Consider the following 43,528-nt stretch of genomic DNA (forward strand, 5'->3'; position numbering starts at 1 on the left):
GGTAAAATAAAAATGATCTTTCACAGTTTTATCTTTCAACAATGAGTCCATGGCAAGCATCCCCGCTTTTTCATAGGCATTTTCACCTGAGGCAAATGAACTGTCCCTTTCCAAGATTTCACCAGCAAGATTTGAAACTCGTATATCGATGAGCGTGGTGTAGCTCCATACATTGAGCAGGTGATTTTGGTCTAGGGGAATGGCATTCAATTTAGCGTTTACTTGGTCCATAGGAAAATCTATGGAATCCTGTGGCTTTTTGGTAATGGATGCTTGATACATGGGATACTGATAATCATAAACGAGGGGTGCATAGGTGAAATAAGCTTCTTCTTTGGCGACAAAATCAGGATCAAGATTTTCCTGCTTGCTGTATTCCACAAATTTGACTCTTGATCGTGTAAATAGGCTGTCCTTAATTTGGAGGTACTCCTCTTTTGGTTTTTCCATCAACTCCATCGGATAGGTCAATCCGATTTCAGTCTCGGTTTTGGCCTTTTCAAATAGGTACCTGATTTCTTTCTCATGATCTCCATTGACCTCAAAAGTGCCCGATAGATCTTTGGCATCTGCGGAAACATAAATACTGTCTCCTGGGCTTAAGTAGAGGTTCAAGTAGGTTCGCCCTGAATATAAAGAGTAGCTAGAAGGTTCATCCCCTTCAAATACCAGTTTAAAATTACCATCCTCATCCACTTTACTATTTGCAATATCTCCTTCCTGAAATAATGTGATTTCCTGTTCATCAAGATTGGTTATTTTCCCTGATATGATGATAGTTGGATCCTGAGGTTCTGATTTTTGGGCACAGCTGTACGACAAAATCAAAATTATCAAAGAGAAATTGAGGAGCTTTTTCAAAATAGGTTGGATTTAAGCATTTTATGGATTAATTCAGGACAGATGGTCTATTACCCGTTAGACTTTGTCAATTCTAAATTTATTACTAACCTTTTAAAATTAAAAGTTAAAAAACAATAAAAATCTTTTTTAGAACAATCCACTTTATATCAATCAACATTATGGATTTCAGGTGCATTCATACCGATTGGGTACTCACTGCGTACCGAATCTCCTAAGGTAAAAGCATACGCTGTGCGTATACAATGTGAAAGTTTGCGGTCACTCCAACCTTTTCCGTAGCGGTCGGCTAGTTTGACTGATAATTTTTTGACTACCTCTTTACCATATTCTGCCCTTTTGTTATACAACACTTCTTCTTTGATTCGCTTGCCGATATTCCAATGCATAAGACAAACCTCAGCATGGGCTGTTGTTGACAAAAGGCTGCGTTTACCCTCTATAATTTGGCAAACATCACAGAATAATTTGGGGGCATTTTTTTCTACATCTTCCATCGCTAACTATTTAATTTCCTGGAACTTGCTTCTTATGGTAGTTGACATATTTTGAAACAAAATTAAGCCATACGAAATCTTCCTTTCTACCGAAGAATAGACCTTCCTTTTAGTTTAGCTGTTTCAATCCACTCTTCAGTTAGCTCTTCAAGTATTTCCTCAATATCCAACTAATCCCATAAAATGTCAATCCTTCTAAATACCCATTAGAGACAAAAAACGCACTGACCACCAATTAACTTCCCCCTCCACCTTGCCTTCCTCCCCATTTTTTCCCATTTTAAGCAAAACAAAAAAAACACCAACCCATGACCTTCAAAAAACACCTCTCACTTTTCACCATCCTCTTACTCTTTTTATCCCAAACCACCTTTTCCCAATCCCTAGACAAACCCAATATCCTTTGGATTTCCGTGGAAGATATCAGCCCTATGTTGGAAGTTTACGGGGATCAAAGCATCAAAACACCTAACATAGACCGTTTGGCCAATGAGGGGATTACTTATACCCATGCCTACTCCACGGTTGGGGTTTGTGCCCCAAGCCGTAGCAGCATCATTACTGGGATGTATCCCGTAAGTATCGGTTCACACAACATGCGGACAGGGCCCCACTACGCCTTCCGGGAACCTGAAAACGAAACCTACAAAGATTACTATGCCCAAAAGGACATCAAAGGAAGAAATGTGCCTGAATATGCTACGGTTCCTCCGCCCTTTGTCAAATGCTTTACCGAATACCTGAGGGCAGTAGGCTATTACACTTCCAACAATGCCAAAACAGATTATCAGTTCAATTCCCCCATCACTGCCTGGGATGAAATCGGAAGGGAAGCCACCTATAAAAATCGGGCAGCAGGACAACCTTTCTTTGCCGTGTTCAACCACGAAATCACCCATGAGTCCAGGATTTTTATGAAAAAGGAGGATCCCATGTTGGCAGACAAAAGCAAGGTCATAATTCCCAAATACTTCCCCGAACTGCCCGTGGTCAGACAGGATGTGGGCAGGGCTTATTCCAATATCATGGAATTGGACAAACAGGTAGGTGATATGTTAAGGTCTTTGGAAGAGGAGGGGTTGTTGGACAAGACCATCATTTTCTTTTGGTCAGACCATGGAGGGCCACTGCTGAGACAAAAAAGGGCAGTGGGCAATTCCGGTCTGCATGTCCCTCTGATAGTGAGAATGCCCAATGGTGAGATGGGTGGCAGTAAAATCGATGACCTAGTTTCTTTGATGGACCTTGGGCCAACGGTGATGTCCTTAGCAGGAGTAGAACCACCGGATTATATGCATGGCAGGGCTTTTTTGGGACCTCACAAAACCAAAACCCCGAATCAATATGCCTTTGGCTCGGCAGATAGGTTTGATGAAGCCGTGGATATGAGCAGATCGGTGATCGATGGGCGGTATGTGTATATTAGGAATTTCAGGCCAGAACTACCTTTGATTTACAGGAACGCCTACAGAGAACAGATTGACATGACCAGAGCCATGATAGAAATGGATCAAAAAGGAGAACTGACAGGGGGTGCGGCTTATATATTCATGAAAACCAAACCTGTGGAGGAATTGTATGACCTCCAAGATGATCCAGATGAAATAAATAACCTAGCGGATTCCCCTGAGCACCAAGCCAAATTGAAGGAACTCAGAAATGCCCTGTCTGCCTGGCAACTGGAAATCGGTGATTTGGGTTTTGTTCCCGAGTATGACCTGGTCAATATGATGTGGCCTGGAATGGTGCAGCCCGAAACTGCCCCGGTCAAGTTTGAAACTTCCGGTAATCAGCTTAAGCTGAGCTCAGAAACTGAGGGTGCCAGCATTGCCTATCAGATAGGAGAGGAGATTGGGGGGAAACATTGGCACCTATACCATCAACCCATTCCTACAGGAAAAAAAGTGGCTGCAAGGGCAGTGAGAATCGGTTACAAGACATCTTCCATCAGCCAATTTGAAAACTAGTGGTTAACTATTCTTTCATAAATGGTATCGTTCCGAGACTATAGGCCGGTGTACTTGTATTGACCTTAACTTCCAAGTAATGCCGACCAGACGCTAAGTCACCAACATCTACAAAAGTAATCAGGCCTTTTCTGTTTTCGGTTTGATGGAAATAAAAAAGCCAATCTGGGTTTACCAATTCCTCACCATCCAGAAATATGGCATACACTTTATTCATGCAGTTGAGCTTATTTTGATCCGCTTGATCATTGGAGTCCTTGAGTTCATCGGGTTTCAATCCACACACCTCCATCATTTTCTTTTCGAAGACCAGTTGGTGTTTCAATCGCAGCTCTAAAAAACGTCCTGAAACAATCGGTGAAGGGGTTTCCAATATATAAGAAGACCAAATTTGATTCCTGTCTTCAAAATGGCCACTGAATAGTGTCATGCCAGCCGACCGGGAATAAAACTTAATAAAACTGAATGCGCTTTCGTCTTGAGCTTGTTGCAGCCTATGTTGCCCCAAGAATGAAAAGGCAATAAAAAGAACAAAAAAGCCAATGAGGTATCCTTTCCTCAAATTGCTGGCAAAAACATAATAAATGGATCGGTAGAATCTGGAAAAGGTGACCCAGCCCAGAAAGCGGTGAATGGGATAGTAGATTTTCGCTATCCACTTGTTTTTGCGGTAAATCCCCAAGCCTATAAAATCAACGACCAATACCATAAATATTGAAATCAGAAACAAATCTATGTTAAGGTTCATCCATTGAGCCATGGAAAACCCGAAGCTTTGCAACAGGCAGGCCACTACAAACAAAAAAGCGACAAAAAGGGTGACACTAGCCATCACCCCAAGGATCAGCATGATTAGGAAAAAACAAGTGGCAAAAATCGAACTGCATATTTTTTCCAGATTTATGATCTGGTTTTCCAAACTGGGAAGGGACTTTATTTTATTTTCAAATTGGGGTTGGTATCCCAGTTTTTCGGTCTGAATGCCTTTTGGAAAAGTGTAGGTCAGCCCGATAAGCCCCACCCATACACTGCGCAAAAAAAGGTGAACCAACAAGCCGAGAATCAAGACATACACCACTTGTTCCAGCCCGGTGAATACCCCAAACAAATTACCTGAAAGTGCCTCAGCACGCATAAAATTAGAGAGGGATCTGATTTTTTCAGGCAATTGGAGCAACCCAATCAATACCAAACCTGAAAGCAATATTTCGGGCTCCCAAGAATTCTGTTGAACTCTTTTCAGCCATTTGGGTATCGTTTTTTTGGTAGGGATAGGTTCCATATGCGATAAGTACCAATGCTATTTATCGAACAATTTAATTATTCCAAACAAATTCCAAGAATTTATAGAGAATCAATTTTTCGGTCTTTTGCTAAAAATGGAAGCATTAAACTATTCTGGCTATAAATACTGTTATTATGGTAGCATTAGATACTTAAAGTCCAAATCAAAACCCATGAAACCCAAAAATTTCTCATACTTATTCTTTTTGTTAGCCAGCTTGATATTATCAGCCTGGATTTTGGCTCCTGACCCATTGACAGAAAAGGTAGAAACCTATCTGAAGACTTACAGGGCCAATTATGCTACCGAAAAAGTGTACATCCATCATGACAAACCCTATTACATGGCTGGAGAAATTCTTTGGTTAAAGGCCTATGTAGTAAATGCTGCTTCAAACAAATCAACCGAAAAAAGCGGCGTACTCTATGTCGACTTGATGGATGAGGAGGAGGCTTTGGTCTATAGCCTCACATTGCCGATTTCAGATGGTGGGGCTTTTGGGGACATTCTACTACCTGAAAACTTGCCAGAAGGAGTATATAGACTTTCTGCTTTTACCCAATGGATGCGGAATTTTGGAGAAAGTGGTTTTTTTCAAAAAGAAATCTATGTGTTTAATGGTACTGAAGGACAGGTTACATCAACCCAAAAACTCGAGGAAAGAGCTCCTTCCGTAGATTTGCAGTTCTTCCCCGAAGGAGGGGATTTGGTGGCGGGATTGTCTAATACTGTCGCTTTTAAAGCCTTGGCCTCAAATGGTTTTGGATTACCTGTTTCCGGAGCCCTCTTTGATGAAGCGGGTAAGAAGCTGTTGGAATTTGAAGACCATCATGACGGCATGGGTGCTTTTTCTTTTACACCTGACTCGGGGAAAAGATATTTTGCCAAACTCAACTTTTCCGATGGAAGGACGGTTGATTATGCACTTCCTGAGGTTTTGTCCGAAGGTTTTGTGATGCAATTGGACGAAGTGTCTGATCCGGAGGCCGTAAAGGTAAGTATAGCCTCGAATAGAGAAATTCCTGGTCAGTTGATGTTAATGGGGATTGCAAAAGATTCTTTGGCCTACAAGGAACCGGTTGCCTTTGCCAACGGTCAAAGCGCTGAATTTGAAATTCCCAAGGATAGGTTTCCGACCGGTATTGTCCGGTTTACCTTGACTGATACTCAAGGAGAGCCATATGCTGAGCGGTTGGTGTTTGTAAGGCATCCTCAGAAAACCAAGGTGAACATAAAAACAGATAAATCCTCCTACTCCCCGAGGGAGCAAGTAGATTTGGAAATTTCTATGGAGGAAGGCGGTTTCGGACCTGAATTGAGTCAATTTTCTTTATCAGTTACCACTGACAAATGGGTTAAACCCAGTCAAAGTCAGGAAAACATCGCGACTTATTTATTGCTCAGTGCGGATCTCAAGGGCCATATTGCAACACCCGGCTATTATTTCGAAAAAGATGATGCAGAGAGACAATTGGCACTAAAACACCTGATGCTGACCCAAGGCTGGAGGAGGTTTGGTTGGGAACCCATAGTGGCACAAGAATTTCCAAAAATCCAATATGGAAATGAAATGGATTTACATCTTAAAGGAAGGTTGGTCAATAGTAAGGGGGAAGGAATAAACAAAGGGGAAGCGCTTTTGTATCTTAAAGACCGGTATCAGACTTTTATAACCACACCGACCAATAAGGAAGGTTATTTTGGGTTCACGGGATTTTATTTTAAAGACACCATACAGGTCATGATTCAGGGAACTGATAGCAGAGGCAGAAGGGATGACGTGGAGGTTCAAATGCTTGAAAGGACTTTTAAACCACTTTTTTTGGCCAGTTGGATTCGATTGCCTGAGGCATATGTCAGTCAAATGCCTGATGGCTATGTGCTCTCCACGCAGCAGCAACTTTCTGCAGTGGAAAAGGAAGTAGGCGCCATGGATTTGGGAGAATTGCTCTTGCAAGAGGTCGTCATAGAAGGTAGAGCGGAAATTTATGAGCCCTTTACTTTACATACAAAAGCAGACGTGGTGCTTCACCGCAATCAACTGCCCATAGCCCCTTCGGGAAATATTCTTGAAAGTTTACAGGGTAGGGTAGCCGGTTTGCAGGTAACCAAAACGGGAATGAATGAGTTTAGGTCAGTAATTCGAGGTCAAGGTACCCCTCTTTATCTTTTGGATGGGATGCCCATCAGTGAGAGCACCATGCAGAGTCTCAACCAATTTGACATCGGCCGGATTGAAATCCTAAAAAGCCCAGGCGCAACCGGCATTTATGGTGGCCGTGGGGGTGGAGGCGTCATTGCTTTTTTTACGGATATGGGATATGAAGAATTGGAAGAGGCGGAAGAAGATGCCAAATACATCATCACTCATCAGGCTGCGGGATTTAACAAAACAAGAACTTTCTATTCACCAGTTTATCAAGAGACAGATTATTATGACCTACCTGATTTGAGGAGTACAGTTTATTGGAATCCTATGGTATTTCTCAGCCCTAATTCAAAAAGAGAAATGAGTTTCTATACAGGGGATGTCACAGGGCGTCATCGTGTTCAGGTCGAAGGCATCACCAAAGATGGCCATCCTATCAGTGAGGCAATTTATTTTGAGGTTGAGGGGGATTGATCAACATGTTTTGCCACCGATGCCTATTTTTAGTTTGTAGATAAGTGCCTGAGACAGGCGTGCGGAATATCTATTGACACTTGTATTCCATGGAAGTCTGGCTAAAAAGATTTTAGAGCCCGATTCAGTTTGTGGCCTTAATCATCCCCATTGCTTTCCTACCTCCAAGTATCAAATAGTAATTAAGCTTTATTTGACCTGTCAGGGTATGTATAGGATACCTCATTTTTTTGAAAATTAGGCGTAAATCCCTAAATTCCACAAATACCATCAACATGCGAAACCAATATAAACCGGAATATCTTCTGATCTTTTTGATTGGACTATTTACTTCAAACCTTATGGCCCAGGAACAATTCAACTATGATGAATCCAAAGTCCCTGATTTGGTTTTGCCTGATCCTTATGTTAGCTCCAAAGGGGAAATCATCGAATCGATGGCTGATTGGGAAAACATCAGGAGGCCGGAATTGATGCGGTTTTTCTCTGAAAATGTCTATGGGTCTATCCCAATGGATTTTGATGAGATTCATTTTGATGTGTCGACAGATTCCGACCATCTCTACAAAGAAGTTGCATTGAAAAAAAATGTGCGCATCAAGGTTTCCAGAAAGGGAAAAGCTCAGACAATAAAGTTGTTTGTCTTTCAACCTCTTAAAGGAAAAGGACCTTATCCTGTATTTCTATTGATAAGCCATAGAAATGCACAAGACCTACTTGAAGATAAAGAAGATCAGTTTTTCCCTCTAGAGCAAATTGTCAGTAGGGGATATGCAGCTGCTATATTTGATGTGGAGGATGTTTCACCCGATGATAAGGTGAGATTTTCACACGGTATATTGGATACACTTTATCCCGAACAACTGGAAATGCCTGAGGGAATGCGAGGTTTGGCAGCGTGGGCATGGGGTGCTATGAGGGCAATGGATTATTTCGAAAATGATATTTCACTAGATCAAAATAGGTCAGCTGTAGTCGGGCATTCCCGAGGAGGAAAAGCTGCATTATGGTGCGGAGCAAATGATGAACGCTGGTCAGTGGTCATCTCCAATGAATCCGGTTGTGGAGGTGCGGCTTTGTCACGAAGGAGATTCGGCGAAACTGTAAAACGCATCAATACCAATTTCCCCTATTGGTTTAATGATAATTTCAAGGCTTTCAATGACAATGAAGATGCTTTGCCAATTGACCAGCATCTTTTGGCAGCATGTATTGCCCCAAGGTCTATCTACTTTGCATCCGCCATAGAAGACCAATGGGCAGATCCAAAAGGAGAGTTTTTGTCACTTAAATTAGGTTCAAGGGTCTATTCAGATATTTATGGAATCAAAGTTGACCTGCCGGAAAGTTTTGAAAACCACCAAAGGACTATCCATACAAATTCAGTAGGTTACCATATCCGTGAAGGAGAACACAACCTGACGCTTTATGATTGGGAGCGGTTTATGGATTTTGTGGATAAGGAGTTTTTAGTGGCACGCTGATAACACTGATAACACTGATTTTCACTGATTTTTTATCTTCCCGAATCAGTTCAATCAGCTTCATCAGCGTTCAATCAAGATGCTAATATCCTAATATCTTTATATCCCAATATCCGTTCCCCATTCATCCATAAATTCAATCCACCCTCTTCATCGTCTTCAAATACCCCATCAAATCCACAATTTCTTTCTCCGTAAGGTTTTCGAACAAGCCGGGGGGCATCATGGAAACCTCTGTCACATCCTTGGACTGTATACTGGATTTGTTGATGATCACTGGTTCTTGACCTACTACCCGCAGTGTAATCTGCCTTTGGTTTTCTCCGATAATATTCCCGGAATAGGTCCTACCATCCCTGGTATTGATCACCACCATCTTATAGTCATCCTGGATTTCAGCACTGGGTTCTATGACATTGAGTAAGATATACTCCACATCCGACCGGTTGGAACCTGTCAGGTCGGGACCCATTTCTCCACCCTCTCCAAACATTTTGTGACAACTGCCGCAGACTTGGGTGAAAACCGTTTTTCCGGATTCAATATTTGCAGATGCGATTGCTGACGGTTGGAGTATGGTCCTGTATTTATCATAGGCAGCTTGGTCACTAGGCACCTGTTCTATTGGTCCCCAAACTTCTATAAACCCACTGCCGACTACCCGGAGCAATTGTCTGGCAACACTGACAGGAACTTCAGCTTTGGCTATCTTTTCATCCTTGATTTCACGGGTCAGCATATTGCCATATCTGGATCGGGAAGAAAGGGTCTGCATGGCAATCTGTTTTTCATCTGCATCAAATGTTGGATACTTCTCTATCAGCATCCTGCCCAAACTCTCGTTGTCAAAAGCTGCAATGGAACGAATAGCATCCTTCCTCATCGCAAGCTCCCCGATTAGTCCGGGCAATTCGGAAATCAGCCCGGTTCTTTGCTGTGCTGTGAGCGTTTGAAGTGCTTTTTGTCTTTGGTCCAGAGGTTGCTTTTTGTCTTTCAGGATAGCAAATGCCCGTTGGGTAGCCTCCGTATCTCCAAAGAGGCTTGAAATCTCCAAAGCAAGTTCTTTCTTTTTCCCACCAGATTTGTCCATTTTATCGGCCACAGCCTTCCAATTAGACGGGATATTCAGGTCAGTTCTACCTTCCATACCGCTCAACATTCCCGACAACAGCAGTTCTGTGTTCGGACCACCTTTACCGATAAAAGCAACCAATTTCTCCATTTCATCTGCATCCACAGCCCTTCTGGCAATATTTTGGGTAACAAAGGGGATTTTGGATTGGGCAGAAAGTTCAAGGAAATTGTCCGTATTTTCAGCGATCAATGATTCGACTCCATACCAGATGATTTTGGGTAGGTTATGGTCGTTGGCATCTTCCTCATGTTTCATCAGATTGGCAGCGAGAAGAAATTTTTCTTTGGGTGGGATTCTTTGCATGGCTGCTGCGAGATAAAGTCTGACGACGGGAGACGTGTCGTCTTCTGCCATTTTCCTGAATTTGGCCAAAGCAGTTGCAGATGGATCATGGTCTTCACAAAGCAACTGAATGGCCCAGGCCCTGATGTGCGGGTCTTTATCAGATAGTGCACTGATCAAATCATTTTCATTAAATCCTCCAACCTGATGCAATGCCCATAGTGCCCTTAATCTCCAATCTGGATTTTTGTCCTTTTGGTAAATGGACTTTAAACCTTTAATGGTATTTGCTTCCAACTCTCCTTTAACAGCCCTTTTATGTAAAATTCCCCTCGCTCTTCTGGAATGCCAATCACTCTTATTGGTCTGAAGTGAGATCAATTCTTTGTCCGACATTTTATTCAGATCTGAATATCTTCCTTCAAAATCCTCGGCAAGTGATTTTTCCGGCATTATCCTGAATATCCTTCCTGTTTCTTCATTCAGGACTTCCTGTCCGCAGATATCCGCATCATGCCAATCGAGTACATACAAACCGCCATCAGGTCCTATTTCCATGCTAAAGCCTACCCATTGGGCATTGTTGGCCAACATAAAATCATCTCCGTGTTTTCCCTCATACCCCGAACCTTTTGGAACAAGTCTGTCCGAAAGTACGGCATGTTCATGGATATTGGCCATGAAAATCCTACCCTGTTCTTCCTCAGGAAATGCATCTGATTGGTAAACCCTGGCACCGCCATGGGCCGAGCGGTGACTGTGGTCTGCGATGGTTTTGATGTCCTCATACACATAAGGATTGAAATGCTGCCCACCCTGACGGTGGTAAATGCCACCCGGAATCACATGCCAAAGATGGGGGATGACACAGGCAGTCATCAATAGTTGGCCTTTGGCATCATAGTCTATCCCCCAAGGATTACTGAAACCATGGGCCACCACTTCAAACCTGTCTTTGACGGGATGGTAGCGCCAAACCCCACCATTGATATCCACCCCGTCTTTTTCCAATAAATCTTCCGGAAAAGGATCCTTATGGTAATAGAGTTTGGCATCACCGTTTGGTTTTCTGATTTTGGAAGGAGTGGCAAAGCCCTGTAGTCCATAGAGCCAGCCATCAGGACCCCAATGCATGCTGTTGAGGGTTTCGTGTCTGTCCCGAATTCCCCAACCTGTGAGTAAAATTTCAATATCTTCCAGATCCGCTTTGTCATCTTGGTCTATATCAGGGACAAAAAGTAGGTTGGGAGGTGCACCGACATAAAGTCCATCAAATCCAACAGCAATCGCCGCAGGGAAAGCCAGGCCTTCCATAAATACTTTCTTGCTGTCTGCGACCCCATCTCCATTGGTGTCCTCCAATATCAGAATCCGGCTGTCGCCTGAATTTGAAAATCCATGGCCTCTTGATTCGTAATCCTTGTTTTCGGCAATCCAAAGCCTACCTCTGTCGTCCCAGCAAAAAGCCATCGGTTGGGTCATCATGGGTTCTGACGCCCATACATTGACCTGATATCCAGGCTTGATGGTCATGGCTTCCACAGCTTCCTGTGGGCTCAGAAATTTGGCATCTCGACCCTCTCTCTGGGCAAGACCCCAAAGTTCGGTCGTGTTATACATTCCCTGCCTACCGGAAAATTCTCCCCAGGCTTCTGTCAATTTGATGTCATTGACCTCTCCGGTGTAGACCATAAGTTGTAGCTTGATGGTTTCTGCGTTCCCTTTTTCTATCAACCAATCTCCGTCTTTGGTAAAGGCAGGTCCCAAACCCAATTGTCCATCCACGCGCCATTTATTGGGATATCCCCTGTTTTCGGGATGGTCAAAAACTGCAATATTGGCAAAGTCGTCCCAGCCATCTACCTGCATGCCGACATTTACCCACATGGAAGGTTGTCCTTCTGCAAACTCGTTTTTCTGCCTTGCAGCATTGATGATTTCCCCTTTGATTCCCTCTCTCCAGGGCATTCTGACGAATAAGCTTCCATAGTCATATTGCCCGATAGTGATCGATTCAATAGCTTCCCCTTTCCATTCCAAATCCAAAAAATATTTTCCCTTCTCTTCTCGTAAAGACCAATTTTGGGTTTCAAGCATGATTGGTTCGCCCTTCTCGTCCAATAATTGATAAACTGTCTGCCATTTCACTTCATCACCTTCTGTTTCTATCACATTCAGGGCAACCTTTTTCCAATAACCTTCTTGAGGGTTATGAAAATAATCCCGGTCATTGACCCTAGTCAATCCCCAATACAGACCCGTCTGATGTTTGTGGTGTCCCGGGCTATATTCAGTCAAAACACCTTTGCCATCAGGTGCCGAGATTGGGTGAATGTAAGGGCGGAAACCTTCTTTGGCATTCTGAACCAAAATGGGTTCATTTTCTCCTTTTCTGTGAATGGAAATGGTACCTTCTTTTTCCTGATGTATTAAGGTCAAAAGGGTAGGGCCATCTTTTTCACTTTCTGAAACCTCTGATTGATTGCCTGAACAGGATAAAAGAAAAATGAGGATACATGAAAGGAAAAACAGGGAAAGCGGAATTGACTGATTCATTTTGGGATTGTTTCTTGGGTGGAGCGGTTTAATTCGGTTTTACATAATACAATCTTTAGGATACTTAATATAATCATTGGAATCTGAATATGTTAATGTTTCCTTTGAATGGTTCAATATTTATTCTGAGTATCCTCCATTCTACCCTTAGAAGATTTTAATTTGGTATAAAATCCCCTCGATAGGCCTGCCGAGGCCAAATAATCTATGCCTGTAACATACCGAATAGTTAGAATATTTAATTCTGATGATTGATATGAATATAGTATTTTGCATTTTTTTCATCCGGTCTCAATCATTCGGGCCATCTCAATCTTCACGAAGCTCCTTGGATTTAGAATGCAGAGAATTGGGAAAAGTTGGGGTGAGGAGCGGAAGTAGGGATTTACGAATAACGAATTTTAGATTTCAGACCTAAGAAGGGATTGACCCAGGGTTGGGACTGTGGACACGCAAAGTAGGAGGAAAATGTTTACTCAGGGAGGTGTTGTTTCATGGAGGATTTTAATGTAGAAATCAATTCTGGTATTTAAATATCAGTTTATATTGATTACCTTAACTTATATTAACACTAAACCTACTTTAAGCACATGAAAACAGTTGGAATTATATTATTGGTATTAGGAATCATCGGAACCATCATGTTTGGCTTACAAGCTATTCAGGATTCTGAAAGTTTTAGCATCCTTGGAATGGACATTGCCGTCAGTACAGCCAATTGGACACCTGTCATCATCAGTGTAGCTTTGTTGGTTATTGGGTTGGTGATGTCAGCAAAAGGAAAGAAATAGGCCATTTCTGTCCGAGGAAAATAAACGCTGTCAACAAACAATCTTTATGTTTTCATTTCCAAAGAATGGAAATCCAGTTAAAGGATATCCATTCTTTGTTTTTTTTATTTTGTCTATCATGAAAGTGGAAGCGACAAAATAAATTAGTTTGTAACATCTCAAATAAGGATGTCTTAGATTACCTACCCGCCCAGCGGGGCTTTTGGAATGTACTACTGGTAGAGGACTTGGATGAGGATGGGAGGCCTGAATTATTGGCAGGTAACCTTGGATTCAATAGCCAAATAAAGGCCAATGAAGACCAACCTGCCACATTGGTTTACAAAGATTTTGATGGGAATGGAACGGTAGACCCAATCCTGAATTTTTATATTCAGGATGAAATCCATCCTTTTATCACACGTGATGAATTGGCTAACCAAGTGTATGGAAAAAAAACACGTTTCCACACCTGTGAGCAGTATGCGTCCGCTGGTTTAGGGGACATGTTTACCAAAAAGGAGCTTAAGGATGCTGCTACGCTGCTGGCTGATAACCTAGCCACTTGTCTATTTACTTTGGATGAAAACAATCGATTTCAGCCTATGGCCTTACCAATAGTGGTTCAATTTGCACCTGTTTTTGCCCTCCAGACGCTATCGAGTGAATCTGGAGGAAGAGATTTTTCCTAGCTGGAAACATCAATTATGCCCGATTGACCTATGGTGTGGTTTTTTCTAATTTTCTTACCCTGTATTTTTCACCTATATTGTGAAGGGGGTGATGGTTTTGCAATGAAAATTTCTCAAGCTTCTCCTTCTCAAATATGGCGAAAAAGAATCCTAATTGATGTTTCTGTTTTTTATGTAGCGGGAACTAATCAAGATTTTCCCTGATTGATTGATTCGGAATGGAGCCAAATTTTGCGGTAAAGATTCATGATTGATTCCCATAAATAGGTAAAGTTCAGCAACCCTATGAAAAAAAGCTTTCAAAGAACATTTAATCAAACTTAGTTATATCCTACTAATGATACAACAACACACCATCTGCCAGTTACTGATTGGTTTAGTCTTTTTAGGCTTGATTTCCTTTCAATCTGCGGCCCAAAAATCCACTTTGCCTATTTTGGAGTCCATTCGGCTGAATCAACTGGGGTTCTATCCGGAACAGTCTAAAATCGCTGTTGTCCTTTCCGCGGAAAGTAGGCCTTTTTTTATCAGAGACACCAAAGCGAATCGGGTTGTCTTCGAAGGGGAGCTTTCTGAGACCAGGTCAGTCTCTTTTTCTCCAAAAACCACGCGATGGGCCAATTTTTCCGATTTGAAAGAATCAGGGACATTTGTTCTTGAGTTACCAGGAATTGGAGAGTCATATACTTTTGAGATAAAATCTCAGGTGCATCGTGCTTTGGGCCAAGCCGCAATCAAAGCTTTTTATTACCAAAGGGTATCAACTGATCTTCCAGAGGAGTACGCCGGTTTATGGGCAAGGGCAGCAGGTCATCCTGATAATCAGGTATTGGTACATGCCTCAGCCGCATCTCCAGAAAGACCGGAGGGCACTATCATTTCTGCTCCATTAGGTTGGTATGATGCGGGGGACTATAACAAATATATCGTCAACAGTGGGATCACTATGGGAACTTTGATGGGACTCTACGAGGACTTCCCAGGCTATGTCAAAAACTTAAACCTAGATATTCCTGAATCTCAAAATCAAGTTCCTGATTTACTGGATGAAATTCGCTGGAATCTCCTTTGGATGATGGACATGCAGGATCCTCATGACGGTGGGGTTTACCATAAGTTGACTACTGCTAATTTTGAAGGCATGGTCATGCCACATGAAGCTACCAGTCAGCGCTACGTGGTAGCCAAAAGTACTGCTGCCACTTTGGATTTTGCAGCGGTAATGGCCCAGGCCTCAAGGGTGTTCAAGGATTATTACCCTGACATGGCCATATCTTGTCTGAAAGCTGCCGAGATGGCTTGGCAATGGGCAGTCAAGCATCCTAATGTTTTGTACAATCAAAATGAAATGAACAAAATGTATTTTCCTGCAATACAGACAGGTGCTTATGGAGACCGAAATCTGGAGGACGAATGGCTATGGGCTGCCTCTGAACTTTATGTCAGTACACACAACCTGAAATACCTTCAAAATTTTCCAGGGGATATTGGAGAATTTTCTTTGCCCAGCTGGGGAAATGTTAAATGGTTGGGTTATTATTCCTTGATAAGGCACCGTGATCATTTGAATAGTCTTCCGGAGGGTCTCATCGCAAAACTCACAAGCAGTTTATTGGAGACAACAGAGACTTACATTAAAAGTGCTTCACAACATTCCTACCATACTGTTATGGGACAAAGTGCCCGCGATTTTGTGTGGGGATCCAATTCGGTGGCTGCCAATCAGGGAATTGCTCTCATCCAAAGTTATTTGTTGACTGAGGAGGATAAGTTTCTGAAACATGCCATTGGAAATCTGGATTACATTTTGGGCAGGAATGCCACTGGTTTTAGTTATGTAACTGGTTTTGGACACAAATCCCCTAAAAACCCACATCATAGGCCATCTGAAGCCGAACCTGAGAAATTACCAGTACATGGTTTTCTGGTAGGGGGGCCAAATCCAGGTCAACAAGACAAATGTGACTACCCCAGTGATGTACCGGATGAATCCTATGTCGATCTAACTTGTTCTTACGCTTCCAATGAAATCGCCATCAACTGGAATGCACCTTTTGCTTACCTGGTAAATGCTATTGAAGCATTAGAAGGTGTTAAATGATGTAGTTTTGTTAGCCTACTGATAAAATCCAGATCCACCAACAAAAACCAGAACCCATTCCGAGTTCTGGTTTTTAGTGTTAGAAATTACATCGGGCTAGTATTTCAGGGAATTATTCAAATGGTTTTGCCTTATGAATATTACCTGTCTAGGTCAAAAAACCGGTAAATTTTTTACATTCTTCTCAGTTTTCTGTGAACCCTTCCCAACCTTCTCTTTACTGCCTTTTCCCTGATGATGGGTGGCTTTTCTTTCTGTTTCAAATAGTGCAGTTTGGTTTCCAATCTATACCGTTTGGATTCCAACCTTTCCATTTTTTTGTAGCTCCTTGCCTGTACCATTATACAGGTACCAAGAAGCAGAACGAGTAGCAAAGCTAACTTTTTCATGATATATGGTTTAAGTTAAAAATAATACAAAAATAAATTCAAATAATCTCAAAGGAAAAAACGAAAGCAAACCATACTTCCATAAAGTTTTAAGTCTTCATTTGGGTAACTAAGCATGATAAACTTAAAAATATTCCTTTCTAATCCTTCATGGGTGATGTGCTGGGTTTTTGACCGTTGCAGCTGAATGATTAGACCCTTAATTTCATAAATATTTGAATCAAATCCAAACAATGCTTATTCAATTTAACTATAGAATCCATTAATAGTCAATGTTTTAACGAATGGGTCCGGCTGAATTTTACCGGATAAAAACAGATTTTTCCTGATGGTATATATTAAAATGTAGTCCGTCTAAGAAATCCACTTCCAATATTTTTTTACAATTATTTAAAAAAAATCTCAAAAATTTATGAGATTTAGGCCAGGTAATGCCTTAAAATTTGCCCTTGTATTTTTGTGATACCAGCTGCTTAATTTTTCTTTAATTTTTTAACGATTTTTGCACTTGACCGAAAAACAAAAATGCTTAGAAGCTTTGATAAAATGAGGAATTTGTAGATTTTAGTGGATTATTCCAACGATAAACTTGAACGACCATGGAGCATAACCCTGTTGGCTGGTTTGAAATCCCTGTAACCGATATGGATAGGGCGAAGAAATTTTACGAAACTGTATTTGAAATTGAAATCCAGCTTCAGGACTTCAATGGTTTCTTAATGGGTTGGTTCCCTTTTAATGAGTCTGGAATAGGTACCTCAGGGGCTTTGGTCAAGCATGAAATGTATCAACCCAGTGATAGCAAAGGGGTATTGATCTATTTTTCGTCTGAAGATGTGACCACGCAGCTGATCAAGGCGGAACAAGCAGGAGGTAAGTCCTTACAGCCCAAAACCCTTATCTCTGAAGACATAGGGTACATGGGCTTGTTTTTGGATTCCGAAGGCAATAGGATGGCCTTACATTCAAGGGGATAAACCTTTCAATCACGCAAAATCCTCAGGCATAACAAACCAAAGGATCAGGTAAATCAAGATGCCGGGAAACCCAGCACTGATGACCGATAAAATTACATAGCCAATTCGTATTTTGTCCGATTCCCAACCCAGGTAATTGGCCAATCCCCCACAAACTCCTGCGATGACTTTGTCCGAACTGGATCTCATTAATTTTTTTTCCATAAGGCCTGAGGTTCTTATAATTCCATAGTTTACTAAAATGAAGTTAAGGCTAAACTGGGTATTCGCCAAGTTTTTAAGGCGTCTTAATTTATTCCTGGTTTTGTAGCAGGTTTGGGAAAGGGTGGGGGAGTGATTTGTTTTGGGCCTTCAGTTTCAATCAATTTCAACACCTCTTCTACCCCTCGCTCCAGCTGTACATCCCTTCCTTCCGAATGTGAAACAGCATCTATATGAACTTCTATGTCTGGGGCAATTCCCTTATTCTCACCGATCCATTCATTTCTGATCGGATCAAATACAGCATTGTCTGGTGAAGTCATGGCCCCACCGTCAATGAAGGAATAATGGACTGAAGATTTAACCAAACCACCCCAGGTCCTTTTACCGATCAATGGTCCTGCTTTCTGATTCCTGAATACCCATGGGAAATAATCTCCTCCGGACCCTGCCAGTTCATTGATTAGCAATACCTTAGGCCCTAAAATGCCAGCAGGAAGTTGGAAATGTCTTGGATTGGGGACTTCATTGGTGATGGCGGCACGGAGTGTTCTGGTCATCAGGTCCACCATATAATCATCCAGCAATCCACCTCCATTGAATCGTTCATCAATTACAGCGCCCAATTTATCCTGCTGTGCAAAGAAATACCGGTTGAAGGAAGTGAATCCTGAACCCCCTGTGTTGGGCACCCAGACGTAAGCTAGTTTTCCGTCTGACAGCTCGTCTACTTTTCTCCGGTTATCTTCCACCCATGCCCTTTGTCTCAAACCTGCCTCCGAACCAATGGGCGATACAGATAGTTTTCTTGCTCCACTAAGCTGAGGTTGATTGTGTACATGTATAATGGTCTGCTTTCCGGAAGTGCCTTTAAAGGCCTCATAAATATCCGTGGAAGCATCCACCTCTTGACCGTTTACTGAAAGTATATAATCACCTGGCTTAATCTCTAGCCCAGGTTCTGATAAGGGGGCTTTCAAATTTGGATTCCAACTCTCGGCTGTATAGATTCTTTTTATTCTCCATTTCCCGTTTGCAATTTCATAATCGGCTCCCAACAAACCTGTAGCAATGGTATCTACAGCGGGAAAATCTCCACCAAAGACAAAACTATGCCCCACGGACAACTCCCCGTTCAATTGATCTAAGAGGTAGGTTAAGTCATTTCTATGCTGAATGTAAGGAACAAGTGGACTGTACCTGTCCAAGACGTCATTCCAATCCCTACCGTGGGTGCTGGAGTCGTAGAAATAGTCCTTTTCATATCTCCATGCTTCATTGAAAATTTGTTTCCATTCTTCTTTTCTGTCCAGCTCCATCCGTAACTCCATTTTGACCAGACCCTCAGACGCATCGGGCTTTTTATCAACTTGCACTACTTTCCAATTTCCAGAAGAAAAGAACAGGAGTTTCTCCCTATTATGGGAAATTTTCACCCTATTGATCCCTTCGGTGAATTCTTCAAACTTTTTCCCTTCAATGGTAAATTTATGGAGCGTTACGCCCGGTCCATTTGGACTGGCTTCGCCGATAAATGCGGTTCCTTTTTTTCCGGCAAGAATGAAATTGTATGGCTTCACAGGGATGGATAATGACAAGGTTCTTTCTTCTATTCCTTCCCAGTCAATCTTCACCTTGACCTCACCCTCTTCTTTTTCTTTTTTGTCTTTTTCAGGATCTTCTTTTTTGGGCTCCTCTTCATCACTTTTCAATGGAAATGGCGTTTTTTCCTCTTTGGAGAGTACGATGAGGTAAGCAGCATGCTCTGGTTCAGCTGAAATGGAAGAGGTATTGGCCCAGCCTGAGCCTAAAGCCAGGTTTGTACTGGCCAGAAAATACAGGTATTTACCGGAGGCATCCCATGTGGCAGAAAAAGAGTCAGCCAGATTGTTGGTTACGGGTTTTGTTTCATTTTTTTCCATCGACCAGAGGTAGATCCTTCTGAACATGTTGGGTCCGGTTTTGCTGTAGGATAGCCATTGGGAATCCGGGGACCATTCCAGTTTCATGTTTCCTCTTTCTATGTTGATACCTCCGGAATCAATTGTTTTGATTTCGCCGCTTGCCACATCTAGAATTTTCAGGTACACTTTGTTGTCAACAAATGCAATGCTTTTGCCATCAGGGGACCAAGTGGGCTCCCATACCATTTTTGCCTCTCCAAGCGAAACTTTTTTCTGATCTTCTAAGCCTTCCTGATCAGCAATCATCAATTGGTAACCCTTTCCACCTTCGTCCGAAAACCAGACTACCTGATCCCCCTTAGGAGACCATATTGGATTTCTGTCCGCAGCATCGGAACTGCGGCTTAAGTTTCTGGGACTTCCATCTTCCACTGGTACGGTGAATATTTCTCCACGCGCTTCAAGAAGAATCCGCTTTCCATTGGGAGAAAGGCTTGCGTTGGTTGCTCTTGAAGTTACATTCTCCAATCGTGGCTCTGCCCATGGAAAATCTCCCTTTACCTCAATTTCAATTTGTTTGGAATTTTTTTGCTGAGGATCAAATAAATAAAGCATCCCGTCTTTTTCATAAATCAACTGCTCTCCATTGCCTGACAGCCACATGATATCAGATCCTTCAAATTCAGTTTCCTGAACAAGAGTTTCATTGGCTGGGTCATAGGACCAAACATTGGTAACCCAGTTCCTGTCGGAAAGAAAAAACACCTTGCCATTGAGGACTACAGGGTGAATGTCAGTGGTCCTTTCATTGGGGATCATGATCTCCGAAAGGTCATTCAAATCTGTTATGATCAAGGAAGTATTCTGCCCACCTCTATACGCCCTCCAAGTCACATCCCAACGGGAAATAGGTTCTACTACCATTTTATCTTCTCCCAAATAGGCCGCCCTTACACCACGCGGGAGAGGAAAAACCTCTGAAGGTCCACCATCTAAAGGAACTTTCCATAATCTACTAAATCCAACCGGTGCGGTATCTCTATTTGTTTCATATAGAATGTGCGTGCCATCAGGAGTCCAACCAACCACATTGGCGGAAGATGGATGCCAGGTAAGTTGCCTGGGAGTGCCCCCTTCCACCGATACGACATAAACCGCAAAAGTCCCGGTTCTATTGGAACTGAAGGCAATTTGATTTCCATCTGGAGAGAATTTAGGATTTTTCTCTATAGCTGCGGTACTCGTCAATCTTTTGGCCTCTCCCCCTTGTAGGCCAGTCAGCCAAATATCAGCTCCATAAACGAATGCTATGTGGCTTTGGCTTACATCAGGTTGCTGTAAAAGACGGGTCCCATTGGCCAATACAAAACAGGGTAACAGCCAGATGAAAAAAAATGAACAAGATCTCATCCATTTAGAAAAGGAGAAAGAGAATTTGGTTTTGATTTTCATGTCAGGGCGGGTTTGGATTTAAATCTGAAAGGCTTTATTGGCAAATAAAAACTACTCAATTTCTATGGAGGAAGCAATTTATCCCAGAAATTTTATGGAATCCTTCTGCAACCAGATGGTGGAGGTTGTTAACCATGTCCATATAGTTTGAGGATACCAGGACCCCATGGGTTCATCTAACTTTACGCCTGACTTGAGAATAGAAAAACTTCTTTCCCAATATTGCCATTCCTACCCTTTTCTTGTCAATCACTCAGAAATACCCAATATATCAAATAGAAAAGCATATTCCCTAGCCAATTCTTTTAGTCTTTCAAACCTGCCACTCGCACCTCCATGACCTGCATCCATATTGGTATAAAGGAAAAGTCGGTTGTTGTCAGTTTTTAGTGTCCTTAGCTTTGCCACGTATTTGGCAGGTTCCCAGTATTGGACCTGAGAGTCATGAAGACCGGTAGTCAAAAGCAGGTGAGGATAATCCTTTGCCTCCAGATTGTCATAAGGAGAATAGGACAGCATGTAGTCATATTGTTCTTTGATATTGGGGTTGCCCCATTCCATCCATTCAAAGGTGGTCAATGGAATGGTCTCATCCTCCATGGTTGTAATCACATCCACAAATGCAACCTGGGAGACAATGCCTTTGTAAACTTCAGGAGCCATATTGGTCACCGCTCCCATCAAAAGTCCACCTGCACTTCCACCGGACGCAAAGAGCTTATCCTTTGCCACATAATTATTGTCCTGCAACCATCTGGAACAATCTATGAAATCGTAGAAGGTATTTTTCTTGTTCAACATTTTACCATCCTCATACCATTCACCTCCCATTTCCTGACCACCTCTGATATGGGCAATGGCATAGACAAATCCCCTGTCTAACAAACTTAATCGAGTACTGCTGAAAGTTGGTTCTGTAGAATAGCCGTAAGAACCGTACGAATAGATCCAACCCGGACTCTTGCCATCTTTATTGAAAGAGTCTTTTCGGTAAACAATTGACATGGGGATTCTTTTGCCATCCCGGGCGGGTACCATGATTCTTTCTGTCTGATAGTTTTCTTTATTGAAATCCCCTAAAACAGGCTGTTCTTTCATCAAGGTTTTCTCCCGGCTTTCCATATCGTAATCATAAGTGGAATTAGGCGTAGTAAGAGAAGTGTAGGAATACCTTACTATTTGGGTATCAAATGCGGGATTGTAGCCCAAACCTGCATAATAGGTAGGTTCCTCAAATTCCATCTGATGTTCAGAATTGTCAGAAGTTTTGATAATCCTGATATTGGCCAGACCTTGCTTGGTTTCCTGTATGGCCAGGAAATCTTTGAAATAATCCACACCTTCAAGAAATACATCTGATCTGTGGGGAATCACGTCTTTCCACGAGGTTTTTCTAGGGTTTGAAACAGGGGCTTCCACCAATCGGTAATTGACTGCCTCATGGTTGGTATACATGTAAAACTTATCACCTCCCGCGTGGTCCACGCTATATTGAACATTGTCCTGCACAGGGCTGATTAACTTCGGCTGACCCGGATTGTCTGCATCCAAATACATGGCATAAGAAGCGTCTGTACGCCCTGAACTTATAATGATGTATTTTTTGGACTTGGTCTTCCCAACTCCACAGCTCAGGGTCTGGTCTTTTTCTTCAAATACTACTTCATCCTGTGTAGCATATTCGCCCAAAACATGTCTTTTGATCTGATAATTTCTCAGGGTCTTCATATCCGGAATCGAATAATAAAAAGACTTGTTGTCACTGGTCCAAACAGCATCGCTTCTGATGTTTTCTATCTTATCCGGGAGCATTTCACCTGTTCGGAGGTCTTTGATCATAACGGTATAAAAATTCCTCCCCACGGTATCCATGATGATGGCTGCAAGGTTATGGTCAGGGCTGACTGAAGTCCAGAAGGTAAGGAAAGATTTACCTTTACCCAATTCATTGCCATCCATAATGATTTCCTCTGAAGTATCCAAAGAGCCTTTTTTACGTGCATAGATGGGATATTCGCCGCCTTCTACGTACCTACTGTAATAGTAATAATCGTCCAACTTGTAAGGTACAGAGGAATCATCTTCCTTGATCCTGCTTCTCATTTCAGAAAAAAGCATTTCCTGAAAACCCTTGGTATGGGCCATCATGGTGTCAAAATACTGGTTTTCAGCTGTCAAGTAATCGATTACCTCAGGATTTTCTCTGTCATTGAGCCAATAGTAATTGTCTACCCTTTTGTCTCCGTGCTTGGAGGTTATTTCATAAGCTTTGATTTCAGCTAGCGGAGGCTGTACATCGGGTAATTGGGAAGCCGGTTTGTCATTTGAACATGCGATACTCATTCCTGAAAGGATCATTAAAAGGGTTTGGATTGATTTATTCATAGCTGTAAGAAAACAATTCTCAAATATAGGAAAATGTGGATATGGATACAGGCTCCATGGAAATTCCCCTATTGAATTAATCAATTAAATTGAAAAGCCCATTCAGGTGCATGGCTGTGCTCTATTTTCTCACAAAAGGCTGTATCCTCCCATAAGTCAAGCAACGCCACAGCCATTCCAAAGGTCCAAAAAGAAAATATTTCAGCCAAATTGGACTGACGACCAATTGGAATACCCAAATCGCAAGTACGAGGTAGTACAATTGATAGTATTCCCATTCCGCATATTGGTTGAGTCCATAACCGAAAAAGACAAGGGTACAGATCACTGAATGCATGATGTAATTGGTGAAAGCCAGTTGCCCTACTGCTCTCAATCCATTCATCAATCGGGTAAAATACCCCTTTTGGTACAAGACCATCACCAAAGCCACATGGGCCATCATGATCAAAATCCTCTGGAAGTCATAAATCAAAGACACCCAATTGATGGAATGGGTTTCAATAAAAATCAAAGCCGATTCTACATTTGGAAAATGGATTTTATTGTAAATAAAAGCAAATATCACCAGTGGCAAACCGATACCATATCCAATCCAAATGGTCTTTATGTACTGTTGCTGAGTCCACTCCAAGGTCAGAAAGCCCCATTTGTAAAGGGCAATTCCCAAGAGCATCAAGGCCAACATGTCCCAAATGGAAAACACAAAATACTTAAACTGCCCATCCCAAGCCATAGGTCTGATATGACTGGCCACTTCTGAGTAACTTCCTTTCATCAGAGCAGTATGTTCTTTCACTTCTTCCTTATTGGGTATCATTTCCTTGCGGGTTTCTTCCCAAGCTTCCAAGGCTGCCCTTTCTTTTTCTCCCAATTCACTTCCTGCTTCCTGCAAAGCGATCGCCTCCTTGTAATCCAAATACTTGCCCCTGATATTCTGCATAAAAAGTGTATTGGCGACAAATCCTATGATAGCGACTATGGGCACACCCATGGCCAGGTATTTGGGTTTCATTTTTCTGAAAAGAAAGGCCATCATGCCGATCAATCCATAAAAGTAGAGAATATCCCCAATCCAAAGCAAAAGATGGGCATGGGCCAAGCCGAACAAGGTTAGCCAGATCATTCTTTTGTAAAACAAGCCAGTAGCAGATTTCCCGGATTTCTCTTTATTGGAGGTAAACAACACTATCCCAGCACCGAAAACCATAGAAAATAAAGCCCTCATTTTACCCTCAAAAAACACCGTATTGACCGCGCTAACCCAAAAATTGGTATTGGAAGTGTCCTGTGACCAGGGTTCTGAAAAGTATTCTTCCATAGCAAAATAGGGGATATTCAGCAGGAGTATGCCCAATAATGCAACTCCTCTGACTATGTCGATAATATCGATCCGATTGGAAAGAACAGCGGGCTTGGGAGACTGATCGACCAATTCTACCTCTGCGGTGGTTTGTAAGTTCATAAGTTCGACGTATGGATAAAAGAATCTGCTAAAAGTAACTATAAATCAGGAAGTTTGGTATCACCTAATCATGTGATATTCACATTTTTTTATTTAAACAATGCTGGTGGTGACAAAAAAAATGGGCCGTTAAGTTTATTCCTATGCAACCCTTTTTCATGAATTCTCATCAAGCTAAAAAAACCAATTATTATAAACCATGAAAAAATTTTTGATCACAATCATTTCAGCTTTGGCGCTCCTGTCTTGCAATGACAACGAAGTGTTGCCAATCATCAAAACCCCTGTTGTTAATTTCCATGCTCCTGAAACCACCTTAATGGAAAATGACGACGAAGGCATTGATGTTCAAATTTCCTTATCTGTTCCCGCACAGCGTTCCGAAACCATCAAGGTGAAGATTCAGGGCAATTCGACAAGTTTGCCTTTTGAAACAGAACCTTCTTTCAATCAAAGTAAAGAATTGACCATCCTGATACCAAAAGGAAGCGCAGAAGTTTCTTTTAAAGTTAGGCCAATTAATGATAACCTCAGTTTGGGCCATAAGGAATTTAGCTTTGAGATTTTTGAACTTTCAGATGGGTTGATCAAAGGCGCCAATCTTTTCTTTGACCTGACGATTTTGGACAATGAATCTGTCGGACTCCTCAAATCCATAGAAACGAAAGGGTTGGGATACCATCACAGGGAATATGAATACACACATTTTGGAAGCTATAAGCGGGTTTTGTATAGGAACCATGAATCTCAACCATTGATTGCCCAAAACTTGTATCAGTACAATGATTCCGGAAAGATCATAAGAATCAGTGGTGACATTGGTCAGCCTCAGCAGCAATTCCTTTACGAAAATGGAAACCTGAAAAAGGCAGAGCGAACTAACTTCAATGATTTTCTGGAAATAGATGAATACGAAATTGATGAAACCGGCAGACCTCAAGCCTTAAAACTCATGAGACTTTTGCCATCAGGAGAACTGGGATTATTGGGATATCGGGCATTTACCTATTACAGCAATGGCAGCATACAATCGATCACGGATTATGAATTTCGATCCCATATAGAATATGAGATAGTCAAAAAAGTCACTTACGAATCCTATTCTCCGGCAAACAATCCCCTCCCTTTTTACGATGAAATCCCAGGCTTGATCCTTCAGCCGGCCTTGCCGCTCAAAATGGTCATAGAGGAAGATGGACATGTGTTTACTTATCAATTCACTTACACTTTTGACAACATGGGAAAAGTGATGGAACGAAAAACGGCTGGACCCAGCGGTATAGAAATCACCAAATACCTGTACTACTAAATCGAAAATTATTTAACATCGAATGCCCTAGTTGGGACCTGTCGGGTCATGCAATGAATGCCACCTCCGAAGGTATTGACATAGGTGGCGTCTAAAAAGACAAGTTTTCTATCCGGGTAAAGGTCAGCAAAAATCATTTCAACCTGTTTTTCTCTTTCTGGTGAAGTTCCTTGGTTGACAAAAGAAGGGAGAATGATTTTGCCGTTGGTGAAAAGAAAATTCATGTAGCTGGTTGCCGCTACGAATTTTAAGGTATCGCCTTCGGCAAATCCCTCCCTCTCATAATACTTTCTTGCGGCTTCCTTCTTCATTGTTTCAGGATTCAAGATCCTGTCCTCTATGACATGTGCCGGCATGGGGAGTTGGATGATACGGAATGGTTTGCCATCCTGATCAAGGGCTTTTTTTAGGATGTCATGGTTTTTGTTCATCCGTTCAAAGGAGGCTTTTTTCATTGGGTTGAGGTCTTTTTCCGATTCGTCCACCCAAGCCAACAAGATGGTGTTTTCGTTGGCAAATCTGGCAAACTCATCGGCATGACCATTGGTGCCTGGAGAAAAATACTTACCGAAAAATCCAGCTCCATCCTCAGCCAATCCATCTGAAAGCCAGATCACATTGGTCACCCCCAAAGTCCTGTTGAATTCTTCCTCAAAGTGTTTTTTGGTCAGCGTATCCCTCATTTCTTCCGATATATTTCGAAACAGAAAGGACTCAGACACCAACAATGATCCTTTTCCATTTACATCAAAGGCTCCTCCTTCTACAAACATCCAGGATTTTTCATGGATTTCTCCTTTTTCCACCGCCACCAAGCTGTCTATGGTCATCATTTTGTCAATGGTTTGGTATTCTTTCGCCAATTCAGCCGAATCGGCACCAGTATCTATCAGGCGCTGTATATACCTGAAATAACCGGTGTGGTTGAAGTCTATGGCTTTTCTTTCACCCTGCTTGTTGATGACAAAAGCTGGGGCACTGTCTCTGGACCAAAAAACTTTTTCGGCAGCAACACGTGCAATTTCTACCCTGTCCAGGGGTACCTGAAGTTCAGTCAAAAAATAATGGGCCGCCTGCTCCAAACTGTCTGAAGTCACCCAAAGTACCACGTCTATGTCCTCCTGAAGCTCCCTGATGATATTGGCAGTGATCAAATGAGAGGTGTCATCCTTTTTAAGGTTACCGTCCCAACCCATATAAACGGCTTCCTGCGGTTCCCACTCGGCAGGCATATAAAATGCAGTGGGGTCAGGTTTGGGTTTGCAATGGAAAAAAAGAAAAATGACAACGATAGGGTAGAGCAGTTTTTTCATTGTTCAAGATAGTCAAAATCCAGGAATACTTCCTTGGGTTTTTGTGTGCTGAAGAGGAGATTTTATTTTTACCAAATAGGGAAAAAGAAAATGCTTCTTCAGATGCTGTAGATGGAAGCTTCTTTGGATTAAAAATAGAGCAACCTGGTTTTGGGACTATTGGCTGATGTCTGGTGAAAATGTGATTATTTCTGGGACAAAGCAAGTTCAGCCACCCTTTTTCCCAATCCTTCCGCTTTTAACAGGAATATTTCCTGCACTTCCTTACCACCATAATCACCTTCCTCGGTAATCGCGGATGCCCCAAAAGCAGCTTCCAATTCATCCCCTCCTACGATCACCATCCCATGGATCATCATAGCACGGATCATACTGAACATCACTGCTTCTTCTCCTATAGAAAATCCTCCACCCGTGACGAAAACCGCTCCAATCTTATCTTTTAAAGGCCTGCCTGCAAAGGGCCAGGAATTGATAAACTCCTGCACTTGTGGGGTCATATTCGCATTGTAAACCGGGGATCCCAGGATAATGGCAGAGGCATTTCTTATTTCCACTTCAGTTACATCTGCTATAGGCTTGAGGATATATGCAACCCCTTGGACTTCGCCTGCTCCCTTTGCTACTGCTTCGGCCATGGCTTGGGTTTTGCCGGATTCGGAGTGGTAGGTGATCAGGATGGTGGGGGGAGATTGGGCAAAGGTATTTTTGGGGAAACCCAAAAGCATTGCTAAAACCGCCAAAACATTTAAAAATCCTCTATTACTCATTATCTAAATTCTGTATATCATCTAAGTCCTTAAATCGACCTGCTGCTTTCTTAGTCAGAATAAGGTCTGACAAACTTAAAAGCCGAACTACAATCCCTTGAACTTGTACTTCACTTGCATTTTGAATTGCATCTTTAAATTCTACTCCTTGAATTGAAGTAACAATATCAATAGCAATTGGTGGTCTTCCAAATGTGAAAACATTGTAAGTTTCTTGATTTAAAAACCTTTTTAAATCAATTGCGCTCGTAGGAAAACCAAAAAATGAAAATGCTTTTATAAGTTTTGTATAATTTATTTCAGTTGGATTTACCCAAATATCTAAGTCACCTGTTGTACGATTGTATCCATGCAGAATAACAGCGTACCCTCCAATAAGTATATAGTCAACTTCAAACGTATTCAAACTTTCAATAAATTCTTTGAAGTCATCATTAAATACATTAAGTTTTACTTTTTTCATTCTTACTTAGTGGTCTCACCTCAAAATGATTCTTATCCATTTTTGGCCAATCTTCTCCGACAAAGCCATAGGCCGCCTGCATCAGTTTGAAAAAAAGATCCTTCTTTTCTTCTTCTGGTAGATTTTTATAGTGCTTTTGATGGTCTGCTGCCTCCTCGAAAGTTTGGATGGCAAATGCTTTCTTGTCCATTTTCATAGTAATAACCTTTTATTTCTTTCCAAAACCATGTCATAAACTTTCACACCTCTTGCAATTGCAAAATCTGATAATTTTGAGTCTGAAGTAATTAAGAGATCACATTTTTCTGCATAGGACCATAAAAGTGAATCTGTAATCCCAAGATCGAAAAAAGCATATTTTTCTGTAGCTTTTATGGATTCTATATACTTCTCAGTAGTGTTTTTGATAACTTCAGTGATTTTAAAAATGTAAGTGCTTTTTAAATTTCCTTGGAAGTTGTTGAGGAGGTTATCTACTTCCGTCCAAACATTTGGCAAAACAATTAAATCCTTAATGTCATGGATCATTGCAAATAAATTATGAAAATCTTCTTCTTCATAAATAGATGTTCTCTTATGTGACCTTATTTGCCTGACATCAACCAATCCAATCATTAAAACCACCAAGGCGTTAGTATCAATTAAAACCATACTTAATTTTCAAACATATATAATCCTAGAACTTCTTTTTGTGAGCTGATCTTTAATCTTTTATAAATTCTTTCATATTCCAAATTAAATGATGGAATTTCAAAAACAGACTTTTTCAGGTTGGAATTTTGAACTAAAAATGACACAACAATATCCCACTCCTTTTGGGAATCATTAAATTCCGCCTGTTCCAACCTGAAATCAGGATTGGAAACAGTAGTTAAATCGCGCAGTTCAGTAACTGCGATTTTCAAAAGATCTTTAAAGCTTATTTTGGAATCCATGACATAAGTTGGTTTGCTGACTCGAATACTGATACTGTGTTACTAATATACAATAGAATAAAATTAAAAAGAATTTAGGTTGTGTGACTTCACCCATGAAGTTTTAATCAAGAGAAAAATAAAATCCTAACAATATTTTTAGGAATCAAAAATTTATACCGTGAAAATTCAGTATTGTTCCGATTTCAAAATCATGAATTTCAAACCAATCAGACCATTAATCCAATAAATACATCATAATCTCATTCCTTCGAGTTCTTCATCCGACCACTGAAGGTCTTCCTTATTGATTGAAATCCCTTGATTATTAAAAAATCCAAGTTTTCGCTTAAAAGTCTTTTCTGATTTTATGTTCTTCCCGAAGTACCCGACAAGTTCTCCTGATTTTCCCTTGATGACTTTGATAACCACACCCTTTTTGATCATTTCTACTAATTCAGAAAACCGGGCTTTAAACTCCCCTATGTGCTTTATTAATGTCATATAATCAATTTTTGAATAATTATACAAGTTCCTTGACAAGTTGTCGAGAAAAGAAAGGCTAAAACTTTTCCAAAGCTCAAAACTTTTGAAAAGTTTCTTGAATTCAAGGATTTAAGGGTTCAAGGCTATCAATCGCTTTTCAATCTCCCGATTACAGGGATAGATATCCAAAGCTTTTTGGTAGAACTGTATGGCATTGGTTGTATCGCTTTGCATCAAAAACCCTTCAGCAAAGCTATCCCAAACGTTTTGGCTATATGGAAACAATCGGGTATTCAAAGCAAAAATCCCTACTGCTGATTCAATACCTTTTTCACCATTCAAACTTTGGTACCCCATGCCGTTAAGTCCATATTCCAATGAAGCCATGTGATAATGGTCTGACAGGCTATCCAGTTTGGTTTCCAATAGATTCAATAATTCATCCAACTTTCCTTCTTCTGCCATAGGTCCTAAAAGGGTCATCACGTCAGGTAAAGCAGCTTTCTTTTTTGCTTTGTTTAGCATTTCATCCAAGGTAGAGCGACCATAAACTTTCCCTCTTAGCATCACGCTTTCAATATCCCTAACTGCATTGATATCATCCAAAGGATTGCTATTTAGCAGCACCAAACTTGCCAGTTTTCCTTTTTCGATTGTGCCTATGCGGTCATTATTCATCACTTTGGATGGGTTAAGGGTGGCAGTTTGCAAGGCCTGCAGAGGAGTCATGCCAGCTTGCACATAAATCTCCAGTTCATCATGCATGCTAAAACCTGGAAAGGCCCACGGGTTGGGATAATCAGTACCTGCGATGATTAGAGCATTATTTTCAATCAAAACACTTAGAACTTCTACATCTCTCTTTTGCAATTGCTTCATTGAGGTTAGACTTGGCATCATGCGTTGACTGCCCATAGTCCGTCTTGGTGTCCAGTCATTAGTCATATAGGAAGGTAAGTACGCAAGCCTGGTATCTGCTCTAAATACACTGTCATACATTAACTTATAACCACGCAAGGTGACCATGGTAGGAGAAAACCAGTGTTTGGATAGGTCTAAAGCCTTTAGCTTTTCTTTCAATACATCAAATTCAAATTGGTCCAAGGTGAATTGCAATGCTTCCAACATATTACCCGCATTGTATAGACTATCTATTTGCTTATTGTTTTGATCCGAAAAACCAACTTCCATCAATCCATATAAATGTTCTGAAGTTAGCATACCAGCCTCAAGGGCATCCGCAATAGGAACACTATAGGGAACATGGCCTGAAAAGGGAACCCCCATTTCAGTGGCTGTTTTTCCAATCGCAAAAAAGCAGGCACTATCCAAATTGGAATAAACTTTTATAAAATCAGCTCCTGCCCGAACTTGACACCTTACCAATGCTTCCGCAGCTGTGGGATCAGTCACTTCCGCTGACGAAGGCCAAATTTTAGGAGCCCCATCCGTCAAAACTCCTGCCGAATATATATCAATAATAGGCCTTCCTTCCGCTCTCTCTTCCACCATTTTTCTTCTAATGGCCATATCCCCCCACATCTCCCGCGCACCTGTGATTCCATTAGCCAGCATCAGGTCATTGGTGTCTTCGTAGTTCCAGTTATTGTGCACATGCATATCCCAAAGTCCGGGTATCAGGTATTTTCCGGTACCATCCACCACCTCCGTTTGCTTGCCAGGTTTGATGGATTTGGTATAAATGGCTGTGATGGAATCGCCATCAATGGCCACGGTGCGTTTGGGCAGTACTTCTCCGGTGACTACATCTATGACATTGACGTTGGTGATGAGAAGGTTGTGACTGGGTGAGGAGCAGGATAATGCTATGCTTCCTAGTAGGATGAGTACAAATAGGTTTTTCACAAGATTCTTAATTAAAAGTAAATTCATTAATGGGTATGATGCATACACGGTATCCTAGCAGCCAAAAACTCGGGTTCATTGCTTTTGAATTTCTGACCAAAAGCAACCGGTTCATCCAGTGCTTTGATCCAACGTTCTACGATATTAAAACAGGGATATATCTCAAGGGCTTTTTCATAAGTGACTCGTGCCTTTTCTTTGTCTCCACCCTTTGCATAAATATCCCCGGTAAAAGCAAAAGCATACACAAAATCCGGGTATAGGTCATGCATCAATCTTACTAAAGCGAACGCCTCTTCCTTTTTCTCATCTCTCAAAAACATCCGTGCGGCAGACTGCAACATGTTCCAACGTATGGGAAATTCTTCATCAATACTTTCTTTGTTGTCCAGGAATGTTTGTATGGTGGCTTCCACCCCATCGGCTTCAAAACGGGGAGCAAACCATTCATGGATGTGTTTGGCTTTTGCCAATTGTTTTGCCTTGTTGAGCATCCCATCTAAGTAGGTACGATCCAGATGTTTCCCTCTAAGGACAACGGAATAGATATCTTGCGCATTATGAATATCCTCAAGCGGATTAGCGTTGAGCAACACTATATTAGCACTTTTGCCCACTTTTACTTCACCCACTTTATCCTTTTTCATGGCTTGTGCGGGATTGATAGTGGCCGTTTGCAGGGCTTGTAGTGGCGTCATACCCAAGCGAACGAAGGTTTGCATTTCTTCCTGTAGGCTAAAACCGGGATAAATGTATGGAATGATATAATCAGTCCCGGCAATAACTTTTGCCCCAGACTGAATAAGCATCTTAATTTGTTCTTCATTCTTTAATACTTCAGCTTTATCCATTTCGAATTGAATACTATCCGGCCTTGATGTATTAAAAACATCGTCTTCTGCCCAAGAATCTTTAATGCTATTATTCATCCCGTGATACTTTATCACTATGGGTACATATTCATTTCTGGGATCAGCTTTCATTTCTTCCTTAAACATTCTCAATACGCCCTTTAAGGTGACATAAGTTGGACAAAACCAAATGTCTTTATCTTTTAGTTTCTCTAGATTTTTAGAGGCTGTACTACTGTCTCTATATTTAAAGCGTAAAGTTTGGAATTCATTGTATTTTCTAGACTCGAATAGTTGACGCATTTCATCAATCTGTTCTTGGATGTAAAACAAACTTTCCATACCATAAATATGGTCGTCAATTCTATGTCCTGCTCCAACGGCTTCTTCCAGAGTTGCTGAAATTGGCACGTGTCCTGCAGCGGTAACTCCCTTCTGTCTGGCTTCATCCATCAAGGCCAGATACACCTCCCTTTTCAATTCAGTATAAGGTTTCACAAAATCAACCCCATGTTCTATTTGGCAATTGACCATGTCTCTTGCTTCTTCGGGCGTGCCAACTTCTGCCGATCCCCAATAACTGGGCTTGCCATCTATCAAGCTCCCTGAAGTATACATATCTACGCCCATATTCGTGCCCTTACTATGCTCCTCTCTTAATCGCTTGGCTTGTTTTGGGTCACCCCAAGGATCACGAACACCCAACACTCCATTTGGTATCATGAGTAGATCATTCTCTTTAGGATACCAATGATAGTGACCATGCATATCCCAAAGCCCTGGAATCAAATACTTACCCGTTCCATCTACCACTTCAGATTGCTTGCCAAATTTGATGGATTTGGTATAAATGGCGGTGATGGAATCGCCATCAATAGCCACGGAACGGTTGGGAAGCACTTCTCCGGTGACTACGTCTATCACATTGACATTGGTGATAAGGAGGTTGTGGTTGGGTGAGGAGCAGGATAATGCTATGGTTCCTAGTAGGGTGAGTACAAATAAGTTTTTCATACAAAGTGTTTTTGTTAATTAATTAAAATTGACTCAATTTTTACTGAACCACAATACCCTAATGATGTGATAGCTAGCATTTGGATCAAATTAAGCTCAACCCAAATGGCTCTTAAATAGGGCAGTCCAAAACTCAAATGAGGGCAACAGAAAGGTTAAGGATATCATCAATAGCAAAGCCAAAAGGCCCCAACAGGGATACTTTGGAAATTTCCCTTCTTTCACCCAATCGTGTATCACAACGGATAAAGGAAATAAAACAAACAGTAGCACCGTGCCTTCCATAAACAGCGATGGAGCCATCCATTCAAACATTCGACCGGTGGCAGGGCCGGTAAATGCCATGGAAGCGAACAGCATCATCGTGCGGTGTAGAGGTTTTATGTTGCTATTGAGGAAGCCTATTACCACCATTCCTGCGAAAGTAATCAAGGCTAACAAATCATTCGTCCACATCACATTCTGAAGCCACAGCCTTTCTGTATTATGGACATCCAAGAATCCTAAAGCCTGCATCCTTGGTGCAAAGCCCATCATGACCGGAATAGCAAATATGACTGCTAGAATAGCAATCACGCCCAAACCCCAACCCAGTCTCATGTGAAATTTGATATTTTTGGTATTCACCAAGGCAGACTGCATCACGAGTAGTGCGTACCACAAAGTCATCAATACACCATGAAGGATCAAATAGATTGGCAGCTGCTCCATTTGCAAATGCCTTGGCTGTTCGAAAAACGGGCGCAGATAAAATCTTGGGCCAAAGCCTAACAATACCACCAGCAAAAGCAGGATGGTGATGATGAGGTAGAAGCGGGAGCGTTGATTCATGTTAATAGTATTGATTTTAAGGTTTTATATATTCCTTGTTAAAAAAGTATTTCCAATCACTTAACTATTTTTTTAATATTAAAAAAATTGATTTTACTTACTTAGCCCACTCAAATAGTTCACAAAAAAGCGGTATCCCCAATCTGTTTGCGGAATTACAAATGCAAAAACGACCATAAGCAACAAGACCATTAATCCTATGAAAGCATATTTGGGGAAGCGCTTGAATTTAACCCAGTCATGCACCACCAATAGAATGGGAAGCAGGAAAAATAAGGCAACCAGCAGACCTAGCCCGGAACTTGGAAACACAAATGCTGTTGCCCGTGCGAGCGCTACCACCATAAATGCGAATGAACCGGTCAAAACGGAGGTTCGATGAAGCACCGGATTTTTTCTAAATACAAGAGCTACTGCCATAGCAGCTGTAAAAACCACAAGGGAGAAGAGATCTAGAAATAAGGGAAAAGATTGCCCTCTCATTTCGCTAATACTTTCCGGATCAAGAAGACCCATTCGTATAGACCTTGGTGTAGAATCAAGCACTACCTGAATCCCGGTAAACACTACCAAAATCGCTAAACCAGCCATAGCGAATCCAAGCTTCCTATGGATGGATACTTTTCGAAGATTGATCACTGCAGACTGCATCACCAACAGCAAAAACCAAGCAGTCAACACCATACCGTGAATGACATAGACACTTGGAAGTTGGTCAAGTTGCCAACGTTCAGGCTGTTCGAAGAATGACCTTAAATAAAAAGTACGGCTGAAGCCGATCAGAACAAAGAGCAACAATGTTATAGTCAAGAGCAGGTAAAATCGAGTATGGTTTTTATTCATATCATCTTAGGATCTAATACATTCGGGGCTCTTCTGTGATTATGTTTATTTTACTTTTCATCAGCCTAAAGTCTTTGATTTCGATGGGAATTCGTTTGGCAGAAATAAATAAAGAGTCATTGTTAAATTTACCTTTGAAGTCAACCCTTGTAGCGTCAAGCAAATCATAATACAAGACAATTCCGGCTTGTTTTTCAATAAGCAAAGAATCCATTTTTTCAAAACTTCCCTGCTCTCTGTAGATTTCCTGTACCTGCAACATCAACTGTATCCTATCCTCATAAACAAAAACCCGTTTTTCATCAAAATCTGTAAAAGCAAATACAACGCTGTCACGGTTCATGCGAACAGCACTCCTGCCTCTTTCAAAAACAAACTGATTCCAACGTGTTGAATTATCCAATGAAAGCGTGTCCTTGTTTACCACAAAGGATTCAACATCATAAATCCCTGATAATTCATCGTTTGGTCGATTTTGGGCTCGGGTATAAAATCCCCAATAATCATTTAATAAATAGGCGACATGCACTACAATAACCACCCACTTAAATACCAGCACGGTAACTCGAATCCATTTCTTTTTGTAAACAGGAGCTTGTTGTACAGGAAGCGCTACAGCCTCTCCGGTAAAGAAGAACCTGAACAAACGTTGAATATGAGGCAGCAACAGAAACAGCGCCAATACCAATTGCATCAAAGCGAACATTTTGGCATGGATATCATAACTGATATTGACAGCTACCACGTTACTCATGGCAGCTACTGTAAGCAGGGCACCAAAGGTGGTGGTTCTACGGAAGAGCAACAGTAAAGCAGCACTTTCTGCCAAGCCCATAAAAAGGTTGTAGCCATAGGAGTATCCGAAAAAAGCCCAAGCCAGACTCATGGGCGTCATGTCTCCCAATGGTTCTGATAATTGGTAAAAGCCAAGGTCGGGGAATTGTGCTTTGAAAAACTTTTCCAGCCCAAAGGCAAACAGATTAATGGCCAGATAGTATCGGATAATGACACAAAGCCAATAATAGGCAAGATCCAGGTTCTTTTGTTTTCGATCGATGGCACTCCAAACTAAGGCTCCTAAAATAGCCAAAACAATCATAGTGAAATAGAGGATATAGATGTAGGTACTGTCGCTGTGATTCCCCGGTGTTGGTGATAAAATGGGATAATCAATTCCAAAAAAATTCTCTCCCACCCAAAGAACCATGGCATTTAACCCTTTGTCAACCATTCCCGACATGTATAGCCCAAGAGAAAAAGCATTGCTATACCAATCCAAAAGAAAGATAAACAGTACAGTAAAAATAAAGGCAAAACGGAGGGACAGCTTTTTCGGAAGTGACCAGGTTGATGAATGATTCGACTGTAGATCCATATTTACATTTCATTAAAAATTCATAGTACTTTCAATTAATCCACTTTGGTGGATAACATTTCAAAAACCTGTACCCACTGATCGCCCATTTTCATTTCTCCTATTTCAGCGATCTGACCGTTTTCATTCACTTGCATGGATGTAAATAAAGATTTTATTATTTCTTGATATTTTATTTCACGCAGAAAGCGCAAAGGAAAGCACGGACCTTATCCCGAAACTCGGGAGAACACAGCAATTTTTGATTCTATCCCGTTGCGCTCGTTGCGGTTTTATCTTTGCGTCCGTTGCGTGAACTAATAACTCTAAATTTCTCTAAAACTCAGGAAGCCTACAATACCCTAATTATGTGATGGCTTGATAAAAAAGAATCCCTAACTCTCAATTCAATTTAGGCACCTGCTTAGTATAACAATGTATTCCTCCGCCACCCCAATTATAAACTGTAGCATCTATCCAGACCAATTGTTTACCAGGGTAAAGGGTTGAAAAAATCTTTTTTACGTGTTCTTCCTTTTCTGGCGAACTGCCTACATGCAAATAGGTCGGCAACAAAACCTTATCATTTGAAATCAAAAAATTGAGGTAGGAGGAAGCAGAAAGATATTGCAGGGTATCCCCTAATGCCACCTTTTGATTGGGTAGAAAATACTTATTCCCAATAGTCGAATCACTCATTGCCCAGCCCTCTACCACAAGATTAGGCCTGTACCTTAGATCCGGCAAGGGAACTTTGATGATCTTGAATGGCTTTCCATCCTGATCTTTAGCTTTGACCAAAATATCATACGTTTCCTGAAGCCTTCGGTAGTTTTCAGCATGAACAGGATGTACATCTTTTTCTTCTTCATCCACCCAAGCCAGCAGAATGGTATTCGGATTGGCAAATCGGATATATTCATCGGTATGGCCGGCGGTACCAGCGGCAACATATCCAGGAACAATGAATTCCGTTGGATCACTATCTTCGACCAAACCTTTTCCCACCCAAATAAAATGATGAACTCCCAAGGTTCGTTTCAGTTCTTCTTGGATGCTGGTTTTGGATAGATCCGGATTAACCTTAAACATCCAATCCTCATTCAACAAAATACTCCCTTTCCCATTCACCTCTATTGCGCCTCCATCTAGATTCAAAGGAGAGACAACCACCTCAAACCCATCTCTTGCAGCTATCAAACTGTCCGTTTTCTGATTCCGGTTGAAGAAAGATGCATCTGCTCTCGCTGTGTCCGGATCCACACCTTTCTCGATTAAAAACCGTTCGAAAAAATCCTGGAACGACCACCTATAGTCCACTGCCTTTTTCTCTCCCAGCCCATTGGTCAGGTACACCGGGCCAACATCTCTTAGTGCTACAGCCTGCCATACAGGTAATGATAGAAAAGTATAAGCTGCGGTATCTAGGCCATTTTCCAACAGGTATTCTTTGAAAACCACAGGATTTTCACTGGTATCTGATACAAAAATGACCGATGTAGAACCTTCAAGTGCACGTGCCAAATCTACAACCAATGGAAAAAACTCCGGTTGCCTTTCCGTCCAACCCATTAACATAGCTTCATGTGGTTCCCATTCAGCCGGATAGTAAAATATAGTTAGATCCCTTTGCTCTTGCTTGCAGGAAGAAATTACAACTATCAAAAAGACAAAGAATGTTAAGTTTTTCATGGTCTGATGGTTTTTTGATTCTCTCAGCGAGCGCAAAAAAAAAGCGCAGCGAACGCGGCGATTTTTGATATCATCTCGCTGCGAACGCTGCGTTTCTACCGTTGCGATCGCCGCGAGAAATATCACTTTTAAAGTTGCTTGAAAATCAGAACTCCAACAATACCCTAATCATGTGATAAGTGGACCTTTCAAAAAGTAGAAACAATCCATAAAAAAATCTGATTGAAAATTCAGTTGTTACACCAACTTGAGAAGCGTGATTTTAATAACTTCGGCAAACTTTAATAATGCCATCCTTACCATCCAAGATTTATTTTAATCCCTTCCTTTTGGGTTCCTGCTGTGTACTGCAATGAATGCCTCCACCCTGCCAATTCAGTGGCATGGCATCAACGAACACAATTTCACGTCCGGGAAAAGCTTGTTTGAATAAAGCTTCAACCTCCTTTTCCCGCATGACAGAAGCTTCATCTTTGGCATAGGAAGATGTCACCACTACGCCATTGGTGACCAAAAAATTCATGTAACTCGCGGCTGCGACGTATGTCAAGGTATCCCCAATCGAAAGCTTCTTTTGGTCTTCGTAGCTAAAGGACTCAAGCCTATAATGCACCTCATCACTCAAAGTATCGGAAACCACTATCATGCGCTCCTGATGATAGGGCAATGGGATTTTGATGATCTTAAAAGGTTTTCCGTCCTGATCTCTTTCCTGTTTTAGGATTTCATAACTTCTGGACATTCGTTCGTAATTGACCTTATTCAAGGGATGCTTTTCCACTTCACTCTCGTCCATCCAAGCCAAAAGTATTGTTCTGTCATCTGCAAAACGCACAAATTCATCCGTATGCCCACCTGTACCATATCCCACGTATTTACCCAATTGGAAATGAAGAATATGTTCATCCTCAGCCAAGCCTTGAGGTAACCAGATTACTTTCTTTACACCAAGCGTTTTTTTGAATTCTTCTTCCAGTTCCTGCTTGGTCCAACCCGGATTGCGCTGAAGCGTGACAGCTTCACATTGGATCAACACCCCTTTTCCATTGACTTCTATAGCACCTCCTTCGATGGTGAGATTGCTTTTTATCCATTTGGCGTCTGTCGCAACTGCCATCAGACTATCCACTTTAGCCCTCTTACCGGTTCTGATTTTTTCTCTATAAATACTAAGACTATCAATAATTGTTGAATCTCGCAGTACACGCCAATCAAGACTCCCATAAGCATTCCACTCAAAATCCACTGCACCGAGTTCACCTTGCCTATTGATTACAAAAGCAGCACCATGATCCCTGATCCAGTGTGCTTCCCCGGGCATGACAAAAAATTGAATTTTCGAAGTATCCACTCCCAGGCTATCCAATTGTTTTTTGGCCTTTTGTTGAATACTATCCGAATCAGCAGCCATTTTTATTGGAACATGCCCATCAATCGCTTTCATGACTTCACTGATCACGCGGTTGTAGCCTTCGCCACCTTCTCCCATATACCAAGTCCCAAACCATACCGCTTCATGGGGTTCGAATTCTCCTGGCATATAAAATGCGATAGGGTCTGTTTTGGGTTCTTGCTTGCAGGAATTAAAAAGAGTCAAACCAATTATAGTTAAAATAATCCTTAAAAAAGAAAATTCAGTTTTTTGAAGCATATAGTTTCTAGTAAAGTTTGGGTAATCTTTATTTTCGTATTGCAACTAGCTAAAAATACAATGGGGTAGCCTTAAAAAAAATACCTTAATGATGTGATGGAGTTGAATTTTACTCACTTGCTTAGGGTGCAATCAAGACTAAGCAGAGGTAGCCTTATTTTGGAAAACAGATTGAAAATTTTGAAATCATTATGAATCTAATTCGCTACTCCAGATGTCATTAAGGTGTTGAGATAGTGGAACAGCTTGAAAATAAGTAAAATTAAAGTTCCAAGTACAGCAGTGCAGACCCCTATCACACAGATATGGCCCAAGGTGTTTTCGGTTTGTGAATTCATTATGATTATTGTTTGGATTTCATGTTGATAATCAACACCATATAAATGTACAAACCTGAAACAGTACGGACAATACCCTAATGGGGTGACAAAAAAAGGCTTAAATTATTGGATCACGCGGCGGGAGTAACGATTAGCGCAGCGACCGCAGCGATTTCTTTACATTTTTTTCTCTGCGTTCGCCGCGTGAAAACCGTTGCGCTCGCTGCGTGAAACTCTTCATCTTAAAGCTAAAACCCCACCACCACCCTCACCTCATCCGAAAGCACCAGGCTCTTTTCACCCAATCCAAAATCCAAGCGATCAATCACAAACTCCCCTTTAAACTTCCGTTGCTTACCTGACTGGACCAGGGTGAATGGAATTTCCACCTCTTTTTTGACATCCTTGATCCGCAATTCAAAAATCCCGACAAATGCATTCTTTCCATTGGTTTTAAAGGATTTGGATGTCAGGTGGACCAAAGGGAATTTATCTAAATGAAAATACTGCCTTCCCAGCAAGTGCTTATCCCTTAACTTAATGCCTGTGTCTATGCTGCCTGGATTTGCAGTTCCTTTGATACTGGACTGGTTCAGCTTTTTGGGATCAAAATGCACCTCCAAATCCCAGTCAGAAATTATCCCGTCCACTGTAATTCCCGCATTTTTGATTTTGAACTGAATGGGTTGATCCGGTTTATAAGACTGAGCTGAGAGGAGAATTGGAAAAAGGAAAAACCAAGGAAGTACTTTGAACAGTAGATGATATTTTTTATTGAATTTTAATTTGGTAAATGTAGAAATGTCCCAACAAATCCTCCCTTTTACCCTTAACAATAAAAAATGGAAACAGGAGAAAAGGGATAACAATCGACATGAAAATAGACTTCTCCTTTGTCGAAGTGACCAGGTAAGGTTGTTTTTTCTAGAGAACATTTTTTCAAACCTTTGACTACTAGGGCAGACGGAATCCAAAAGATAACCCAATACCCTTGTCGATCTTTCATACACTTTGTTCATAAAGTCAGCAGGTAAGCGATTAAGGCCCTTTTCTCCTCTGTATTCAAGTCCATCCCAAATTCGTGTCCCTTGACCGCTTTGGTCTTGACATCATGGGGCTTAAAGGCAGTGGGGACATAATCATCCTCCAATCTTTCTGGATCAAATAGATCTTCAAGTTTGGCCAAGGACGCATCATGCAGAAACGGTCCTCTATACCACAGTCCCAGCAAAGAAGGGATTTTGTAATAGCCTGTTCCCCTCCTTGTTTTCATGGTGTACCCGTTTTCTGTACCTACCGATATATCAAAAATGTCATATTTATCAAAATGTTCCTCAGGTACCTCAAAACCATCAGCCGGGGTCAGTTTGTTGTTGGTAAATAGGGGAGGGGTATGGCATGTCACACATCCTTGTTCCGCAAAAATAATTTTGCCCCTTTCACTTATAGGAGAGGGCTTGTTGGGATTTTCCGGGGGAGTCAGGGAATACACATATTTGGCAAGAGCATATAGCTGGGCATCAGAATGTCTATCATAGGTTCCCGGGAAAAAGATGGGTTCACCGGTATTGAGCCTTTCTTTGGTGAGTCCGATGGGATTGTAATCCCCATAGAAGTTCAGAAAATCCAAAGCTTGATTCATGGCGATGTACCGCATCAGGTCCTCAATATTTCTATGCTGCCCCAGACCTCCATGGTCCAGGTATTTTCTATCCTTGACGCCGATCAGATTTGGGGCTTGAGGAGGAAATAGAATACTGGTTCCCTGTCTTCCAAATGCCCCTTCTGGTACAGCTTTGTATGCCTCCAAGATCGCTTCTTTACCACTTGCCAATAGTTTCCCATGGGGATCACCTTCCGCAAATGGACTTCCAAACAAAAAATTGGTAATAGTTTGTATGCCCCTTTCCGAAGCCCCATCAAATTCCAAAGCAAAGGCAAAAGCCTTATCTCCGGGCCAGTTGCCTTGGGCACCTTTCAGTAGTGAACCATCGTCCATCACGCGGGTATGACACATGGCACAGGAGAGATTGCCTAGGTAAACCTTCCCTTTTCCAGCTACGACCCACTGGGCATATGGCATGATTCCTTCAGGAGTCAAAGGCATTTCAGTGGCGGAATAAAATTCTCTATTGCGGACATGGGGTGTACTGATCACCGCTCCCAAAGTATCAATTGGATAATCAAAAAGCAGTTCTCCGGCCTTGACCCAATCCTCTTCTGTCAGCAGTTTGCTTTCATCCAGGGCAATCTCAGCTTCCTGTTCATGGAGCCATTCCCAATATCCTTCCGGTTCGAAATCAGGATGATACACCGGATAGGTTTTGTAAACCACCCGCTCAGGCAGGTTATAATAAAACTCCTCAGAAATCGGTTGAGCTGAATAGGCAGGATTGGGATTGGGCAATTCCCAATCCTTGATGGCCTCGTCTGTCCAGATGCGGGGAATTTCAATGTGAAAAATCTCCATGATCTGGATCATTTTTTTATTCGTCATACCAAAAGCCAAGAGTGGCATGAGCAAAATAAGCCAAGGCCAAAATGAAAGGTATTTGCTTTTTATATTTTTCTTCATTGAAAACTGAATTTATTTGCTGGTAATCAAATACTTATACAATTTAAAGAATTGGTGTATAGGGAGCAATACCCGCATCATGTGAGCATTCCTTGTAAAAAAGGATAAGGTTTCTTTCTGAGATGAATACCCATCAAAAGGGCTTAGCCTTTACCTAACAAACCTAATCTGTATAATCGAAAGTGGATAGTAAGAAAACGACATCTGCAAGGAAAAATGGTAATTCAATATAATTCTCGCCAGCAAACTG

General features: G+C 41.5%; 33 protein-coding genes (1 of these 33 only partly in view). 8 read left to right on the top strand and 25 right to left on the bottom strand.

Going from position 1 to position 43,528, the window contains the following annotated elements; translation table 11 throughout:
• Together H1A14_RS17310 and H1A14_RS17315 are read right to left on the bottom strand one after the other, a co-directional pair.
• On the bottom strand, positions 1–861 hold the 5' portion of the coding sequence (locus H1A14_RS17310) for a TlpA disulfide reductase family protein (RefSeq protein WP_228527838.1). It extends 567 nt beyond the left edge of the window; the window shows 861 of its 1,428 coding nt (coding positions 1–861); its start codon is at positions 859–861; its stop codon lies beyond the left edge, outside the window.
• 149 nt (positions 862–1,010) lie between these two features.
• Complete coding sequence (locus tag H1A14_RS17315) at positions 1,011–1,358, bottom strand: DUF1016 N-terminal domain-containing protein (protein ID WP_194777544.1); 348 nt, start codon at positions 1,356–1,358, stop codon at positions 1,011–1,013.
• A 308-nt stretch (positions 1,359–1,666) separates the two neighbouring features.
• Between H1A14_RS17315 and H1A14_RS17320 the strand changes: the two genes are divergently transcribed.
• Complete coding sequence (locus H1A14_RS17320) at positions 1,667–3,325, top strand: sulfatase family protein (RefSeq protein ID WP_194777545.1); 1,659 nt, start codon at positions 1,667–1,669, stop codon at positions 3,323–3,325.
• Between the two features lie 7 nt (positions 3,326–3,332).
• Here the strand turns inward: H1A14_RS17320 and H1A14_RS17325 are convergent, their stop codons facing one another.
• The gene (locus H1A14_RS17325; RefSeq protein WP_194777546.1) at positions 3,333–4,607 is read right to left on the bottom strand and encodes a hypothetical protein; all 1,275 of its coding nucleotides are present in this window, start codon (positions 4,605–4,607) and stop codon (positions 3,333–3,335) included.
• Positions 4,608–4,782: 175 nt separating this feature from the next.
• Between H1A14_RS17325 and H1A14_RS17330 the strand changes: the two genes are divergently transcribed.
• Positions 4,783–7,233, top strand: a complete 2,451-nt coding sequence (locus H1A14_RS17330; protein WP_194777547.1) for a Plug domain-containing protein — start codon at positions 4,783–4,785, stop codon at positions 7,231–7,233.
• Positions 7,234–7,508: 275 nt separating this feature from the next.
• Positions 7,509–8,717, top strand: coding sequence for an alpha/beta hydrolase family protein (locus H1A14_RS17335; RefSeq protein ID WP_228527839.1), 1,209 nt, complete (start codon positions 7,509–7,511; stop codon positions 8,715–8,717).
• A gap of 136 nt (positions 8,718–8,853) precedes the next feature.
• Here the strand turns inward: H1A14_RS17335 and H1A14_RS17340 are convergent, their stop codons facing one another.
• Positions 8,854–12,690: a PVC-type heme-binding CxxCH protein gene (locus H1A14_RS17340; protein WP_194777548.1), complete on the bottom strand. Its 3,837-nt coding sequence runs from the start codon at positions 12,688–12,690 to the stop codon at positions 8,854–8,856.
• A 590-nt stretch (positions 12,691–13,280) separates the two neighbouring features.
• Between H1A14_RS17340 and H1A14_RS17345 the strand changes: the two genes are divergently transcribed.
• The 3 genes from H1A14_RS17345 (at position 13,281) to H1A14_RS17355 (ending at position 16,253) form a co-directional block, all read left to right on the top strand.
• Positions 13,281–13,481, top strand: coding sequence for a hypothetical protein (locus tag H1A14_RS17345; protein ID WP_194777549.1), 201 nt, complete (start codon positions 13,281–13,283; stop codon positions 13,479–13,481).
• A gap of 227 nt (positions 13,482–13,708) precedes the next feature.
• The gene (locus H1A14_RS17350; RefSeq protein ID WP_194777550.1) at positions 13,709–14,152 is read left to right on the top strand and encodes a hypothetical protein; all 444 of its coding nucleotides are present in this window, start codon (positions 13,709–13,711) and stop codon (positions 14,150–14,152) included.
• 337 nt (positions 14,153–14,489) lie between these two features.
• Positions 14,490–16,253 carry a glycoside hydrolase family 9 protein gene (locus H1A14_RS17355; protein WP_194777551.1) on the top strand — a complete coding sequence of 588 codons (1,764 nt, stop codon included), beginning with the start codon at positions 14,490–14,492 and terminating at the stop codon, positions 16,251–16,253.
• 173 nt (positions 16,254–16,426) lie between these two features.
• Here H1A14_RS17355 and H1A14_RS17360 read toward each other — a convergent pair whose 3' ends face one another.
• Entirely contained in the window at positions 16,427–16,642 is a 216-nt protein-coding gene (locus tag H1A14_RS17360) for a hypothetical protein (protein WP_194777552.1), read from the bottom strand.
• A 599-nt stretch (positions 16,643–17,241) separates the two neighbouring features.
• Here H1A14_RS17360 and H1A14_RS17365 point away from each other — a divergent pair.
• Complete coding sequence (locus H1A14_RS17365) at positions 17,242–17,619, top strand: VOC family protein (protein ID WP_194777553.1); 378 nt, start codon at positions 17,242–17,244, stop codon at positions 17,617–17,619.
• Positions 17,620–17,628: 9 nt separating this feature from the next.
• Here the strand turns inward: H1A14_RS17365 and H1A14_RS17370 are convergent, their stop codons facing one another.
• The 4 genes from H1A14_RS17370 to H1A14_RS17385 form a co-directional block, all read right to left on the bottom strand.
• On the bottom strand, positions 17,629–17,823 hold the full coding sequence (locus H1A14_RS17370; RefSeq protein ID WP_194777554.1) for a PspC domain-containing protein: 195 nt from the start codon (positions 17,821–17,823) through the stop codon (positions 17,629–17,631).
• 83 nt (positions 17,824–17,906) lie between these two features.
• A complete protein-coding gene (locus H1A14_RS17375) occupies positions 17,907–21,176 on the bottom strand; it encodes a S41 family peptidase (RefSeq protein WP_228527840.1) in 3,270 nt (1,089 codons plus the stop codon).
• Positions 21,177–21,425: 249 nt separating this feature from the next.
• Complete coding sequence (locus H1A14_RS17380) at positions 21,426–23,561, bottom strand: S9 family peptidase (protein ID WP_194777555.1); 2,136 nt, start codon at positions 23,559–23,561, stop codon at positions 21,426–21,428.
• A 121-nt stretch (positions 23,562–23,682) separates the two neighbouring features.
• Entirely contained in the window at positions 23,683–25,026 is a 1,344-nt protein-coding gene (locus H1A14_RS17385) for a DUF418 domain-containing protein (RefSeq protein ID WP_194777556.1), read from the bottom strand.
• 199 nt (positions 25,027–25,225) lie between these two features.
• On the opposite strand from H1A14_RS17385, the gene H1A14_RS17390 reads away from it, so the two are divergent.
• On the top strand, positions 25,226–26,335 hold the full coding sequence (locus tag H1A14_RS17390) for a hypothetical protein (RefSeq protein ID WP_194777557.1): 1,110 nt from the start codon (positions 25,226–25,228) through the stop codon (positions 26,333–26,335).
• Positions 26,336–26,343: 8 nt separating this feature from the next.
• On the opposite strand, the gene H1A14_RS17395 is transcribed toward H1A14_RS17390, so the two are convergent.
• The 16 genes from H1A14_RS17395 to H1A14_RS17470 form a co-directional block, all read right to left on the bottom strand.
• Entirely contained in the window at positions 26,344–27,648 is a 1,305-nt protein-coding gene (locus H1A14_RS17395) for an agmatine deiminase family protein (RefSeq protein ID WP_194777558.1), read from the bottom strand.
• 185 nt (positions 27,649–27,833) lie between these two features.
• On the bottom strand, positions 27,834–28,418 hold the full coding sequence (locus tag H1A14_RS17400) for a flavodoxin family protein (protein ID WP_194777559.1): 585 nt from the start codon (positions 28,416–28,418) through the stop codon (positions 27,834–27,836).
• Positions 28,411–28,881, bottom strand: coding sequence for a nucleotidyltransferase (locus tag H1A14_RS17405; RefSeq protein WP_194777560.1), 471 nt, complete (start codon positions 28,879–28,881; stop codon positions 28,411–28,413). The genes H1A14_RS17400 and H1A14_RS17405 overlap by 8 nt, the downstream gene beginning before the upstream one ends.
• On the bottom strand, positions 28,862–29,077 hold the full coding sequence (locus H1A14_RS17410) for a hypothetical protein (protein WP_194777561.1): 216 nt from the start codon (positions 29,075–29,077) through the stop codon (positions 28,862–28,864). The genes H1A14_RS17405 and H1A14_RS17410 overlap by 20 nt, the downstream gene beginning before the upstream one ends.
• Positions 29,074–29,532, bottom strand: coding sequence for a PIN domain-containing protein (locus H1A14_RS17415; RefSeq protein ID WP_194777562.1), 459 nt, complete (start codon positions 29,530–29,532; stop codon positions 29,074–29,076). Before H1A14_RS17415 ends, H1A14_RS17410 begins: the two co-directional genes overlap by 4 nt.
• A gap of 2 nt (positions 29,533–29,534) precedes the next feature.
• Complete coding sequence (locus H1A14_RS17420) at positions 29,535–29,816, bottom strand: hypothetical protein (RefSeq protein ID WP_194777563.1); 282 nt, start codon at positions 29,814–29,816, stop codon at positions 29,535–29,537.
• A 234-nt stretch (positions 29,817–30,050) separates the two neighbouring features.
• Positions 30,051–30,299: a hypothetical protein gene (locus H1A14_RS17425; RefSeq protein WP_194777564.1), complete on the bottom strand. Its 249-nt coding sequence runs from the start codon at positions 30,297–30,299 to the stop codon at positions 30,051–30,053.
• A gap of 111 nt (positions 30,300–30,410) precedes the next feature.
• Positions 30,411–32,147, bottom strand: a complete 1,737-nt coding sequence (locus tag H1A14_RS23365) for an amidohydrolase family protein (RefSeq protein ID WP_194777565.1) — start codon at positions 32,145–32,147, stop codon at positions 30,411–30,413.
• A 26-nt stretch (positions 32,148–32,173) separates the two neighbouring features.
• The gene (locus tag H1A14_RS17435; protein WP_194777566.1) at positions 32,174–34,012 is read right to left on the bottom strand and encodes an amidohydrolase family protein; all 1,839 of its coding nucleotides are present in this window, start codon (positions 34,010–34,012) and stop codon (positions 32,174–32,176) included.
• A gap of 96 nt (positions 34,013–34,108) precedes the next feature.
• Complete coding sequence (locus tag H1A14_RS17440) at positions 34,109–34,843, bottom strand: hypothetical protein (protein ID WP_194777567.1); 735 nt, start codon at positions 34,841–34,843, stop codon at positions 34,109–34,111.
• 93 nt (positions 34,844–34,936) lie between these two features.
• Positions 34,937–35,686, bottom strand: coding sequence for a hypothetical protein (locus H1A14_RS17445; protein WP_194777568.1), 750 nt, complete (start codon positions 35,684–35,686; stop codon positions 34,937–34,939).
• A gap of 13 nt (positions 35,687–35,699) precedes the next feature.
• A complete protein-coding gene (locus tag H1A14_RS17450) occupies positions 35,700–37,061 on the bottom strand; it encodes a hypothetical protein (protein WP_194777569.1) in 1,362 nt (453 codons plus the stop codon).
• Between the two features lie 381 nt (positions 37,062–37,442).
• Positions 37,443–38,732 carry an agmatine deiminase family protein gene (locus tag H1A14_RS17455; protein WP_194777570.1) on the bottom strand — a complete coding sequence of 430 codons (1,290 nt, stop codon included), beginning with the start codon at positions 38,730–38,732 and terminating at the stop codon, positions 37,443–37,445.
• Positions 38,733–39,042: 310 nt separating this feature from the next.
• A complete protein-coding gene (locus H1A14_RS17460) occupies positions 39,043–40,329 on the bottom strand; it encodes an agmatine deiminase family protein (RefSeq protein WP_194777571.1) in 1,287 nt (428 codons plus the stop codon).
• A 622-nt stretch (positions 40,330–40,951) separates the two neighbouring features.
• Positions 40,952–41,722 carry a YceI family protein gene (locus tag H1A14_RS17465; RefSeq protein WP_228527841.1) on the bottom strand — a complete coding sequence of 257 codons (771 nt, stop codon included), beginning with the start codon at positions 41,720–41,722 and terminating at the stop codon, positions 40,952–40,954.
• On the bottom strand, positions 41,719–43,278 hold the full coding sequence (locus tag H1A14_RS17470; RefSeq protein WP_194777572.1) for a hypothetical protein: 1,560 nt from the start codon (positions 43,276–43,278) through the stop codon (positions 41,719–41,721). Before H1A14_RS17470 ends, H1A14_RS17465 begins: the two co-directional genes overlap by 4 nt.
• Positions 43,279–43,528 lie beyond the last annotated feature (250 nt).

It is taken from the genome of Pararhodonellum marinum, from assembly GCF_015354735.1.
In the GTDB taxonomy this organism is placed as follows: domain Bacteria; phylum Bacteroidota; class Bacteroidia; order Cytophagales; family Cyclobacteriaceae; genus Pararhodonellum; species Pararhodonellum marinum.

What these genes read in the sequence shown, in the direction of transcription:
- H1A14_RS17315 (WP_194777544.1), bottom strand. Translation starts at nt 1,358, where the DNA reads ATGGAAGATGTAGAAAAAAATGCCCCCAAATTATTCTGTGATGTTTGC.
- H1A14_RS17320 (WP_194777545.1), top strand. Translation starts at nt 1,667, where the DNA reads ATGACCTTCAAAAAACACCTCTCACTTTTCACCATCCTCTTACTCTTT.
- H1A14_RS17325 (WP_194777546.1), bottom strand. Translation starts at nt 4,607, where the DNA reads ATGGAACCTATCCCTACCAAAAAAACGATACCCAAATGGCTGAAAAGA.
- H1A14_RS17330 (WP_194777547.1), top strand. Translation starts at nt 4,783, where the DNA reads ATGAAACCCAAAAATTTCTCATACTTATTCTTTTTGTTAGCCAGCTTG.
- H1A14_RS17335 (WP_228527839.1), top strand. Translation starts at nt 7,509, where the DNA reads ATGCGAAACCAATATAAACCGGAATATCTTCTGATCTTTTTGATTGGA.
- H1A14_RS17340 (WP_194777548.1), bottom strand. Translation starts at nt 12,690, where the DNA reads ATGAATCAGTCAATTCCGCTTTCCCTGTTTTTCCTTTCATGTATCCTC.
- H1A14_RS17345 (WP_194777549.1), top strand. Translation starts at nt 13,281, where the DNA reads ATGAAAACAGTTGGAATTATATTATTGGTATTAGGAATCATCGGAACC.
- H1A14_RS17355 (WP_194777551.1), top strand. Translation starts at nt 14,490, where the DNA reads ATGATACAACAACACACCATCTGCCAGTTACTGATTGGTTTAGTCTTT.
- H1A14_RS17360 (WP_194777552.1), bottom strand. Translation starts at nt 16,642, where the DNA reads ATGAAAAAGTTAGCTTTGCTACTCGTTCTGCTTCTTGGTACCTGTATA.
- H1A14_RS17365 (WP_194777553.1), top strand. Translation starts at nt 17,242, where the DNA reads ATGGAGCATAACCCTGTTGGCTGGTTTGAAATCCCTGTAACCGATATG.
- H1A14_RS17370 (WP_194777554.1), bottom strand. Translation starts at nt 17,823, where the DNA reads ATGGAAAAAAAATTAATGAGATCCAGTTCGGACAAAGTCATCGCAGGA.
- H1A14_RS17375 (WP_228527840.1), bottom strand. Translation starts at nt 21,176, where the DNA reads ATGAAAATCAAAACCAAATTCTCTTTCTCCTTTTCTAAATGGATGAGA.
- H1A14_RS17380 (WP_194777555.1), bottom strand. Translation starts at nt 23,561, where the DNA reads ATGAATAAATCAATCCAAACCCTTTTAATGATCCTTTCAGGAATGAGT.
- H1A14_RS17385 (WP_194777556.1), bottom strand. Translation starts at nt 25,026, where the DNA reads ATGAACTTACAAACCACCGCAGAGGTAGAATTGGTCGATCAGTCTCCC.
- H1A14_RS17390 (WP_194777557.1), top strand. Translation starts at nt 25,226, where the DNA reads ATGAAAAAATTTTTGATCACAATCATTTCAGCTTTGGCGCTCCTGTCT.
- H1A14_RS17395 (WP_194777558.1), bottom strand. Translation starts at nt 27,648, where the DNA reads ATGAAAAAACTGCTCTACCCTATCGTTGTCATTTTTCTTTTTTTCCAT.
- H1A14_RS17400 (WP_194777559.1), bottom strand. Translation starts at nt 28,418, where the DNA reads ATGAGTAATAGAGGATTTTTAAATGTTTTGGCGGTTTTAGCAATGCTT.
- H1A14_RS17405 (WP_194777560.1), bottom strand. Translation starts at nt 28,881, where the DNA reads ATGAAAAAAGTAAAACTTAATGTATTTAATGATGACTTCAAAGAATTT.
- H1A14_RS17410 (WP_194777561.1), bottom strand. Translation starts at nt 29,077, where the DNA reads ATGAAAATGGACAAGAAAGCATTTGCCATCCAAACTTTCGAGGAGGCA.
- H1A14_RS17415 (WP_194777562.1), bottom strand. Translation starts at nt 29,532, where the DNA reads ATGGTTTTAATTGATACTAACGCCTTGGTGGTTTTAATGATTGGATTG.
- H1A14_RS17420 (WP_194777563.1), bottom strand. Translation starts at nt 29,816, where the DNA reads ATGGATTCCAAAATAAGCTTTAAAGATCTTTTGAAAATCGCAGTTACT.
- H1A14_RS17425 (WP_194777564.1), bottom strand. Translation starts at nt 30,299, where the DNA reads ATGACATTAATAAAGCACATAGGGGAGTTTAAAGCCCGGTTTTCTGAA.
- H1A14_RS17435 (WP_194777566.1), bottom strand. Translation starts at nt 34,012, where the DNA reads ATGAAAAACTTATTTGTACTCACCCTACTAGGAACCATAGCATTATCC.
- H1A14_RS17440 (WP_194777567.1), bottom strand. Translation starts at nt 34,843, where the DNA reads ATGAATCAACGCTCCCGCTTCTACCTCATCATCACCATCCTGCTTTTG.
- H1A14_RS17445 (WP_194777568.1), bottom strand. Translation starts at nt 35,686, where the DNA reads ATGAATAAAAACCATACTCGATTTTACCTGCTCTTGACTATAACATTG.
- H1A14_RS17450 (WP_194777569.1), bottom strand. Translation starts at nt 37,061, where the DNA reads ATGGATCTACAGTCGAATCATTCATCAACCTGGTCACTTCCGAAAAAG.
- H1A14_RS17455 (WP_194777570.1), bottom strand. Translation starts at nt 38,732, where the DNA reads ATGAAAAACTTAACATTCTTTGTCTTTTTGATAGTTGTAATTTCTTCC.
- H1A14_RS17465 (WP_228527841.1), bottom strand. Translation starts at nt 41,722, where the DNA reads ATGAACAAAGTGTATGAAAGATCGACAAGGGTATTGGGTTATCTTTTG.
- H1A14_RS17470 (WP_194777572.1), bottom strand. Translation starts at nt 43,278, where the DNA reads ATGAAGAAAAATATAAAAAGCAAATACCTTTCATTTTGGCCTTGGCTT.